The 50,588-nt window shown below is 56.8% G+C and carries 41 protein-coding genes and 1 pseudogene (1 of these 42 cut by a window edge); 21 read left to right on the top strand and 21 right to left on the bottom strand.

Going from position 1 to position 50,588, the window contains the following annotated elements; genetic code table 11:
- From bcsG to bcsE, 3 genes are all read right to left on the bottom strand, one after another.
- The coding region (gene bcsG, locus IM317_RS15455) for a cellulose biosynthesis protein BcsG (protein WP_193362480.1) at positions 1 to 1,343 on the bottom strand (1,343 nt) is incomplete at its 3' end.
- Positions 1,336 to 1,533: a cellulose biosynthesis protein BcsF gene (gene bcsF / locus IM317_RS15450; RefSeq protein WP_024908822.1), complete on the bottom strand. Its 198-nt coding sequence runs from the start codon at positions 1,531 to 1,533 to the stop codon at positions 1,336 to 1,338. The genes bcsF and bcsG, both read right to left, overlap by 8 nt.
- Positions 1,527 to 3,089, bottom strand: a complete 1,563-nt coding sequence (gene bcsE / locus IM317_RS15445) for a cellulose biosynthesis c-di-GMP-binding protein BcsE (protein WP_033146877.1) — start codon at positions 3,087 to 3,089, stop codon at positions 1,527 to 1,529. The genes bcsF and bcsE overlap by 7 nt, the downstream gene beginning before the upstream one ends.
- A gap of 175 nt (positions 3,090 to 3,264) precedes the next feature.
- Between bcsE and bcsR the strand changes: the two genes are divergently transcribed.
- The 9 genes from bcsR to IM317_RS15400 all read left to right on the top strand — a co-directional run bounded on the left by bcsR (position 3,265) and on the right by IM317_RS15400 (position 19,130).
- The gene (bcsR, locus tag IM317_RS15440; RefSeq protein WP_008503237.1) at positions 3,265 to 3,453 is read left to right on the top strand and encodes a cellulose biosynthesis protein BcsR; all 189 of its coding nucleotides are present in this window, start codon (positions 3,265 to 3,267) and stop codon (positions 3,451 to 3,453) included.
- Positions 3,454 to 3,464: 11 nt separating this feature from the next.
- On the top strand, positions 3,465 to 4,217 hold the full coding sequence (bcsQ, locus tag IM317_RS15435; protein ID WP_033146876.1) for a cellulose biosynthesis protein BcsQ: 753 nt from the start codon (positions 3,465 to 3,467) through the stop codon (positions 4,215 to 4,217).
- Positions 4,214 to 6,829: a UDP-forming cellulose synthase catalytic subunit gene (bcsA, locus tag IM317_RS15430; protein WP_033146875.1), complete on the top strand. Its 2,616-nt coding sequence runs from the start codon at positions 4,214 to 4,216 to the stop codon at positions 6,827 to 6,829. Before bcsQ ends, bcsA begins: the two co-directional genes overlap by 4 nt.
- A gap of 10 nt (positions 6,830 to 6,839) precedes the next feature.
- The gene (bcsB, locus tag IM317_RS15425) at positions 6,840 to 9,260 is read left to right on the top strand and encodes a cellulose biosynthesis cyclic di-GMP-binding regulatory protein BcsB (protein ID WP_049014844.1); all 2,421 of its coding nucleotides are present in this window, start codon (positions 6,840 to 6,842) and stop codon (positions 9,258 to 9,260) included.
- A 6-nt stretch (positions 9,261 to 9,266) separates the two neighbouring features.
- Complete coding sequence (bcsZ, locus tag IM317_RS15420; RefSeq protein WP_033146873.1) at positions 9,267 to 10,373, top strand: cellulose synthase complex periplasmic endoglucanase BcsZ; 1,107 nt, start codon at positions 9,267 to 9,269, stop codon at positions 10,371 to 10,373.
- On the top strand, positions 10,355 to 13,837 hold the full coding sequence (gene bcsC / locus IM317_RS15415) for a cellulose synthase complex outer membrane protein BcsC (protein ID WP_033146872.1): 3,483 nt from the start codon (positions 10,355 to 10,357) through the stop codon (positions 13,835 to 13,837). Before bcsZ ends, bcsC begins: the two co-directional genes overlap by 19 nt.
- A gap of 119 nt (positions 13,838 to 13,956) precedes the next feature.
- Positions 13,957 to 15,963 (top strand): biofilm formation regulator HmsP, encoded by a 2,007-nt coding sequence (gene hmsP / locus IM317_RS15410; RefSeq protein WP_033146871.1) that lies wholly within the window; start codon positions 13,957 to 13,959, stop codon positions 15,961 to 15,963.
- Between the two features lie 159 nt (positions 15,964 to 16,122).
- Positions 16,123 to 17,409 carry a dicarboxylate/amino acid:cation symporter gene (locus IM317_RS15405; protein WP_023309587.1) on the top strand — a complete coding sequence of 429 codons (1,287 nt, stop codon included), beginning with the start codon at positions 16,123 to 16,125 and terminating at the stop codon, positions 17,407 to 17,409.
- Positions 17,410 to 17,636: 227 nt separating this feature from the next.
- Positions 17,637 to 19,130: a pitrilysin family protein gene (locus IM317_RS15400; protein ID WP_033146870.1), complete on the top strand. Its 1,494-nt coding sequence runs from the start codon at positions 17,637 to 17,639 to the stop codon at positions 19,128 to 19,130.
- A 63-nt stretch (positions 19,131 to 19,193) separates the two neighbouring features.
- Here IM317_RS15400 and IM317_RS15395 read toward each other — a convergent pair whose 3' ends face one another.
- A complete protein-coding gene (locus tag IM317_RS15395; protein ID WP_033146869.1) occupies positions 19,194 to 20,123 on the bottom strand; it encodes a sugar kinase in 930 nt (309 codons plus the stop codon).
- A 229-nt stretch (positions 20,124 to 20,352) separates the two neighbouring features.
- Here IM317_RS15395 and pdeH point away from each other — a divergent pair, with 229 nt between their 5' ends.
- Positions 20,353 to 21,126: a cyclic-guanylate-specific phosphodiesterase gene (pdeH, locus tag IM317_RS15390; protein ID WP_023309584.1), complete on the top strand. Its 774-nt coding sequence runs from the start codon at positions 20,353 to 20,355 to the stop codon at positions 21,124 to 21,126.
- A gap of 65 nt (positions 21,127 to 21,191) precedes the next feature.
- Positions 21,192 to 23,234: an AsmA family protein gene (locus IM317_RS15385; RefSeq protein ID WP_033146868.1), complete on the top strand. Its 2,043-nt coding sequence runs from the start codon at positions 21,192 to 21,194 to the stop codon at positions 23,232 to 23,234.
- A gap of 60 nt (positions 23,235 to 23,294) precedes the next feature.
- On the opposite strand, the gene IM317_RS15380 is transcribed toward IM317_RS15385, so the two are convergent.
- From IM317_RS15380 to IM317_RS15370, 3 genes are all read right to left on the bottom strand, one after another.
- Positions 23,295 to 24,617 carry an MFS transporter gene (locus tag IM317_RS15380; RefSeq protein WP_023309582.1) on the bottom strand — a complete coding sequence of 441 codons (1,323 nt, stop codon included), beginning with the start codon at positions 24,615 to 24,617 and terminating at the stop codon, positions 23,295 to 23,297.
- A gap of 260 nt (positions 24,618 to 24,877) precedes the next feature.
- Complete coding sequence (gene yhjD / locus IM317_RS15375; protein WP_033147087.1) at positions 24,878 to 25,903, bottom strand: inner membrane protein YhjD; 1,026 nt, start codon at positions 25,901 to 25,903, stop codon at positions 24,878 to 24,880.
- Positions 25,904 to 25,955: 52 nt separating this feature from the next.
- Complete coding sequence (locus IM317_RS15370; protein WP_033146867.1) at positions 25,956 to 26,855, bottom strand: LysR family transcriptional regulator; 900 nt, start codon at positions 26,853 to 26,855, stop codon at positions 25,956 to 25,958.
- Between the two features lie 119 nt (positions 26,856 to 26,974).
- Between IM317_RS15370 and IM317_RS15365 the strand changes: the two genes are divergently transcribed.
- Positions 26,975 to 27,733, top strand: a complete 759-nt coding sequence (locus tag IM317_RS15365; RefSeq protein WP_033146866.1) for an SDR family NAD(P)-dependent oxidoreductase — start codon at positions 26,975 to 26,977, stop codon at positions 27,731 to 27,733.
- Between the two features lie 97 nt (positions 27,734 to 27,830).
- Here IM317_RS15365 and IM317_RS24200 read toward each other — a convergent pair.
- Both IM317_RS24200 and IM317_RS15360 read right to left on the bottom strand, forming a co-directional pair.
- Positions 27,831 to 27,929 (bottom strand): annotated as a pseudogene (locus IM317_RS24200) (lysozyme); the annotation flags it as partial.
- Between the two features lie 71 nt (positions 27,930 to 28,000).
- Positions 28,001 to 28,540 (bottom strand): GNAT family N-acetyltransferase, encoded by a 540-nt coding sequence (locus IM317_RS15360; RefSeq protein WP_033146865.1) that lies wholly within the window; start codon positions 28,538 to 28,540, stop codon positions 28,001 to 28,003.
- A gap of 148 nt (positions 28,541 to 28,688) precedes the next feature.
- Here IM317_RS15360 and IM317_RS15355 point away from each other — a divergent pair, with 148 nt between their 5' ends.
- Positions 28,689 to 30,278, top strand: coding sequence for an STY4199 family HEPN domain-containing protein (locus IM317_RS15355; protein WP_032662140.1), 1,590 nt, complete (start codon positions 28,689 to 28,691; stop codon positions 30,276 to 30,278).
- A 127-nt stretch (positions 30,279 to 30,405) separates the two neighbouring features.
- Here the strand turns inward: IM317_RS15355 and IM317_RS15350 are convergent, their stop codons facing one another.
- The 3 genes from IM317_RS15350 to IM317_RS15340 form a co-directional block, all read right to left on the bottom strand.
- On the bottom strand, positions 30,406 to 32,055 hold the full coding sequence (locus tag IM317_RS15350) for an alpha,alpha-trehalase (RefSeq protein ID WP_033146864.1): 1,650 nt from the start codon (positions 32,053 to 32,055) through the stop codon (positions 30,406 to 30,408).
- A 182-nt stretch (positions 32,056 to 32,237) separates the two neighbouring features.
- A complete protein-coding gene (gorA, locus tag IM317_RS15345) occupies positions 32,238 to 33,590 on the bottom strand; it encodes a glutathione-disulfide reductase (protein WP_033146863.1) in 1,353 nt (450 codons plus the stop codon).
- 71 nt (positions 33,591 to 33,661) lie between these two features.
- On the bottom strand, positions 33,662 to 34,504 hold the full coding sequence (locus tag IM317_RS15340) for a 23S rRNA (adenine(2030)-N(6))-methyltransferase RlmJ (protein ID WP_032640380.1): 843 nt from the start codon (positions 34,502 to 34,504) through the stop codon (positions 33,662 to 33,664).
- 214 nt (positions 34,505 to 34,718) lie between these two features.
- Between IM317_RS15340 and prlC the strand changes: the two genes are divergently transcribed.
- Both prlC and rsmJ read left to right on the top strand, forming a co-directional pair.
- Entirely contained in the window at positions 34,719 to 36,761 is a 2,043-nt protein-coding gene (gene prlC / locus IM317_RS15335) for an oligopeptidase A (protein ID WP_033146862.1), read from the top strand.
- Between the two features lie 7 nt (positions 36,762 to 36,768).
- Positions 36,769 to 37,521 carry a 16S rRNA (guanine(1516)-N(2))-methyltransferase RsmJ gene (rsmJ, locus tag IM317_RS15330; RefSeq protein WP_033146861.1) on the top strand — a complete coding sequence of 251 codons (753 nt, stop codon included), beginning with the start codon at positions 36,769 to 36,771 and terminating at the stop codon, positions 37,519 to 37,521.
- 97 nt (positions 37,522 to 37,618) lie between these two features.
- Here the strand turns inward: rsmJ and uspA are convergent, their stop codons facing one another.
- Entirely contained in the window at positions 37,619 to 38,056 is a 438-nt protein-coding gene (uspA, locus tag IM317_RS15325; protein ID WP_003861223.1) for a universal stress protein UspA, read from the bottom strand.
- Positions 38,057 to 38,338: 282 nt separating this feature from the next.
- On the opposite strand from uspA, the gene uspB reads away from it, so the two are divergent.
- A complete protein-coding gene (uspB, locus tag IM317_RS15320) occupies positions 38,339 to 38,674 on the top strand; it encodes a universal stress protein UspB (RefSeq protein WP_003861224.1) in 336 nt (111 codons plus the stop codon).
- A gap of 43 nt (positions 38,675 to 38,717) precedes the next feature.
- Here the strand turns inward: uspB and IM317_RS15315 are convergent, their stop codons facing one another.
- Entirely contained in the window at positions 38,718 to 39,125 is a 408-nt protein-coding gene (locus IM317_RS15315; protein WP_033146860.1) for a hypothetical protein, read from the bottom strand.
- A 186-nt stretch (positions 39,126 to 39,311) separates the two neighbouring features.
- Entirely contained in the window at positions 39,312 to 40,811 is a 1,500-nt protein-coding gene (gene pitA, locus IM317_RS15310; protein ID WP_023309552.1) for an inorganic phosphate transporter PitA, read from the bottom strand.
- A 228-nt stretch (positions 40,812 to 41,039) separates the two neighbouring features.
- Here pitA and IM317_RS15305 point away from each other — a divergent pair, with 228 nt between their 5' ends.
- Complete coding sequence (locus IM317_RS15305) at positions 41,040 to 42,236, top strand: NAD(P)/FAD-dependent oxidoreductase (protein WP_033147086.1); 1,197 nt, start codon at positions 41,040 to 41,042, stop codon at positions 42,234 to 42,236.
- 32 nt (positions 42,237 to 42,268) lie between these two features.
- Here the strand turns inward: IM317_RS15305 and IM317_RS15300 are convergent, their stop codons facing one another.
- Both IM317_RS15300 and IM317_RS15295 read right to left on the bottom strand, forming a co-directional pair.
- Complete coding sequence (locus tag IM317_RS15300) at positions 42,269 to 43,207, bottom strand: NAD(P)-dependent oxidoreductase (RefSeq protein ID WP_033146859.1); 939 nt, start codon at positions 43,205 to 43,207, stop codon at positions 42,269 to 42,271.
- Entirely contained in the window at positions 43,207 to 43,899 is a 693-nt protein-coding gene (locus IM317_RS15295; protein ID WP_033146858.1) for an RraA family protein, read from the bottom strand. The genes IM317_RS15300 and IM317_RS15295 overlap by 1 nt, the downstream gene beginning before the upstream one ends.
- 169 nt (positions 43,900 to 44,068) lie before the next feature.
- Between IM317_RS15295 and IM317_RS15290 the strand changes: the two genes are divergently transcribed.
- Positions 44,069 to 44,806 carry an IclR family transcriptional regulator gene (locus tag IM317_RS15290; RefSeq protein WP_033146857.1) on the top strand — a complete coding sequence of 246 codons (738 nt, stop codon included), beginning with the start codon at positions 44,069 to 44,071 and terminating at the stop codon, positions 44,804 to 44,806.
- 37 nt (positions 44,807 to 44,843) lie between these two features.
- Here the strand turns inward: IM317_RS15290 and IM317_RS15285 are convergent, their stop codons facing one another.
- On the bottom strand, positions 44,844 to 46,178 hold the full coding sequence (locus IM317_RS15285) for an MFS transporter (protein WP_033146856.1): 1,335 nt from the start codon (positions 46,176 to 46,178) through the stop codon (positions 44,844 to 44,846).
- 317 nt (positions 46,179 to 46,495) lie between these two features.
- Between IM317_RS15285 and IM317_RS15280 the strand changes: the two genes are divergently transcribed.
- Both IM317_RS15280 and IM317_RS15275 read left to right on the top strand, forming a co-directional pair.
- Entirely contained in the window at positions 46,496 to 46,894 is a 399-nt protein-coding gene (locus IM317_RS15280; RefSeq protein ID WP_023309546.1) for a potassium channel family protein, read from the top strand.
- Positions 46,895 to 47,060: 166 nt separating this feature from the next.
- A complete protein-coding gene (locus IM317_RS15275; protein WP_024908851.1) occupies positions 47,061 to 48,086 on the top strand; it encodes a TerC/Alx family metal homeostasis membrane protein in 1,026 nt (341 codons plus the stop codon).
- A gap of 60 nt (positions 48,087 to 48,146) precedes the next feature.
- Here IM317_RS15275 and IM317_RS15270 read toward each other — a convergent pair whose 3' ends face one another.
- Positions 48,147 to 48,809: an HAD family hydrolase gene (locus IM317_RS15270; RefSeq protein ID WP_014885577.1), complete on the bottom strand. Its 663-nt coding sequence runs from the start codon at positions 48,807 to 48,809 to the stop codon at positions 48,147 to 48,149.
- Between the two features lie 239 nt (positions 48,810 to 49,048).
- Between IM317_RS15270 and IM317_RS15265 the strand changes: the two genes are divergently transcribed.
- Positions 49,049 to 49,576, top strand: coding sequence for an NlpC/P60 family protein (locus IM317_RS15265; RefSeq protein WP_032667969.1), 528 nt, complete (start codon positions 49,049 to 49,051; stop codon positions 49,574 to 49,576).
- A gap of 5 nt (positions 49,577 to 49,581) precedes the next feature.
- Here IM317_RS15265 and IM317_RS15260 read toward each other — a convergent pair whose 3' ends face one another.
- Both IM317_RS15260 and IM317_RS15255 read right to left on the bottom strand, forming a co-directional pair.
- A complete protein-coding gene (locus IM317_RS15260; protein ID WP_033146855.1) occupies positions 49,582 to 50,376 on the bottom strand; it encodes an SDR family NAD(P)-dependent oxidoreductase in 795 nt (264 codons plus the stop codon).
- A 32-nt stretch (positions 50,377 to 50,408) separates the two neighbouring features.
- Positions 50,409 to 50,588, bottom strand: partial view of a LysR family transcriptional regulator gene (locus IM317_RS15255; protein WP_033146854.1) — the 3' portion only. 702 nt of this gene lie beyond the right edge of the window; only the last 180 of its 882 coding nucleotides appear in the window; its start codon lies beyond the right edge, outside the window — the gene reads right to left on this strand; the stop codon is at positions 50,409 to 50,411.

The following is a 50,588-nucleotide window of genomic DNA, read 5'->3' as shown; positions in this document are numbered from 1 at the left end:
TAATCGTGGGGGCAGGTCACAGGTACCACAACCACCATCACTTTACGGCCCGATTTTTCCAGCTCCGTGAAGAACGCGTCCAGCTCGTCAAAGAACTTCTGCGCACGCACTTTATAATCAGCCGTTTTGCTCACGCCCGGGAAATGGTTACCGTCGTGGAGCGGCAGGGTGTTAAAGAACGTCGCGCTGCGCGGATTACTGTCTTTTTCGATGGTCTGCAGCCAGCGCTGCAGGACGGCAGTATCGTCATAAACGGGCGAGCCGTCGAAGCCCAGCAGAGAGACGGGAAGACCGGTTTGATCCATCAGCGGTGCCTGCATGCCGCCCTGTTCGCGCACCTCTTTCAGGAAGTTACCGAACTGGCCGTTATGCCCCAGCATCAGGTGCTGCGTAAAGCCCAGCTTTGCGAGGTTATCGAACAGATAACACTGGTTGCCGGCGGGTTGATACAGGTTTTTATGCGATGTCTGACCACAGCTTGCACGCAGCAGGCGGATCGCCGCCGGGCCGCTGTACGAGGTGGCAGAGTTGAAATCTTTAAACTGAATATCGAAGTGTGACCACAGAGGATGAGACATCAAACCGGCGGCGTCCACGTCGGCCCAGGAGAGAGAACAGATGTTGATCACCAGCAGTTCAAACGGCTGAGCATCCGCCGGCAGCGCGTCCGGGAATTTAGTCTGTCGCTTGTCTTCCGCGGTATAGAAACTGGAGAGCCAGGCGTTCAGGTTTGTAGAAGTAGGCGGTGCGGTCTGGGTTGGGATATCGCCCACCACAGGCGTATCGCCTGCCGTTGTGACGGTTGCCGCCGCGCTTCCCCCTGTGGTGGTCACCGTGGTGGTCGGTTGACCAGCAGGCCACAGCGAAAAGTTCGGCCCAGCCAGCGTCAGCACGTTAAGCCAGATCATAATCGCGACGACAAACACCGTGACGCGGATCCACTGTGACAGGAACAGCCAGGCAACCAGCAGCACAAATACCGCGCCAATCATCTGCCAGTTAATAAAACGCTCGGTCAGATCGAGGACATAGCTGGCGCTAAAGCCCGCCACCTGCGACCCCTGGCTCATAATGCTGTCCGGCCCCGGTAGCCAGGTATCATGCCAGAACAGCGCAAAGCCGACAGGTATAGCGACCCAGTGGCGCAAGCGATGTAACCTGATATTCGGCAGCGGCATCAGCAGGAAGGCCATAAACACGAGGTTTAGAAGGGGATGGAAATTCAGATAGCCTGCCCACAGCAGGCCAAACTTCACCAGAAAGTAGAAGTTCCAGCCGGAAAGGCCGCGCCAGTATTGCCAGAGCGGCGAGGGTGACGAAGCGGTATAGGTAGAATTAGTCATGTTTTCGGTCTGCCTTGACGTGTGATGCCCGTGTCAGTGTTCCGGCTGGTTTTACATAGCGAGGTTTAATAAACAGCACTCTGGCCGTATCACGGATACGGCGGATGGAATGGCGCGCATAGTAGCCAAGCGGGAAAAAGATCAGCGCACAGAATATAACCAGTTGAATGATATCGCTGATGTTCATGATGATGCGTTCTCCGCGTTGTCTGTTAATAAGCGAAGGGGTTCCGGAACCCGACGCCAGACGTGTCCATCATGTCTGGCATTGAGGATCGGTTTGGCATCGCTCTTGATAGCGAGCGGCTTAACCCATTGTTCAGGCTGGAGCGCACGCATCTGCACCAGCTCCGCGCTAATCGTATTATCTTCGAACCAAATCATACGGTTCGAGAAAATATCCCCTGTAGGCAGAGGGAAGATGTGGTTAAGCGCCGTATCGAGATCGTTTACCCGGCAGAAGGACAAAAACAGCACCAGGCGATTGTCGCCAATGGTCATGATGTCCCCTGTACGGTTCGGGCGACATAAGGTGAGAGCCTGTTCTACGCGAATACCCGGTACAGGACGCAGAGCAACCATGACCCCTTTTCCGTCAGCAGGAAGAAGCGTGTTGTTCATCATGTTGCCCACGGCGTCGCAGAAGGTATCCCATTTTTGGTACCCACGCAGCTTCATCGGCTGCGTCATGGAGAGCAGCGTGGAAATATCTTCCGGTACGTGGCGGCTAAACTGCTGGCCCTGAACGCTTTCGATAAGCGTCAGGCAGCGTGACAGCGGCGCATTCCATGGAATAACCATATTGGCGCCGCAGCCCAGAAGCAGGCGCTCATCGGTGGCGCGCAGGCTGGTATTATTTTCGCGCACGATGATTTTCAACGCACTTCCGCGCTGGCGGCGTAAGGTGTGGATTTGTCGTGCCAGCGTCTCAATCTGGTTATTCTGCATCAGCGAGAAAATAAGGGTTGCCGCCTGGGTTGTGCGGGCTTCATGGAAAAGGGCTTCGTTAGAATCAAACAATGTCCAGTTTTCCGACAGGGCGGGTGCCCCCTCTAAAACCGCGATATGGCTCAGGATGCGTTTTTCATCACTGCGCGGCTGCACCACGGTTTCTTCCTGCTGCGCCAGGTGCCACTCGCCCTCAATATGTTTCAGCGTAAGCTGTTGCCTGGCGCTCACGCCTTTTTCATTACACCAGAATGCAATATCGTAGAGATAGCTGCCTGCCTGGTCACGAATGCTTGCCAGACCGAACAGGGAGCGATATTCGCCCATTAAAAGTGAGAACAGCTTGTCATTATTACTGCCGGGATTGACTATCAATAGCGTGCAATTTTGAAATTTTGCCCATTTATTGATTTTTTCCAGCCAGGGCAGCAGTTTTTCAGCGGGCATATTTTGCAGGACGTTATTTGCGCATTTCAGAATCACAAAATAGTGATCCGGATCAATAGAGCACTGAACGTCGCGGGACAAAAAGTATAGACTATCGGCTTCCGATGTCATGGAAAATAATCGCACCGTCTGGGGGCCGCGACCACTTTCAAGCGTAATAATTTTCTTCGGATCTTCGCCCATGCTAATGACGGCCACGCGGGAATCCTTATCCTGAGCAGCAATTGTCTGGTTTACCAGACTGATAGCATCTTCATTACGGTCCGTATTAATCCACCAGACTCCTCCGACTGGCATGTGGCTCAATTCGTCCCATAATGACTGGATGCCAATAGAAAATATGGAGTCCACGGTGTCCCTCTTTTCGTCTAATTTATCTGTATCTCAGTTTACTAGCGAAAGCGTAGAAATAAACCTAACATTGAAATTAAAGAACATCAGATTTAGCATGTAAATGAAATTTGTCAGGGCAGGAAGCCCCGCAACTTCTTTAGCGTGCGATTTTCCTTAAAGGGATGGAAAAAGAATGGATAATAACGAACCTGGAACCCCAGTCGACTCGACTCTGGGTTACACATTCCAAAACGATTTTCTGGCGCTGACGCAGGCCTTTTCTTTACCTGAAATAGATTACACCGATATTTCCCAGCGGGAACAGTTGGCCGCGGCTATTAAACGCTGGCCGTTATTAGCTGAATTCGCCCATCAACAATAAGGGAGCCATTGATGGCCATACTCGGATTACAGGGTGTCCGTGGCGGTGTGGGTACCACATCAGTTACCGCGGCGCTGGCGTGGTCATTACAGCTTTTAGGTGAATCGGTGCTGGTTATTGACGCCTGCGCCGATAATTTGTTGCGTATGTCGTTTAACGTCGACTTTTCTCGTGAAGAGGGCTGGGCCCGGGCACTGCTTGATGATAAAGACTGGCAGGATGCGGGGATGCGCTATACCTCCCAGCTCGATCTGCTGCCGTTTGGACAACTGAGCACCACGGAACGCGAGAATGAAGCCGCGTATCAGCGCCTGTTTTCGCAGTTCACGCTGGCGCTGCAAACCCTGAAAGAAAAGGGGCACTACAAGTGGATCCTGCTGGATCTGCCGCACGGCGCCGGCACGCTCACTCGACAGCTTATCGCCCAGTGCGATCATATACTTTCCATCGTCAACGTCGATGCGAACTGCCATATCCGCCTGCATCAGCAGGGGCTGCCTCAGAACGCTCACCTTCTGATTAACGATTTGCGCATTGACAGCCAGATCCAGGACGATCTGTATCAGGTCTGGCTGCAAAGCCAGCGCCGTCTGCTTCCCATTGTCATCCATCGTGATGAGGGGATGGCGGAATGCCTAGCGTCTAAGCAACCGCTCGGCGAATACCGCAGCGATTCACTGGCGGCAGAAGAGATCCTGACGCTGGCTAACTGGTGTCTGCTGAACTTCGCCAACAGGGCGGAGCATGCAGGGAGTTCTGTATGAGTCGTCTCGCCAGCTGGTTACTCATCCCACCGGTCAGTTCGCGTTTGAGCGAACATTACCGGCATTTCCGCCGGCACGGTGCTTCGGCATTTAGCGCCGCGCTCGGCTGTTTCTGGATGATTCTGGCCTGGATGTTTATTCCACTCGAACACCCGCGCTGGCAGCGCATACGTGCCCGGCACAGTGAGCTATATCCGCACATTAATCCCAACCGGCCGCGTCCTTTGGATCCGGCGCGATATCTCATTCAGGCCATCTGGCTGGTGGTCACGTCATCCCGCTCAGAGAAAATAACGCCGCACTGGCGCAGCTTCTCCCGCGTCCAGCAGTTACGTGAGCGCTACCACCAGTGGCTGGATAAACTGCCCAACAGCGTAAGCGATAAGACCAGCCATCTGGATAACCATAAAGAGCTCGGGCATCTTCACCCGGGCCTCCGGCGTTTTATCCTCGGCGTGATCGTCGTGTTCTCACTCATTCTGGCGCTGGTCTGTATTACGCAACCTTTCAACCCTCTGGCGCAGTTCACCTTCCTGATCCTGCTGTGGGGCGTGGCGCTGCTGGTCCGCCGTATTCCGGGCCGCTTCTCGGCGCTGATGCTGATTGTGCTGTCGTTGACCGTCTCCTGTCGCTATATCTGGTGGCGTTATACCTCAACCCTGAACTGGGACGACCCGGTCAGCCTGGTGTGCGGCCTGGTGCTGCTGTTTGCCGAAACCTACGCCTGGATCGTGCTGGTGCTGGGCTATTTCCAGGTCATTTGGCCGCTCAACCGCCAGCCGGTTCCGCTGCCTAAAGACACCGCGCAGTGGCCGTCTGTTGATCTCTTTGTACCGACCTACAACGAAGATCTGAGCGTGGTGAAAAACACCATTTATGCCGCGCTGGGCATCGACTGGCCGAAAGACAAGCTCAAGGTCTGGATCCTGGATGACGGCAACCGTCCGGCGTTCCGCCAGTTCGCAGAGGAGGTCGGCGTCAAGTACATCGCTCGTCCGACTCACGAGCATGCGAAAGCCGGGAACATCAACAACGCGTTGAAGTATGCCACAGGGGAGTTTGTCTCGATCTTTGACTGTGACCACGTGCCGACGCGCTCGTTCCTGCAGATGACCATGGGCTGGTTCCTGAAGGAGAAAGAGCTGGCGATGATGCAGACGCCGCACCACTTCTTCTCGCCGGATCCGTTTGAACGTAACCTTGGCCGCTTCCGCAAAACCCCGAACGAAGGCACCCTGTTTTATGGCCTGGTGCAGGACGGAAACGACATGTGGGATGCCACCTTCTTCTGCGGCTCGTGTGCGGTTATCCGCCGTAAGCCGCTGGATGAAATTGGCGGTATCGCCGTCGAAACGGTCACTGAAGATGCGCATACCTCTTTGCGCCTGCACCGTCGTGGCTATACCTCGGCGTATATGCGTATTCCGCAGGCTGCCGGTCTGGCAACGGAGTCACTGTCGGCGCACATTGGTCAGCGTATTCGCTGGGCGCGCGGCATGGTGCAGATCTTCCGTCTCGATAACCCACTGATTGGGAAAGGGCTCAAGCTGGCGCAACGTCTCTGCTACGTCAACGCCATGTTCCACTTCTTATCCGGTATTCCGCGGCTGATCTTCCTGACCGCGCCGCTGGCGTTCCTGCTCCTTCACGCTTATATCATTTACGCCCCGGCGCTGATGATTGCGCTGTTTGTTCTGCCGCACATGATCCACGCGAGCCTGACGAACTCGAAGATACAGGGTAAATACCGCCATTCCTTCTGGAGTGAAATCTACGAAACGGTGCTGGCCTGGTATATCGCACCGCCGACGATGGTGGCGCTGATTAACCCGCACAAAGGGAAATTTAACGTCACCGCCAAGGGCGGCCTGGTGGAAGAGGAGTACGTCGACTGGGTGATCTCCCGTCCGTATATCTTCCTGGTATTGCTGAATATCGTTGGCGTCATCGCCGGTATCTGGCGTTACTTCTACGGCCCGGAAAACGAAATCCTGACCGTCTTTGTGAGTATGGCCTGGGTCTTCTACAACCTGATTATCCTCGGCGGCGCGGTGGCGGTGTCGGTGGAGAGCAAGCAGGTTCGTCGTGCGCATCGCGTTGAAATCTGCATGCCTGCGGCGATCGCCCGTGAAGATGGCCACCTCTTCTCCTGTACCGTGCACGACTTCTCTGACGGTGGTCTGGGGATCAAAATCAACGGCCAGGCGAAGGTGCTGGAAGGCCAGAAAGTTAACCTGCTGCTTAAGCGCGGCCAGCAGGAGTATGTCTTCCCGACGCAGGTTGTGCGCGTGGCGGGCAATGAAGTCGGTTTGCAGCTGATGCCGTTGACTAAAAAGCAACATATCGATTTTGTGCAGTGTACGTTTGCCCGCGCGGATACGTGGGCTCTCTGGCAGGACAGCTTCCCGGAAGATAAACCTCTGGAAAGCCTGCTGGATATTCTGAAGCTGGGGTTCCGTGGCTATCGTCACCTTGCAGAATTCGCCCCGTCGTCGGTGAAATTAATTTTCCGGTCACTTACTTCGCTGGTTTCCTGGGTCGTGTCGTTCATTCCTCGTCGTCCTGAGCGGGATGAGGCGAAGCAGGCGGACCCGGTTATGGCTCAACAATGATGATAACGCGATGAAAACAAAACTTTCCTGGTTATGTGCAGTGGCAATGGGGATGAATGTCCTCCCCGCAACAATGGCTAACGCAGCTCCTGGTAACGCAGCGGCAACCCCTGCGCCAACGGTACCTGTCGTCGCGCAAGCAACCGATCCGGTTGTCACCGCGGCACCTGGTCAAACAGAAAATATCATGCCGAACCAGCCAACGGAGGGGAACACCCTGCCGGCAGACGGCCAGGTCATCGGGCAGGTGATGCCTGGCGTCCGGGGGGCGAATGCGCCCGTCGTCGCAGACAATGCGCCGTCGCGGGACGTGAAGCTGACCTTCGCGCAAATTGCACCGCCTCCGGGCAGTATGGTGCTGCGCGGCATCAACCCTAACGGCGGCATTGAGTTTGGCATGCGTAGCGATGAGGTCGTTTCTAATGCGGTGCTGAACCTGGAATACACGCCGTCGCCGTCTCTGCTGCCGACGCAGTCCCAGCTGAAGGTCTACCTGAATGATGAGCTGATGGACGTACTGCCGGTCACCAAAGAGCAGCTGGGCAAGAAAACCCAGGCGCAGGTGCCGATCAACCCGCTGTTCATCACCGACTTTAACCGTATCCGTCTGGAATTTGTCGGCCACTACCGCGATGTCTGCGAAAACCCTGCCAGCAACACGCTGTGGATGGACGTCGGGCGTAACTCCTCGCTGCAGATGAACTACCAGTCGCTGGCGCTGAAAAACGATCTCTCGGCATTCCCGGTTCCGTTCTTCGATCCGCGTGATAACCGTCCGCTCACGCTGCCGATGGTGTTTGCATCATCCCCGGACGTGACCGAGCAGCTGGCGGCCACCATTGTGGCGTCCTGGTTTGGTTCACGTGCTGGCTGGCGTGGACAGAGCTTCCCGGCGATGTATGACAAACTGCCGGACAGAAATGCCATTGTGTTTGCGACCAACGCGAAACGCCCGGCCTTCCTGCGCGATCATCCGGACGTCAAAGCGCCGACCGTTGAGATGATAAGCCACCCGGAAAACCCGTACGTGAAGCTGCTGGTGGTGTTTGGCCGTGATGATAAAGATCTGGTGCAGGCAGCAAAAGCGATTGCCCAGGGCAACGTCCTTTTCCGTGGCAACAGCGTTGTAGTGGATGAGGTCAAACCGCTGCTGGCGCGTAAACCTTATGATGCGCCAAACTGGGTGCGTACCGACCGTGCGGTGACATTTGGCGAACTGAAAACCTATGAAGAACAGCTGCAGGCGACGGGGCTTGAGCCAGCGCCGATTAGCCTGTCACTGAATCTGCCGCCGGATCTGTATCTGCTGCGTACCAACGGCATTGATATCAATCTGAACTACCGTTATACCGCGCCAGCGACCAAAGACAGCTCGCGCATGGATATCAGCCTGAACAACCAGTTCCTGCAATCGTTCAGCCTGCAAAGCACGCAGGATACTAACCGCCTGATGCTTCGCCTGCCGGTGTTGCAGGGGCTGCTGGACGGTAAAACGGATGTCTCCATTCCGGCACTGAAGCTGGGCGCGATAAACCAGCTGCGCTTTGACTTCCAGTACATGAACCCGACGCCTGGCGGTTCGGCGGAAAACTGCATCACCTTCCAGCCCGTACAGAACCACGTCGTGATTGGCGATGAGTCGACCATCGACTTCTCGAAGTACTATCACTTCCTGGCGATGCCGGATCTGCGCGCCTTTGCTAACGCAGGCTTCCCGTTCAGCCGCATGGCCGATCTCTCTGAGTCCATCGTTGTGATGCCAAAAGCGCCAAGCGAAGGGCAGGTCACGACCCTGCTGGATACCATGGCGACCGTTGGGGGACAGACGGGATTACCGGCGATTAACGTCACGTTGACGGACGATGGCAGCCAGATCCAGAACAAAGATGCTGACATCATGGTGATCGGTACCATTCCGGATAAGCTGAAGGATGACAAACGTATCGATCTGCTGGTGAAAGCGGCCCAGTCCTGGGTTAACACGCCGCTGCGCCAGACCGAGTTCCCGAGCATTATGCCGGATATGAACGACCGTCAGGCCAGCGCGCAGACGACGGTAACGTCTCAGGGGGCAATGGCCGCGGTGGTGGGCTTCCAGTCACCTTACAACGAACAGCGTAGCGTGGTGGCTCTCCTGGCGGACAGCCCGCGCGGGTATGAACTGCTCAATACGGCCATGAACGACAGCGGTAAACGTGCCGCGATGTTTGGATCCGTGTCGGTGATCCGTGAGTCCGGCGTCAATAGCCTGCGCGTGGGCGACGTGTACTACGTGGGCCATCTGCCGTGGTTCGAACGCCTGTGGTATGCGCTGGCTAACCATCCGGTTCTGCTCGCCATCCTGGCGGCGGTCAGCGTGGTCTTGCTGGCATGGGTGCTGTGGCGTCTGCTGCGTATCATCAGCCGTCGTCGCCTGAACCCGGATGAGTAAGATGTGATGAAAGCCTTTCGCTGGTGTGCATTAGCAGCGTTGATGCTGGCGGCGCTTCCTCTTCGCGCCGCCTGTACCTGGCCTGCCTGGGAGCAGTTTAAAAAGGATTACATCAGTGAGGGCGGGCGTGTCGTTGATCCCAGCGACACGCGCAAAATTACGACCTCTGAAGGGCAAAGCTACGCCTTGTTCTTTGCCCTTGCGGCGAACGATCGCAGCGCGTTTGACCAGCTGCTGACCTGGACGCGCGATAATCTTGCCAGCGGCAATCTCAACGACCATCTGCCCGCCTGGCTATGGGGCCAGAAAGATAAAGAGACGTGGGCGGTGATTGATACCAACTCCGCCTCTGACGCCGATGTCTGGATCGCCTGGTCTCTGCTCGAAGCGGGCCGGTTGTGGAAACATCCGGACTATACCCGCACGGGTAAGGCGCTGCTGAAACGCATTGTCAGTGAGGAAGTGGTGAAAGTGCCGGGGCTCGGCGCAATGCTGCTTCCCGGTAAAGTCGGTTTTGCCGATGAAAACGTCTGGCGTTTTAACCCCAGCTATCTTCCTCCGCAGTTAGCGAGTTATTTCACGCGCTTTGGTCCGCCGTGGACCCAGCTTCGTGAAACCAATCAGCGTCTGCTGCTGGAGAGCGCGCCGAAAGGGTTTTCGCCGGACTGGGTTCAGTATCAGAAAAACAAAGGCTGGCGGTTACAGCAGGATAAATCGCTGGTGGGCGGCTACGACGCCATCCGCGTTTATCTCTGGGTGGGAATGATGAGTGATAAAGATCCTCAGAAAGCCCGGCTGCTGACGCGCTTCCAGCCGATGGCGGCAAAGACAATGAAACGGGGTGTGCCGCCGGAGAAAGTGGATGTGGCGACGGGTAAACGCACCGGGAATGGCCCGGTCGGGTTCTCTGCCGCCATGCTACCGTTTTTACAACAACGTGATGCCCAGGCGGTTCAGCGCCAGCGCGTTGCGGACCATTTTCCCGATAACAATGCCTATTACAGCTACGTGCTGACTCTCTTTGGGCAAGGATGGGATCAGCATCGTTTTCGCTTCACCGCAAAAGGTGAATTAATACCGGATTGGGGCCAGGAATGCGCAAGTTCACAGTAAATCTACTCACTTTATCGCTTGGCCTGGCACTGATGCCGATGGCTGAAGCCGCTAACTCTCCGCAGCAGAAACAGCTGCTGGAACAGGTTCGGCTGGGCGAATCGACACAGCGTGAGGATTTGGTTCGTCAGTCGCTTTATCGTCTTGAGCTGATTGACCCGAACAACCCTGACGTCATTGCCGCACGCTTTCGCTACCTGCTGCGCCAGGGCGATAACGCCGGTGCGCAAAAAGAGCTGGATCGTCTGAAAGGGATCGCGCCGGGCTCGAGTGCATACCAGTCATCACGCAACACGATGCTGCTTTCCACCCCGGATGGCCGCCAGCAGCTCCAGCAGGCGCGTTTGCTCGCCACCACGGGACACACGCAGGAGGCGATTGCAGCCTATGACAAGCTGTTTGACGGCAACCCGCCGGGCGGCGACGTGGCGACGGAATACTGGAATGTGGTCGCCAAAGACCCTGCTCGCCGGAATGCGGCCATTAACCAGCTCAAGAAAATCAATACCAGCAGCCCCGGAAATACGCAGCTGCAGGCAACGCTGTCCCAGCTTTTGTTCCAGAGCGGACGCCGTGATGAAGGCTTTGCGGTATTGCAGGAGATGGCTAAATCGACCAACGGGCGCAGCCAGGCGTCTGATATGTGGTATGACCAAATCAAAGGCCAGCCTGCCAGCAGCGCCAGCGTCAGTGCGCTGCAAAAATACCTGAGCGTATTCAGTGACGGCGATAGCGTCGCGGCGGCGCGTGCCCAGCTCGAAGAACAGCAAAAACAGCTCGCTGACCCGGCGTTCCGCGCGAAAGCGGAAGGGCTGGCGGCGGTGGATGCCGGGCAGGGAAGTAAGGCGGTGGCTGAGCTGCAGAAAGCCGTCAGCGCCAACCATGCCGACAGTGAAGCGGTGGGCGCCCTTGGCCAGGCTTATTCCCAGAAAGGCGACCGCGCCCGCGCGGTGGCGCAGTTTGAAAAGGCGATTGCCCTCGATCCCCAGAGCGATAACCGGGGTAAATGGGACAGTCTGCTGAAGGTCAACCGCTACTGGCTGCTGATCCAGCAGGGCGATGCGGCCCTGAAGGCGAATAACCCTGAGCAGGCGGAGCGTTACTATCAGCAGGCACGCAGTATCGACAATACCGACAGTTATGCCGTGCTGGGGCTGGGCGATGCCGCCGCGGCGCGTAAAGATAACGACGCGGCGGAACGTTACTATCGCCAGGCGCTGCGTATGGACAGCGGCAACAGCAATGCGGTCCGCGGCCTGGCTAATATTTACCGCGCGCAGTCCCCGGAGAAGGCCTCGCAGTTTATCCAGTCTCTCTCCGCCAGCCAGCGCCGGAGCATTGATGATATTGAACGCAGTCTGACCAACGAGCAGCTCTCCGCTCAGGCAGAACAGCTGGAAAATCAGGGGAAATACGCCCAGGCGGCAGAGATTCAGCGTCGTCGTCTGGCGCTCTCTCCCGGCGACGTGTGGATAACCTATCGTCTCTCGCGCGATCTCTACAGCGCGGGTCAGCGCAGCCAGGCGGATACCCTGATGCGTCAGCTTGCCAGCCAGAAACCGTCCGACCCGGATCAGGTGTATGCCAACGGGCTCTACCTTTCCGGTAACGATCAGGATCGCGCCGCGCTGGCGCATCTGGACACGCTGCCGCGCAGCCAGTGGAACGGCAATATTCAGGAGCTTGCCGACCGCCTGCAAAGCAATCAGGTGCTGGAAACCGCCAACCGTCTGCGCGACAGCGGAAAAGAGCAGGAGGCGGAAAACCTTCTGCGTCAGCAGCCGACCTCCACCCGCATCGACCTGACGCTGGCTGACTGGGCGCAGCAGCGTGGCGATCTGGCGTCGGCGAAAACGACGTATAACGCCGTTCTGCAGCGTGAACCGCAGAACGAAGACGCGATCCTCGGCCTGACCGAGATTTACAGCGCGCAGGGCGACAAAGATGCCGCGCGCGCAGAGCTGGCGAAACTGCCCGCCGCGCAAAACGGCCAGCCGCTGTCGCTCAACATGCAGCGCCGGATCGCGATGGCGCAGGCAGGTCTGGGCGATTCCGCTGCCGCAGAACAGACCTTCAACAAAATCATTCCGCAGGCTAAATCGCAGCCCGGCTCCATGGAAAACGCGCTGGTGTTACGTGATGCCGCGCGTTTCCAGGCGCAAAACGGTCAGCCTCAGCAGGCGCTGGAAACCTATAAAGACGCGATGGTGTCGACGGGCATCACCACGACGCGTCCGGCCGACAACGACAGTTTCACTCGTCTGACGCGTAACGATGAAAAAGACGACTGGCTGAAGCGCGGCGTGCGCAGCGATGCCGGTGACTTGTACCGTCAGCAGGATGTTAACGTCACGCTGCAGCACGACTACTGGGGCTCCAGCGGCACGGGCGGCTATTCTGACCTGAAAGCGCACACTACCATGCTGCAGGTGGATGCTCCGCTGTCTGACGGGCGCATGTTCTTCAGAAGCGATCTGGTCAACATGGACGCCGGTTCATTTGATAACAATAACGGGACCTACGATCCAAAATGGGGGACCTGCTACGAAACGCCGTGTAGCGGCAACACCCATCAGTCCGACAATGGCGCAAGCGTCGCCGTCGGCTGGCAGAATAAAACCTGGGCGATGGATATTGGCACCACGCCAATGGGCTTTGACGTCGTCGACGTGGTGGGCGGCATCAGCTACAGCAGCGATCTGGGCCCCATCGGCTATACCGTTAACGCCCATCGCCGCCCCATCTCCAGCTCTCTGCTGGCGTTCGCCGGGCAAAAAGATACCAACACCGGCACCACCTGGGGCGGCGTACGTGCCACCGGTGGCGGCGTAAGCATGAGCTATGACAAAGGGGAAGCGAACGGCGTCTGGTCAAGCCTGAACGCGGAAACGCTGACGGGTAAAAATGTGGAAGATAACTGGCGCGTCCGCTGGATGACGGGTTACTACTACAAGCTCATTAATAAAAACAACGAGCGCCTGACGGTCGGCGTCTCCAATATGCTCTGGCACTACGACAAAGACCTGAGCGGTTATACCCTGGGTCAGGGCGGCTACTACAGCCCGCAGGAGTATGTCTCCTTCGCACTGCCGGTGACCTGGCGTAAACGCACGGAGAACTGGTCCTGGGAGCTGGGCGGCTCGGTGTCCTGGTCTCACTCGAAAACCAAAGACGAACTGCGCTACCCGATCCAGAATCTGATCCCGACCGATGAGCCAGACCGCTATACCGACCGGGGCGTGATGGAAACCGGCAGCAGTTCCTCTGGCACGGGTTATACCGCGCGGGCCATTATCGAACGCCGCGTAACGTCCAACTGGTTTGTGGGCATGGGCGTGGATATTCAGGAAGCGAAAGACTATACCCCAAGCCATGCGCTGATCTATGTGCGTTACTCTGCTGCAGGCTGGCAGGGCGATATGGACTTACCGCCGCAGCCGCTCATCCCTTACGCGGACTGGTAATCGGATTATCCTTAATCCATTTGTAAGTCTCTCTTAATAGCGCGGCAATCGGGTATACTCAGGCGCGCCAGGTTTACACCCTGGCGCGCCCTGCGCTTCGAGTTTTGTGGAGAGTCATTTTGCGTGTCAGCCGTTCCTTAACAATCAAACAGATGGCGATGGTTTCTGCCGTCACCATGCTGTTTGTACTACTCTTCTGCGTAATTTTGCTGTTTCATTCCGTACAGCAGAATCGCTATAACACGGCTTCGCAGTTAGAAAGTATCGCGCGATCGGTGCGCGGCCCGCTCTCTGCCGCTATCCTGAAAGGGGATATTCCCGAAGCGGAAACCATTTTAAAACGCATTCAGCCTGCCGGCGTCGTTAGCCGCGCCGATGTCGTCTTGCCCAATCAGTTTCAGGCGCTGCGGATGAGCTTTATCCCGGAGCGTCCCGTCCCGATGATGGTGATGCGCCTGTTTGAACTGCCGGTGCAGATTTCGCTGCCCGTTTATTCGCTTGAACGCCCTGCCAATCCGCAGCCGCTGGCCTACCTGGTATTACAGGCGGATTCCTACCGCATGTATAAATTCGTCATGAGCTGGGTGGTTACGTTAGTGACCACTTGCTTACTTATGACGCTTATTCTCAGCGTGGCGCTCACCTGGTGCATTAACCGGCTGATTGTTCATCCGCTGCGCCGTATCGCCCGCGAGCTGAATACGCTTGCGCCGCAGGATCAGATGGGGCATCAGCTTGAGCTGCCGCGTCTGCATCATGACGATGAGATAGGCATGCTGGTGCGCAGCTACAACCTCAACCAGCAGCGCATTCAGCGCCAGCAGGATGAGTTAAACAGCAGCGCCACGCGCTTCCCGGTGTCGGAGCTTCCCAATAAAGCCTTCCTGATGGCGATGCTGGAGCAGACCGTTGCCCGTCAGCAAACCACGGCGCTGATGGTTATCGCCTGTGAAACCCTGCAGGATACGGCTGGCGTGCTCAGGGAGAGCCAGCGCGAAATGCTGCTGCTGACCCTGGTGGAGAAAGTGAAGTCTGTCCTTGCCCCGCGCATGGTGCTGACCCAGGTCAGCGGTTACGACCTGGTGGTGATTGCCAACGGCGTAAAAGAACCCTGGCATGCGATCACTTTAGGTCAGCAAGTACTCACTGTCATTAATGAGCGGTTGCCCATTCAGGGTATCCAGCTTCGTCCAAGCGCCAGTATCGGTATTGCGATGTACTATGGCGATTTAACGGCAGAGCAGCTTTATCATCGCGCGTTCTCGGCGGCGTTCACCGCCCGGCGCAAAGGCAAAAATCAGATCCAGTTCTTCGCGCCGGAAGAGATGGAAAAGGCGCAGCAGCGCCTGACGGAAGAGAGCGACATCCTGACCGCGCTGGATAACCGCCAGTTTGCCCTCTGGCTACAGCCGCAGGTGAATTTGCTGACGGGAGAAGTGAAAAGCGCCGAGGCACTGCTGCGCGTGCAGCAGCCGGATGGTTCATGGGAGCTGCCGGAAGGGCTGATTGAGCGCATTGAGTCCTGCGGCCTGATGGTTACCGTCGGCTACTGGGTGCTGGAGGAGTCCTGCCGTCAGCTTGCTGCCTGGCAGGAGCGCGGTGTGACGCTGCCGCTGTCGGTCAATTTGTCTGCCGTACAGCTGATGCACCCAACCATGGTTTCAGAGATGCTGGAGCTGATCCATCGTTACCGAATCAAGCCTGATACGTTAACTCTGGAAGTGACGGAGAGCCGACGCATCGACGACCCTAATCAGGCAGTCGCAATTCTGAAACCGCTGCGTAATGCCGGCATTCGCATTGCGCTGGACGATTTTGGCATGGGATACGCCGGGCTGCGTCAGCTTCAGCACATGAAAACCCTTCCGGTGGATGTGCTCAAAATTGATAAAGCGTTTGTCGACGGTCTGCCTGGCGACAGCAGCATGGTGCAGGCGATTATCCAGATGGCGCGCAGCCTCAACCTGCATCTTATTGCCGAGGGGATTGAAACCGAAGCGCAACGCGCATGGCTGGCAGAGGCGGGCGTGGAGAGCGGACAAGGCTTCCTTTTTGCCCCTGCTGTTCCTTCGGATGTCTTTGAAGAACGATACCTTTCTGGTGCTGACAATAACGCAAAAGTGTAATTTTGTTGCTGGCTTGTGCGAGCCAGCTCAAAGTTCTTAACATTTGTGTTTCAAATTTGAACTGAGTTTATTTCTGTCCTGTTATGTGGGTGTTATTTTAAAGCCGCAGGTTAACCATAACCTTACAAAGCCTGTGGTTTTTCTTCCCAAGGACACCTTATGAAAACCTCACTCTTCAAAAGTCTTTATTTCCAGGTCCTGACAGCCATCGCCATCGGTATTCTGCTGGGTCACTATTACCCTGAGCTGGGTGCGCAAATGAAACCGCTTGGCGACGCGTTCGTTAAGCTCATCAAAATGGTCATCGCGCCGGTGATCTTCTGTACCGTCGTGACGGGCATCGCTGGCATGGAAAGCATGAAGGCGGTCGGTCGTACCGGTGCAGTGGCGCTTCTCTATTTTGAAGTGGTCAGTACCCTTGCGCTGATTATCGGTCTGATCATCGTCAACGTGGTGCAGCCGGGCGCGGGGATGAACGTAGACCCGTCAACGCTGGATGCCAAAGCGGTCGCGGTGTATGCCGAGCAGGCGAAGGATCAGGGCGTGGTGGCCTTCCTGCTGGACGTGATACCGGGCAGCGTCATTGGCGCGTTCGCCAGCGGAAACATCCTGCAGGTTCTGCTGTTCGCCGTGATGTTTGGCTTTGCTCTGCACCGTCTGGGCAGCAAAGGCCAGCTTATCTTTAATGTGATCGAAAGCTTCTCCCAGGTGATTTTCGGCATCATCAATATGATCATGCGCCTGGCGCCGATCGGTGCTTTCGGTGCGATGGCCTTCACCATCGGTAAGTATGGCGTCGGTACGCTGGTGCAGCTGGGTCAGCTGATTATCTGCTTCTATATCACCTGTATCCTTTTCGTGGTCGTGGTGCTGGGCTCCATCGCCCGCGCGACGGGTTTCAACATCTTCAAATTTATCCGTTACATCCGCGAAGAGCTGCTGATCGTTCTGGGGACCTCCTCTTCAGAATCCGCGCTGCCGCGTATGCTCGACAAGATGGAAAAGCTGGGGTGCCGTAAATCGGTGGTCGGGCTGGTGATCCCGACGGGCTACTCCTTCAACCTGGACGGCACCTCGATATACCTGACGATGGCGGCCGTGTTTATCGCTCAGGCGACCAACAGCCATATGGATATTTTCCATCAGATTACCCTGCTGGTGGTGCTCCTGCTCTCCTCTAAAGGCGCGGCAGGCGTTACGGGCAGTGGCTTTATCGTGCTGGCTGCTACTATTTCCGCTGTGGGTCACCTGCCGGTGGCGGGTCTGGCGTTGATTCTCGGTATCGACCGCTTCATGTCAGAGGCGCGTGCGTTAACCAACCTGGTGGGTAACGGCGTGGCGACGGTGGTGGTGGCGAAATGGGTGAAAGAGCTGGATCACAAAAAGCTCGACGATACTCTGAATAACCGTTCAACTGACAGCAAAAATCCTGGCTTAACCTCTTAATCTTGTCACAAATGCCCGTATTCCCTTGTCGGGATGCGGGCTCCTGCGCATAATAACTGTTCGTACCTGTCATAATTCGACAAGATTTTTTTTGGGTATATTTCACTTCTGACCGTGACGTTTTGCCGAACGCGCGGTCTAATCGACGTGTTTTCATCGTCATCTTTAAGAGTGAAGCGCGTCGCGAAACACTCTTTTTTAACCAGGAATGTTGATCAGGGGTTCACATGCAGGGCACAAAAATTCGACTCTTAACCGGCGGTTTGCTGATGATGGCAGCAGCCAGTTATGTGCAGGCAGATGCGCTCCAGCCAGACCCGGCCTGGCAACAAGGGACATTAGCGAACGGTTTTCAGTGGCAGGTTTTAGCCACTCCGCAACGTCCCAGTGACCGTGTAGAAATCCGTCTGTCCATTAATACCGGTTCCCTCGCGGAAAGCACTCAGCAAACCGGTTTTAGCCATTTTATTCCCCGGCTGGCGCTCACGCAGAGCGGCAGCCTGCAAGCGGTTCAGGTGCGTTCGCTTTGGCAGCAGGCCATCGATCCGAAACGCCCGCTCCCTCCGGCTGTGGTCTCGTATGACTACACCATGTTTAACCTGAGCCTGCCTAATAACCGTAACGACCTCCTTAAAGAAGCGCTTACGTATCTCTCCGATGCCTCTGGCAATCTGGCGATTACGCCGGACACCGTCAACTATGCGCTGAGCAACAGCGACATGGTGGCGACCTGGCCCGGGGATACCAAAGAGGGCTGGTGGCGTTACCGCCTGAAGGGCTCGACGCTGCTGGGACATGACCCGGCCGAACCGCTGAAACAGCCGGTGGACGCCGAACAGGTAAAATCGTTCTACCAGAAGTGGTATACCCCGGACGCGATGACGCTGATCGTGGTGGGTAACGTGGACAGCCGCGCGGTGGTGGAGCAGATCAACAAAGCGTTTGGTGATTTGAAAGGCAAGCGTGAAACGCCAGCCCCTGTCCCGACGCTCTCTCCGCTGCGTGCAGAGCCTGTCAGCATTATGACGGACGCCGTGCGTCAGGATCGCCTCTCCGTCATGTGGGATAACGCCTGGCAGCCAATCCGCGAGTCCGCGGCGATGTTACGCTACTGGCGTGCCGATCTGGCGCGTGAAGCGCTGTTCTGGCACGTTCAGCAGACGCTGAGCAAGAACAACGTGAAGAATATCGGTCTTGGCTTTGACTGCCGCGTGCTGTTCCAGCGTGCGCAGTGTGCCATCAACGTTGAATCGCCGGGCGATAAGCTGAATGCCAATCTGGGCGTGGTCGCAAAAGAGCTGGCAAAAGTGCGTAAAGAGGGGCTTTCCGAAGAGGAGTTCAACGCTCTCGTGGCGCAGAAAAAACTCGAGCTGCAGAAGCTGTTTGCGACCTACGCTCGCGCCGATACCGACATTCTGATCAGCCAGCGTATTCGCTCCCTGCAGAATCAGGTGGTGGACATTGCGCCGGAACAGTACCAGAAACTGCGTCAGGACTTCCTGAACGGTCTGACCGTCGAGATGCTCAATCAGGACCTCCGTCAGCAGCTGTCGCAGGAGATGGCGTTGATCCTCCTGCAACCGAAGGGCGAGCCGGAATATGACATGAAGGAACTTCAGAAGACCTGGGATTCCATTATGGCTACCGCGCCGCAGCCAGCGCAGGCCGCCACGGCTGATGATTTACATCCGGACGCGACGGATATTCCGCAAGGGCAGTAATGCTTAAACATTCCCTCTCCCTGTGGGAGAGGGTTAGGGTGAGGGCATCAGCCCGCACCCTCCTTAAACAGGCATCGCCTCACGCGGAATAATCGCTCCGCGATACTGAATCACCGTGCTGGCCGTCAGGTGCCCACGCTGTGCCGCCGCTTCCGGCGTTCCACCCGTCAGACGTACCGCCAGATAGCCCGCGCTGAATGAATCACCGGCCGCCGTGGTATCAATCACTTTCTCTCTGGCAAGCTTCACCGCCGGAACGTCAACCAGCGCTTCGCCCGCCACCGCGACCAGGCACGAATCCGCCCCGCGCTTAATCACCACTTCGCTCACGCCAGCCGCCTGCGTGCGTGCAATCACGTCCTCTACCGGTTTCTCACCCCACAGAGCGTCTTCATCGTCGAGCGTCAGGAAGGCGATGTCGGTGCACTGCAGCATCTGCTGATAGATCTGCTGCGTCTCTTCGCGGCTGGCCCACAGGCGCGGGCGGTAGTTGTTATCGAAAATAACCTTGCCGCCGTTTGCACGGCATTCGCGCAGCAGCGAGAGCAGCTTTTCACGGCTGGTAGGGCTCAGGATCGCCAGGCTAATCCCGCTCAGATAGAGGTAGTCAAAGGTCGCCAGCTCTTCGCAGATGGCCGCGGCCGCGTCGCTCTCCAGCCAGAATTTGGCCGCGGCTTCGTTACGCCAGTAATAAAACGTGCGTTCGCCGGTGCTGTCGGTTTCGATGTAATAAAGCCCCGGGAGGCGGTTCTCTATACGCTGAATCAGCGACGTTTCGACATGTTCACTCTGCCAGGCCTCCAGCATTTGCTGGCTGAAGCTGTCCGTACCCAGGGCGGTCACGTAGTTCACGGTGAGCGCCTCAGGCGCGACCTGACGGGCAATATAAACGGACGTGTTTAACGTATCGCCACCAAATCCGCGGCTGACTTCCGCGCCTTTTTGTGACAGCTCAATCATGCATTCGCCAATCACGGCAATTTTTTTGGACATAGTCGTGAACCTGAACAGAAGAAATATCAGCAGTGTGCGCTGAGTGAATTAACCGGTCAACTATATTAAAACAACGTTCCATTATTTTATTTGAGCCAGCGCGTGTTCCCGCGCATTTCTGTCATCTTAATTTCATTTTCCCGGTGAATTGAACATAAAGTTCTCAATTGTCGCGCCGATAATCCTGTGACGAGTCCAGAAAGGCTATCCCAACAACAGGACATCTGAAATGAAGTCAGAGCAGGTTATCCAGCGGCTGAGCACTACGCCTGAGGCAAGTATTGAGAACTTGCAGGAGCATCGCTACTGGCTGCAATGTGAGCGTGCGTACACCTATCAGCCGATCTACCGAACAGATGGTCGACTGATGGCAATTGAAATTTTGACCGTCGTTACGCACCCCTCAAACCCTACTCAGCGCATCGCGCCGGATCGCTATTTTGCCGAAGTTGCCGTTCGCCAGCGCCTGGACGTGCTGGAAGAGCAGCTTCGTATGCTGGCGACGAAGCAGCCCTTTTTCGAACAGCACGATATCCTCGCCTCGGTGAACGTCGATGGTCCAACCCTGCTGGCGCTGCGTCAGAACGCAAAATTGCAGGAGCTGATCGCCACCCTGCCGTGGATGCGCTTTGAGCTGGTGGAGCATGTCCGCCTGCCGCAGGACTCCTCGTTTGCGTCGATATGCGAATACGGCCCGCTGTGGCTGGATGACTTTGGCACCGGCATGGCGAACTTCTCCGCCCTGAGTGAGGTGCGCTACGACTACATCAAAGTGGCCCGCGACCTGTTCATTATGCTGCGTCAGACCCCGGAAGGGCGGAATCTGTTTACGCTGTTATTACAGCTGATGAACCGCTATTGCCAGGGCGTGATTGTTGAAGGTGTGGAAACACTGGAAGAGTGGCGTGATGTGCAAAACTCTCCCGCAGCGGCGGCGCAAGGCTATTATCTCTCCCGCCCGGTACCCATGGATCGCCTCGATAGCGTTATAACGACCCTCTGATAAGCCCGCTTCCCTTTGTCTGGACTATAGTTTTACAGGACAGGTCATCAGGAAAGGGGATAAAAATGACGAGAACAACCAGGGTAATCTCCTGGACAGCAGGGATTTTCTTGTTGTTGATCGTGGTCGTCGCCATCATTATTGCGACGTTTGACTGGAACCGTCTCAAGCCGACCATCAACCAGAAAGTCTCAACCGAACTGAACCGCCCCTTCGCCATACGCGGCGATTTAGGGGTGGTATGGGAGCGTCAGAAAGAGGAGCCCGGCTGGCGCAGCTGGATCCCCTGGCCTCACGTCCATGCCGACGACATCATTCTCGGCAACCCGCCGGATATCCCGGACGTCACCATGATCCACCTGCCGCGCGTTGAGGCCACGCTGGCTCCGCTGGCGCTCCTCACCAAAACGGTCTATCTGCCGTGGATCAAACTTCAGCAGCCCGATGCGCGCCTGATCCGACTCTCAGAAAAAAACAACAACTGGACGTTTAACCTTGCCAGCGACAGCGAAAAAGATCCGAATGCCCAGCCTTCTTCCTGGTCATTCCGTCTCGACAATATTCTTTTCGATCGCGGACGGATCGCCATCGACGATAAGGTCAGCAAGGCGGATGTGGAGATCCTCGTCGATCCGCTGGGCAAACCGCTGCCGTTTAGCGAGGTCACGGGCACGAAAGCAAAAGGCGACGCGGCAAGCGTAGGCGACTATGTCTTCGGCCTGACGGCAAAAGGACGCTACAACGATCGGCCTCTCAGCGGTAAAGGGAAAATAGGCGGCATGCTGGCGCTGCGGAGCGAAGGCACGCCGTTCCCGGTGCAGGCGGACTTCCGTTCCGGTAATACCCGCGTGGCGTTCGTGGGCACGGTCAACGACCCGATGAATATGGGGGGCGTCGATCTTCAGCTTAAATTTGCCGGCGATTCGCTGGGCGAGCTGTATGAACTGACCGGCGTGCTGCTGCCGGATACCCCGCCGTTCGAAACGGACGGGCATCTGGTCGCCAAAATCGATACCGAAAAAGCGTCCGTTTTTGACTACCGGGACTTCAACGGCCGTATCGGCGACAGCGACATCCACGGCGCGCTGACCTACACCACCGGAAAACCGCGCCCGAAACTGGAAGGGGATGTCGAGTCCCGTCAGTTGCGTCTGGCCGATCTTGGTCCGCTGATTGGCGTGGATTCGGGTAAAGGTACCAGGTCGAAAGAGGTCAAAAAGGATGTTCAGCCTGCGGGCAAAGTGCTGCCATACGATCGCTTCGAAACCGACAAATGGAACGTGATGGATGCGGATGTGCGCTTCAAAGGCGGAAAAATTGAACATGGCAGTACGCTGCCGATCAGCAATCTTTCGACCCATATCCTCCTCAAAAATGCCGACCTGCGCCTGCAGCCGCTGAAGTTCGGCATGGCGGGCGGGACAATTTCCTCGAACATTCATCTGGAAGGCGATAAGAAGCCGATGCAGGGACGGGCGGAGATCCAGGCGCGTCGATTGAAGCTGAAAGAGCTGATGCCGAACGTAGAGCTGATGCAGAAAACCCTCGGTGAAATGAACGGTGATGCCGACATTCGCGGCGTGGGGAACTCGGTGGCGGCGCTGCTGGGCAGCGGCAATGGTAACCTGAAGCTGCTGATGAACGACGGGCTGGTCAGCCGCAACCTGATGGAGATCCTGGGGCTGAACGTCGGTAACTACGTCATCGGGCAAATTTTTGGTGATGACGAGGTGCGGGTGAACTGCGCGGCGGCCAATCTGGATCTGGTTAACGGCGTGGCGCGTCCGCAGATATTTGCCTTCGACACGGAAAACGCGGTGATTAACGTGACCGGGACCGCCAGCATGGCCTCGGAGCAGCTTGATTTGACGATTGACCCGGAAAGTAAGGGGATCCGCATCATCACCCTGCGCTCGCCGCTTTACGTGCGCGGAACCTTCAAAAACCCTCAGGCGGGCGTGAAGCCCGGACCGCTGATTGCGCGCGGTGCGGTGGCTGCGGCCCTGGCGACGCTGGTCACCCCGGCCGCAGCGCTGCTGGCGTTGATTTCGCCGTCAGAAGGCGAGGCCAATCAGTGCCGGACTATTTTGTTGCAGATGAAGAAGTAGCTCCCTTTCTCCCTCTCCCTGTGGGAGAGGGCCGGGGTGAGGGCATCAGGCCGCAGTGAATTACAGAGCCTGATGCTTCGTCTCGTGCGTCAGCAGCAGCGCAATCAGCGTCAGCGCTGCCATGGCCGCCAGATAGACGCCCACATAGAACAGACCATAGTTCGCCTGCAGCCAGGTGGCGATATACGGCGCAACGGACGCGCCTAGAATAGAGGCAACGTTGTAGGAGAACGACGCGCCGGTATAACGCACTTCCGTCGGGAACAGCTCAGGCAGCAGCGCGCCCATCGGGCCGAAGGTCAGCCCCATCAGGCTCAGGCCAATCAGCAGATAGGCCATCACCAGCGCCGGGCTACCTGAACCCAGCAGCGGCGGGAAGACGAACAGAGCAAACAGAATGATGAGCGTGGTGATCGTAATCATGCTCGCACGACGACCAAATTTGTCCGCCAGCAGGCCCGCAATCGGTACCATCACGCCAAACCCGATCACCGCCATCATCAGCATCCACAGCACTTCGTTACGCGGCAGGCCCAGGCCAACCGGCGCGGCGGCGGTACTGAACGTCATGGAGTAGACGGTCATGATGTAGAACAGCGTATAGGTTGCCAGCATGATGAACGTGCCCAGCACGGTCACGCGGACGTGTTTGGTCAGCAGCGTACCCAGCGGCACTTTCACCTGCTTGTTCGCCGCGGCCACTTTCGCAAACACAGGAGTCTCATGCAGCGAAACACGCACATACAGGCCAATCAGCACCAGCACGGCTGAGAAGATAAACGGGAGACGCCAGCCCCAGCTCATGAACTGTTCATCCGTCAGCAGCCAGGAGAGCAGCAGGAACGTCCCGTTGGCAAAGAAGAAGCCAATCGGCGCGCCCAGCTGCGGAAATGAACCGTACAGCGCGCGCTTGCGCGCCGGGGCGTTCTCGGTGGCCAGCAGCGCCGCGCCGCCCCATTCACCGCCCAGCCCCAGACCCTGACCGAAACGCGCCAGCGCCAGCAGGACCGGCGCCAGAATGCCGATGGTTTCATAGGTCGGCAGCAGACCGATGGCTACGGTGGAGATGCCCATCGTCAGCAGCGAGGCCACCAGGGTGACTTTTCGGCCAATGCGATCGCCAAAGTGTCCAAACAGCGCAGAGCCAATCGGACGCGCAACAAACGCGATGGCAAAGGTGGCCAGAGACTGCAGCGTGGCCGCCGTCGGATCGCCCTGAGGGAAGAAAATATGCGGGAAGACGATGACCGCGGCGGTGGCATAAATATAAAAGTCGAAGAACTCAATGGCGGTGCCAATCAGCGAGGCGACGACAACTTTATTGCGCGAGTTTACCGGAACGTTTTCCGTCCCTGAGTCGAGTGTGGTGGCTGTTGCTTGCATAATATTTTCTTATTTTTGTCGAACGAAAGGCCATATTACGCACAGCAAAAGCGACATTTCAATCTGTAACAAAGCCGCGTGCTGGTGATAAAAGCAACAAAAAGCGGATAATTTTCAGGCCAGCGAAAACACGTCTATGAAATGCTTCACAGATTTTAAATATCAGTCAATTAAACTGGTTTTCAGTTAAATAAAAGTTACGGACTGGATTTATATGCTGAAATGATGAATCGGGCTGAAATTTCAGCCCGAGAGCGGGGCTAGCGGTGCGTTTTACCGGGCATTCGCGTGTCGCCTTTGTACTCGGCGGTGGCAATCCATGCCGCGCAGAACAGCGTCAGGCGGGCGAAGAAATAGAAGAAGGCCATCAGTCCCAGCACCGAGCCAAACGCCGCGCCAGAAGGGGATTTCACCAGCGACGGCAGCGTGTAGGTCATCACGATTTTGATCACCTCAAAGCCGATCGCCGCAATCAACGTGCCGCGGATCAGCGCCTTCTTGCGCGGACGATGGCGGGGCAAGCGCCAGAATATCCAGAAGAACAGCAGGTAGTTGGCGAAGATGGAAATGGCCAGCCCAATGCCGCGCCAGGCGGGCTTGAGCCATTCGATGTAATCAAGATACAGCGCGGAGATGATCATCTGCTGCGCCGAGCCCGCCACGGAGGTAATGGAAAGCGTCACGATCAGCGCGACAAGCAGGCCAATCAGCGAAACAAAATCGCGGAGATACTTCACCCAGATTTTCTCCTGGTCCTGCGGCTTACGCTCCCAGACGTCGCGCGACTGGGCGCGGATGGCCTCGCGCAGGTTGCCCATCCAGTTAACGCCGGAGTAAAGGGCAATCAGCAAACCGACGATGCCGACGGTGGTACGCTGCTGAACGGCGGTATTGATGGTGCTTTTGAGCGTGCTGGCAAGGGTCGGGTCACTGACGTTATTCAGGATCTTAGTGAAGATATCCTGCAGCAGCGTCGGGTGCGACGCGAGCACAAAACCGGCTGCCGCAAACGACACCATCAGGATGGGTATCATCGACAGGAAGGAAAAATAGGTGATGGCGGCACCAAACTGGTTTCCCATACGGTCATTAAACCGTTCTGTGGCGCGTATCAGGTGCGCAATCATGGGAAGCTGCTGGATCTTTTCTGCCATGCTGGTAACCGTACCCAGCGCTTTGCTGGCTGTTCCCGGCGTTGCGGGCGCTTCAGGCTCGGTTTCCATCTTTTTGATGGGCTCATACTCTAAATGTTGGGTGGGTCGTTGCGGATTGTTTTCCGGCGTCACGCGCATTTTCCTTTTCGTTGAGCTGGATGTGTTTTTGAATTATAGCTTGCGGCTAGTCCACGTAAGCTTTTGTGAGTTCGGTAAGCCACTCCATGAACAGATGGACCCGGCGGGAGAGGTTGCGGCGGTGAGGGTAAATCAGGGAGACAGGCATCGCTTCGGCCCGGTATTGCGGGAGGATCTCAATCAGTTTCTTCGCGCGCAGTAAATCGCGCACCCCAACCCGCGGAACCTGAATAATGCCCAGCCCGGCGAGACAGGCAGCCTGGTAAGTTTCCGTGCTGTTGACGGTTAACACCCCGCCCGTTTTTATCCACTGCGTCGTACTGCCATTATAAAACTCAAAGCCCTGCGGGCGGGTTCCCAGCATTGCGGCGTAGTGGATCACGGCGTGCGAGCCTAAATCGTCCAGGGTTTCCGGGTAGCCAAATCGCGCCAGATAATCCGGGCTGGCGCAGTTAATCACCGACAGCTTGCCCAGCGGACGGGCAATCAGCCCTGAATCCTTCAATGTGCCGACGCGCACCACGCAATCAAACCCTTCGCGGATCACATCCACCAGACGATCGCTGCTGCTGAGCTCGAGTTCAATGCCCGGATAGTGCTGCAGAAAAGCAGGCAGTTTGGGGATGACTAAATTTCGAGCAACGCCGACGGGCATATCCACGCGGAGCCGACCGCTGATGCTGGAGGGATCGTGCTGAAACATACCGTCGAGTTCATCAAGGTTTGCCAGCAGATCTTTTGCCCGTTCGTAATAGACCATGCCGTCCTGCGTCAGGCTGACGCGTCGCGTGGTGCGGTGCAATAGCTGGGTGCCAAGCCGGTTTTCCAGGGCCTGAATTTGCCGCGAGACGCTGCCTTTCGGCAGGGTTAATGTTTCGGCCGCGCGGGAAAAACTCTCCAGTTCCGCGACGCGGACGAACAACTGCATTGCGTGAATTTTATCCATAGAGGAAGCTCATTGTTGTTTCTGTTGAAACAGTGAAGCGTTTTAACCCATCTTTATTGATTTTCTATCACCTAATAAGCTCTTTCTCAATCTCCTTAACAGCCAAAACGAGGTTTATGATGAGTGAACGTATCGCATTAGTGACGGGTGGTAGCCGTGGTCTGGGTAAAAACGCTGCGTTAAAGCTGGCGGCAGACGGAACGGGAATTGTCCTGACATACAATCGTAGCCAGCAGGAAGCGCTGGATGTTGTGCATGAAATTCAGGAAAAAGGCGTCAACGCAGCGGCATTACAGCTCAACGTCGGGGATATCACGGGTTTTGATCATTTTGCCCGACAGCTTCAGGAAACCCTTAAGACCGTCTGGCAGCGCGAAACCTTTGACTATTTATTGAACAATGCCGGAACGGGTTTATATGCGCCCTATGCCGACACGACGGAAGCCCAGTTTGATGAAGCGCTGAACATTCATTTCAAAGGACCTTTCTTCCTGACCCAGCGCCTGCTGCCGCTGCTTAACGACGGGGGGCGTATCCTCAACGTCTCCAGCGGGCTGGCCCGTTTTACCCAGCCGGGCTCTGGGACCTACGCGGCCATGAAGGGAGCGATGGAAGTGCTGACGCGTTATCAGGCGAAAGAGCTGGGCGCGCGCGGAATTTCCGTCAATATCATTGCGCCGGGCGCGATTGAAACCGACTTTGGCGGCGGACGCGTGCGCGACAACGCGGAGCTGAATCAGCTTCTGGCCTCGCAGACGGCGCTGGGCCGGGTGGGGCTGCCGGACGATATTGGCGATGCCATTGCGGCACTGCTCAGCGATAAATTGGGCTGGATGAATGCGCAACGTATTGAAGTATCAGGCGGTATGTTCCTGTGATGCGCGGGCTTAAGGGGAAGGAGCCCCTTAAGGAAACCCTTAGTATGGATGTGTCTGCATACTGACAGTGATAAAGAACGCAGGCAGCCATAGCCGATAACCCCTTTTCATCACGATATTTCTCCAGAGAAAGACCCGGATGTTTTTTTATTAACGCAATGGCGGCAGAAAATATTTTCAGCGAATGACGTTTGATATTCGTTTCCTCTTAATAGTGACATTAAAGAGGAAACGACGTCCGGGAAATATCTGCTAAAAAGCGGTTGGTCAGGAATTATTATTCAGGTATTCCTGCTGTAATAAACCAAATAGCCAGTCATTTTGCCAGCGCCCCGCAAGGTAATAGCTCTCGCGTAATTCACCTTCCAGGCGAAAGCGGGCTTTTTCCAGCAGGCGTCTTGACGCGACATTTCCCGCGGTGACGGTGGCGGTGAGTCGCCGTATACCGCCCTGATGAAAAGCGTAATCGCAAAGTGCTTTCAGGGATTCAAAGCCGTAACCTTTCCCCTGCGCCTCGGGTGCGAAAAGGAAGCCCACTTCTGCGCAGTCCTCCTCCCGATGAATATACCCGGTAACGCCCAGCGGGGCCTGTGAGGCGGTGTCACGTACGACGAGACAAAGCCAGTGGGCGCTGCCCGGTGCCCATGGGGTCAGGCGCGAATCAAACGCCTCGCGGATCGCCGCGACGGGGCGGCCTTCCGCCACAAAGCGCATCACGTCCGGGTGCTGCTGTAGCGCCAGAAAAAAGGGCCAGTCTTGCTCCTGCAGGGGCGAACAGGTCAGGCGAGAGGTAATTAAAACCGGCATTCAGATTCTCCTGAAACATTTTAAATCATTTTAGGGTTGTCACTTTATTTCAACAGAAAGTCAGGTATGGTTAACCGCGTATAAATAAAAAGAATAAAGGGCGTTTCGTGCCCATTCCGGATGTCTTCGTTGTCGCTTAAGGAAAACAATGACTCTCAGCACATCACATCATATTCGCGAACAGTTTGAACACTGTCTGGCGGTCATTCGCCATGCGTCGGTGGAAATTTTACTCCTTCTGAACGTACATGCTTCTGAGGGAAAAGATCCACGCTGGTTTCTGGAACAACTCGACAGCGCGCGATTAGCTCTGGGCGGCTGGGGAGCCGTTGCGAAAAAACTCAACCTCAATGATGCCGAGATGTCGGAATTTACGCTCCAGCTGCGCCTGCTGCAGCAGCGCGTTCCGCAGTATGAAAGCGGACAGGATGTGAGTGAAAACCAGCTTATTGCGGCGATGCGGTTTGTGACCGCGCTGGAACATCTTCGCCTGCAGCAGCCGCTGTTGACCTACAGCACCGACCTGGCACCGGGAAGCGAACTCCAGCAGCAGCAGGCGCACAAGCAGGTACGCGCGATTGAGCTGATGATTAAAGGACTCATCCAGCAGGCCTGGCCCGATCAGGTGCGGCTGAACAACCATCTTAAGACCCTGTTTAACGCTGACCGCGTGCGGCGCTGGCTGAAGCTTGGCGAGATCAACGATGTCCTCAGCGGCATGATGTTCAGTGAACTGGCGCAGATGCTGGTGGATAAAAAAGAGTTCAGCCGCTATTACGCTTCGCTGTTCAGCGACCCGTCCATGCTGACGCTGCTGGTTGAACCGCGCAAAACGCTGCAAACCTTCCTCGATGACATTCGGCAAATCCGCAACAGCATCACCGTTCAGAAAACGCTAAGCTCGGCGCAAATCCAGCTGCTGGATAACTACTACGCGCAGATCGCGCGGCCCGTTCAGCGCGCGTTTGAAGAGGGGAGAACGCGCGTCAATCCGGCCGGATTCATGGCGGTAGATGCCAGCGAATTGCATACCTTCTGGGAAAAGGCGCAGAAAATGGATCGGGTCACCGGTGGGGATCTGTTTGAAGTCCGTGACACCATTGAAAAGCCGACCCAGCGCGCGCCGCGTACCCCCGAACAACGCGAGCAGCTCATTTCCGGTGCGCTATGGGGGGCGGTTGGCGTCATGGTGATTGCTATCGTGGCGGGGGGCTTCTGGCTAGTGACCAGCAGCAAACCGCAGCCTGCAACCGCCAGCGCGGCTGAAGCGGCTCCTCCGCAGGAAATGCGCGAGACGCCTTCCTCGCGCGAAACGCTCACGCGCATGGGGGTCACCTGGGACGAGAATAATTTCCGCTCGGCCATTAACCGCAACGATACCCGAGTGACCCTGCTATTTTTGCAGGGCGGTATGGACTGGAAGCTGTCCTGGACCGAAGAGGCGATGTCGGCAGGCTATGACGATGTGCTGGAGCTGATGCTACGCTACCGCCAGAACATGGTGGAAGAAAAGCCGTGCCGTCGCTTCATCAACACGCTCAGCCACGCCATGTCGAACGGTGAGTCTCTGACCTCGGTTCGTAAAGAGTATCTCAAAGCGTTCTGCACCGTGCCTGCCGTGGTGAAACGCCAGCAGCACGATCTCGACATGGCCACTCGCCGCGCGCAGTCGCAGCCGGATGCCACCACGAAAAAATGGCAGTCCATTCAGACTGCCATTTATGAGGTGATTCGCTAAAATTTTTCCCCTCACCCCAGCCCTCTCCCCATAGGGGCGAGGGAGATGAAGAGCGCACCGTGCAGTCCCCTCTCCCCTCTGGGGAGAGGGTTAGGGTGAGGGGTGAGGGCACCAGACCGCACCCCGCTTAAGGCTCCCCATACAACCCAATCAGCCGCCGCACCACGCCGTTCGTCCAGCCGAAACCGTCCTGCAGCGGATACTCACCCCCGCCGCCTTCGCGCGGCGTGCTGCTGGCGATGTGGTACTTCTCAATCAGCTTGTGATGCGTCTTATAAAAATGGTTCACCGTATGCAGCCAGCTCCAGGCGATCTCATCGCCCAGCGAGTCGTTGCCGTACTGCTTGAATCCCTGAATCGCCATCCACTGCAGCGGCGCCCAGCCGTTGGGTTTATCCCACTGCTCGCCGGTTTCGTACTCGGTCGCCAGAATTCCGCCCGGCGTCAGCAGACGCGCCTTGACCGCATCCGACAAACGTTCTGCCTGCTCGTGCGTCGCCATTCCAACATACAGCGGCACAATGCTGGCGGCAGAAAACAGCGCCAGCTCTTCGCGTCGCCAGTCGTAATCGCGGTAGCAGCCGCTCTCCTCGTCCCACAGATAGCGGTTCACCGCCGCGCGGCGATCGTTGGCTTTCTGGCGGAACGCCTCTGCCGTCTCTTTATCCCCTTTCGACGCCGAGATGTTGGCGATAGCGCTTTCCAGCTTGAACAGGAAGGCGTTCAGATCGATGGGGATAAACTGCGTCGTGCGGATGCTGGCGAGCCGCGACGGATCGCGCAGCCAGCGGGACGAGTAATCCCAGCCGGACGCCGCCCCCGCGCGCAGATCGCGATACACCTCATTGGGCGGACGACCCGAGTGGCGCGCGGTTTCCACGTCCTCGATCCACGATTCGTCGCGCGGGGTATCACGGTCGTCCCAGTAGCGGTTGAGCAGTGAACCGTCCGGCATACGCACGGCGCTGCGGTAAGCCTGGTTAAGCAGCAGCGACTCCGCGCCGTCCATCCAGAAGGCGTATTCCATTTTGAGGTGATCCAGATAGCGTTTCGCACCGCGCACGCCGTCCTCCTCGAACAGCTCCACCATCAGGGCAAAGACCGGCGGCTGTGAGCGGCTGAGGTAATAGGTGCGGTTGCCGTTGGGGATATGCCCGTAGCGTTCAATCAGCCAGGCGAAGTTGTCCGCCATACATTTGAGCAGATCGTTACGGCCGCTCTCCGCCAGCCCCAGCATGGAGAAATAGGAATCCCAGTAGTAGGTCTCGCTGAATCGCCCGCCGGGGACGATATAGGCCTGCGGCAGGGCCAGCAGGGAAGACCAGGGAATATGATCCTGCGGCTCGCGCGTCAGCACCGGCCACAGGTTATCAATATGCTCTTTCAGGGAGAGTCCCGGGTCGGAGACATATTCTGTGCCGTACGTTTCCGGCATCCAGAAGTGGTTCTCCACAAACTGGCGCAGGTCGAAATCCCGGTGGCGTCTGACCTTGCGGTAGCGGATCAGGATATCCAGCGGATCCATCTTCGGCGCGCAGTCGGGAAAGGTTTTACTGTCCGCAAACAGCCGCGTCGACTGCACATGCTCGAACAGTTCAAGATAGCGGTCTGCGGGCGTCAACGCATCGGAGGCGGGTAGCCCCTCGATCATTTCGGGTTCCGGCTCCGCCTCAATCATTTCATCCAGTTTCAACTCGCAGGGATCGGTCTCGTAGCGCAGCTCTTCTGCAATCTCGAACTCGATGTTCTCGGTAGCCTGTAGTTTCTGGTTGAACATGGTGATAGGGACCTCCGGTTGTGTGTTCAAAAGACAGGTTTATCCGGGCGTCTTATAAGCGTAGACATTCGCTTCGGTAGATGGGGAGGGATATGTGCGGTAGATCACTATTTTCGGAGCATTCGTTTTGCAACGATTTATGAATGTTAAAAAAAATGCCCCTCCGGAGAGGGGCATCAGGATTAACGCATGGTCACAAACTCTTCCGCGGCCGTCGGGTGGATGGCCACCGTGTTGTCGAAGTCTTTCTTGGTTGCGCCCATCTTCAGCGCCACGGCGAAGCCCTGCAGGATCTCGTCCATGCCGAAACCGATGCCGTGGATACCGACAATCTTCTCTTCCGGACCTACGCAGACCAGCTTCATGCGGCACGGCTGACGGTGAGAGGTGACGGCGGTGTACATCGCGGTAAACGCCGATTTATACACTTTCACCTGGTCGTCGCCGTACTGTTCGCGCGCCTGCGGCTCGGTTAAGCCGACGGTGCCGATTGGCGGATGGCTGAAGACCACGGTCGGGATGTTGCTGTAGTCCAGATGCTCGTCCGGCTTGTTGTTGAACAGGCGCTCGGAGAGACGACGACCCGCCGCAACGGCGACCGGCGTCAGCTCAACCGCGCCGGTGTTGTCGCCGACCGCATAAATGCCCGGTACGCTGGTGTTCTGGAATTTATCGACGACGATATAGCCTTTTTCGTCGGTTTTCACGCCCGTCACGCCCAGGTTGAAGTTATCGTTCGCAGGTTCACGGCCAATCGCCCAGATCAGGCAATCGACGGTCTGGCTGCGGCCATCTTCCAGCTCAAGCGTCAGGCTACCATCCGCGTTTTTCACCACCGCTTTTGGCACGGCGTTGGTGTGCAGGGTCGGGCCTTCCGTGTTCATCACTTCAACCAGCGTATCGACAATCAGCGGGTCAAAGCTGCGCAGCGGCGCGTGTTTACGTACGAACAGGTGCGCTTCCGCGCCCAGGCCGTTAATCACGCCAGCCAGTTCCACCGCGATATAGCCCGCGCCAACAACGGCAACGCGTTTTGGCAGGGCAGGCAGCTCGAAGAAACCGTCGGAGTCGATGCCGTATTCCACGCCCGGGATGTTCGGGTGGCTCGGACGACCGCCGGTGGCGATCAGGATGTGATCGGCGGTGATCGTCTCGCCGTTCACTTCGATCGTTTTCGCGTCCACAAAGCGGGCGAAACCGTGGATAACATCGACGTTATTTTTACCCAGCACGTTGTCGTACGAGGTGTGAATGCGGTCGATGTAGGCGGTACGGCTGGCGATCAGTTTGTCCCAGTCGAAGCGGTTGATGGTGGTGTCAAAGCCGTAGTCCGGGCCATACATATGGATAGCTTCACGGATCTGCGCCGCATGCCACATCACTTTCTTCGGTACACAACCCACGTTCACGCAGGTGCCGCCCAGCGCTTTGGCTTCAATCAGCGCGCACTTCTGGCCGTACATGGCCGCACGGTTGATGGAGGCGATGCCGCCGCTGCCGCCGCCGATTGCGATGTAGTCATAATGCTTAGTCATTGCTTTTGTCCTTAATCGTGAATTGCCGCGATTGTATACCTGAAATCAATAGTTTCCACCGATGACTGCGATTACTCCGGCACGATCCAACTGACGGTGGCGTGGCCTGTACCGGCGGGCACCAGCGTTTTATGCAGCCACGGCAGCACGTTGTTCATCTGCGCTTCAAGCTTCCACGGCGGGTTGATCACAATCATGCCGGAGGCGGTCATGCCGCGCTGATCGCTGTCAGGGCGTACCGCCAGCTCGATCTGCAGGATCTTGCGGATGCCGGTCGCTTCCAGGTCTTTGATCATGCGTTTGATCTGCGCGCGCAGCACCACCGGGTACCACAGGGCATAGGTGCCGGTAGCAAAGCGTTTGTAGCCTTCGTGGATGCCGGTTACCACCGCCTGATAGTCGGTTTTGATTTCGTACGGCGGGTCGATCAGCACCAGGCCACGACGGGAAACCGGCGGCAGTTTGGCCTTCAGCTGCTGGTAACCGTCGGCTTTTTCCACGCGGGCGCGGCTGTCTTTCTGGAATTCGGAACGCAGCAGCGGGAAGTCGCTCGGATGCAGCTCGGTCAACTGGAGGCTGTCCTGCTCGCGCAGCAGCTGGCGTGCAATCAGCGGTGAGCCAGGGTAGTAGCGCAGCTGGCCGTTGCGGTTGAAGTGATTCACCACGCCGATGTAAGGCTCCAGCTCGGCAGGCAGGTCGTCCTGCTGCCAGATGCGGGCAATCCCTTCCAGATATTCACCGGTACGCTCGGCATGCTCGCCGCTCAGCTGATAACGGCCCGCGCCCGCGTGCGTGTCCAGATAGAGAAACGGCTTCTCTTTCTCTTTGAGCGATTCGATGATCAGGCTCTGAACGGTGTGTTTAAGGACGTCGGCGTGGTTGCCTGCGTGGAAGCTGTGGCGATAACTGAGCATGGATGAATGTGTTCCAGGTAGTAAACGTAGGCCCGATAAGCGTAACGCCATCGGGCAAAAATAGAGCGTATCGCCACAGTATACAGAAAAGTTTCCACCGCCGCGAAAGCGCAACGTCCGGCATTGAAATCCTCTACACTTAACCCCATTCTAGATCCCATATGCACAGCGCCGGATGCGCGCTTCATTCATCTATTTCAACAGGACAGCGTTTATGACCAATCCATTACTGACGCCTTTTTCGTTGCCGCCGTTTTCTAAAATCCTCCCTGAGCATGTTGTTTCAGCCGTTACGCAATCGCTGGACAACTGCCGCGCGGCGGTAGAAAGCGTGGTAGCGCAGGGCGCGCCGTACACCTGGGAAAATCTGTGTCAGCCGCTGGCCGAAGTGGACGACGTGCTGGGGCGTATCTTCTCCCCGGTGAGCCACCTGAACTCGGTAAAAAACAGCCCGGAACTGCGCGAAGCCTACGAGCAGACCCTGCCGCTGCTCTCTGAGTACAGCACCTGGGTTGGGCAACACGAAGGGCTCTACAAAGCCTACCGCGACCTGCGCGACGGCGACCACTATGCCGAACTGAACACGGCGCAGAAAAAATCGGTCGATAACGCCCTGCGTGATTTTGAGCTGTCCGGGATTGGCCTGCCAAAAGAGAAGCAGACCCGCTACGGCGAAATTGCCGCGCGTCTGTCCGAGCTGGGCAACCAGTACAGCAACAACGTGCTCGACGCCACCATGGGCTGGACGAAGCTGATTACCGACGAAGCTGAGCTGGCCGGTATGCCGGAAAGCGCGCTGGCGGCGGCAAAAGCCCAGGCTGAAGCGAAAGAGCAGGAAGGCTTCCTGTTGACGCTGGATATCCCGAGCTATCTGCCGGTGATGACCTACTGCGACAACCAGGCCCTGCGCGAAGAGATGTACCGCGCGTACAGCACCCGCGCCTCCGATCAGGGGCCGAATGCCGGTAAGTGGGACAACAGCCCGGTAATGGCGGAAATCCTCGCCCTGCGTCACGAGCTGGCGCAGCTGCTGGGCTTCGAAAACTACGCCGATAAATCCCTCGCCACCAAAATGGCGGAGAACCCGCAGCAGGTGCTCGACTTCCTGACCGATCTGGCGAAACGCGCCCGTCCGCAGGGTGAGAAAGAGCTGGCCCAGCTGCGCGCCTTCGCGAAAGCGGAGTTCGGCGTGGACGAGCTGCAGCCGTGGGATATCGCGTACTACAGCGAAAAACAGAAGCAGCACCTCTACAGCATCAGCGACGAGCAGCTGCGCCCGTACTTCCCGGAAAACAAAGCCGTTAACGGCCTGTTCGAAGTGGTAAAGCGCATCTATGGCATCACCGCCAAAGAGCGTACCGATATCGACGTCTGGCACCCGGACGTGCGCTTCTTCGAGCTGTATGACGAGAAAAATGAGCTGCGCGGCAGCTTCTACCTCGATCTCTACGCGCGTGAGAACAAGCGCGGCGGGGCGTGGATGGACGACTGCGTGGGCCAGATGCGTAAAGCCGACGGTTCTCTGCAAAAACCGGTCGCCTACCTGACCTGTAACTTCAACCGTCCGGTAAGCGGCAAACCGGCGCTGTTCACCCATGACGAAGTGATCACCCTTTTCCACGAGTTCGGTCATGGTCTGCACCACATGCTGACCCGCATCGAAACCGCAGGCGTAGCCGGTATCAGCGGCGTGCCGTGGGATGCGGTCGAGCTGCCAAGCCAGTTTATGGAAAACTGGTGCTGGGAGCCGGACGCGCTGGCGTTTATCTCCGGTCACTATGAGACCGGCGAGCCGCTGCCGAAAGCGCTGCTGGATAAAATGCTGGCGGCGAAAAACTACCAGGCGGCGATGTTCATTCTGCGCCAGCTGGAGTTCGGCCTGTTCGATTTCCGCCTGCACGCCGAGTTTAGCCCGGAGCAGGGCGCGAAAATCCTTGAGACCCTGGCCGAGATTAAAAAGCAGGTTGCCGTTATTCCAGGGCCAACCTGGGGCCGCTTCCCGCACGCGTTCAGCCATATCTTCGCCGGCGGCTACGCGGCGGGCTACTACAGCTACTTGTGGGCCGACGTGCTGGCCGCAGATGCCTTCTCTCGCTTCGAAGAAGAGGGGATCTTCAACCGCGAAACCGGCCAGTCTTTCCTCGATAACATCCTGACCCGCGGCGGGTCTGAAGAGCCAATGGTGCTGTTCAAACGCTTCCGCGGCCGCGAGCCGCAGCTGGACGCGATGCTTGAGCATTACGGGATCAAAGGCTGATTGTTACGTGAAGATCTGCTTAGTAGATGAAACAGGCGCCGGAGACGGCGCCTTATCTGTTCTGGCGGCCCGCTGGGGGCTGGAGCACGATGAAGAAAACCTGATGGCGCTGGTGATGACGCCGGAACATCTCGAATTACGCAAGCGCGACGAACCGAAGCTCGGCGGGATTTTCGTCGATTTTGTCGGCGGCGCGATGGCGCACCGGCGCAAGTTCGGCGGCGGTCGCGGCGAAGCGGTGGCCAAAGCGGTCGGCATCAAAGGGAGCTACCTCCCGGACGTGGTCGATGCCACGGCGGGGCTGGGGCGCGATGCGTTTGTGCTGGCGTCCGTCGGCTGTCGCGTGCGGATGCTGGAGCGTAATCCGGTGGTCGCTGCGCTGCTCGACGACGGGCTGGCGCGAGGCTACGCGGACCCGGAAATCGGCCCCTGGCTGCAGGATCGTTTGCAGCTGATCCACGCCTCCAGCCTGACGGCATTAACGGACATCACCCCGCGCCCGCAGGTGGTCTATCTCGACCCTATGTTCCCACATAAGCAGAAAAGCGCGCTGGTGAAGAAAGAGATGCGGGTGTTTCAGTCGCTGGTGGGACCGGATTTGGATGCCGATGGCCTGCTGGAGCCGGCTCGTCAGCTTGCCACGAAGCGGGTGGTGGTAAAGCGCCCGGACTATGCGCCGCCGCTGGCGGACGTTGCGACCACTAACGCGGTGACCACCAAAGGGCACCGGTTTGATATTTATCCGGGTACGCCGGAATAAAAAAAGCCGGGTGGCGGCTTCGCCTTACCCGGCCTGTGTCCTCGATCTATTCCCTCTCCCTTTGGGAGAGGGTTAGGGTGAGGGGAGTTTAACGCACTTACTCGTCTTCTTCGTCACGCAGTGGAACAATCAGCATATCCACGTGAACGGTGTTAATCAGCTGGCGCGCTGAAGACATCAGCTTGCTCCAGAAGTCCTGATGGTGACCGCAAACCACCAGGTCCATATCGTATTTCTTGATCGCATCAACCAGCACCTGGCCCAGGTCGCCGCTGCCGCTCAGGGTTTCGGTAATCGGATAGCCCGCGTTGGTGGAGAGTTCGCTCAGGGCATGGTGAGTCTCTTCGGAGATGCGTTTCTGCATATCGCCAAGATTCACGTCGATCAGACCGGTGTAGAGGTCGGAGTAATTCACGTCAACGTGAATCAGCGAAACTTTCGCGTTGTAGGGACGTGCCATGGATACCGCTTTATCAACCAGCACTTTGCTCTCCGGAGAGAGGTCAACCGCGATGAGAATGTGTTTGTAAGCCATAGTGTTACTCCTTCCTTAAGTTATCGATGACTAAGTGAGAATGCCGTCGTCTGATACTTTCATTACGGCCCAGTTAAACATATTTTTCAAGCTTTGGTGTTGATAACGATTAACCTTGTGGCAAAAAAATTAACGGATCTCCTACACTGTTAAATGAGCCGTTCGGATATTAAAACGCGAACCGGATCGATTTTGGTCATTCTTTCACTGAACTGTCTGTCAGGGCATTGGGGTGCGGTAGCTCAGGAGCCTTGCTTCGTGGGCGGACGCCGGGGAGGATGTATGATTAGCACCGTCGCATTGTTTTGGGCGTTATGCGTGGTTTGCATAGTGAATATGGCGCGCTACTTCTCATCGTTACGTGCGCTGTTAGTGGTACTTCGTGGTTGCGATCCGTTGCTTTATCAGTATGTGGACGGTGGAGGGTTCTTCACCTCGCATGGACAGCCCAGCAAGCAGATGCGTCTGGTGGGGTACATCTACTACCAGCGCTACCGCGATCATCACGATGAAGAGTTTATTCGTCGCTGCGAGCGCCTGCGTCGTCAGTTCATTTTGACCAGTGCCCTGTGCGGGCTGGTCGTAGTCAGTATGATTGCATTGATGATTTGGCACTGAGCGCCACAACAGGCGGGGTCAGCCCCGCCTTCTTTCCTCTGGCTCACGGCTTAACTAAGAACCGGAGATCGGAGATATTGCTCTCAATCGAAATAACTTTCCCGCTATAAGTGATTTTGACTTCTCCGTTTGTATCAAGGCTGGCCGCGGTAATCGTACCTGTACCTACAATGACCGGATGCTTCATGGCCAACTGATGGATAATGTCGATATCTTTCCCTGCTATCTCGCCTGAGAGATAGTAACGGTAGATTGTGGGCACGGTTGCACCGCCCTGATTGTTCACGGTCATATAGAGCCAGACGCTATCGGATAATTTATAAACGCGCTGTAGTTCATCGTTATTTCGCGGATTAGGCTGGTGGTTTAACCAGAAAAACCCAATGACCAGAGTCAGAAGCGAAAGCGTCACAAGGGAGTGAATCCATTTAGTAGCCGTTTTGAATGGCATAGTCTATTCCGTCATGGGTGTTGTTTGGACTGAGAACATTCGCGAGGATAATAGTTATTTGTGCAGTAAAAATCTGAACAGATAGTGTTCAGATTGTCCTGATTACAGCACTGGGTTGAGTAAAAACAACAGCCATAAAAAAAGCGGGTCAGTTTCCTGACCCGCTTTTTTGTCGCCTTCAACCGATTAAATCAGCTTCAACGAAATCCAGTACAAACCGCCAGACAGCAGGATTGAGGCCGGAAGGGTGAACACCCAGGCCATCAGAATGTTGGTCACGGTTTTGCGCTGCAGACCGCCACCGTCAACAATCATGGTACCTGCCACGGACGAAGAGAGTACGTGGGTGGTGGATACCGGCATACCGGTGTAGCTCGCCAGACCGATAGACACTGCCGCCGTCATCTGCGCGGACATACCCTGCGCATAGGTCATGCCTTTCTTACCGATCTTCTCGCCGATGGTGGTCGCCACACGACGCCAGCCAATCATCGTACCGATACCAAGCGCCAGCGCGACGGCCATGATGATCCAGATTGGCGCGTACTCAATGGTGTTGAGCATATCGCTTTTCAGTTTCTTCAGCAGACGTTTGTCGTCACCATTCACCTCTGGCAGCTTCGCGACTTTATCGGTCACATCAGAGATACAGAGCATGATACGACGAAGCTGACCACGCTGTTCTACAGCCAGTTTGTCGTAGCTTTCGATATCGCCCAGCATGCCTTTCGCACGTTCCAGCGCGTTAATCGCGTTTGCCGGATGGCAGTGGAACTCGCCAGGCGCGGTGGTTGCACCGGCTTCCGGAGAAGGGATCAATTGATCAACGCCGGTCGCTTTTTTCAGCAGGTCAGGATGCTGCTGGAAATAGGTTTCAACGTTGTTGACCGCATCGCGGGTACGGGTGATTTCGTAACCTGAGGCGTTCATGTTCACCACGAAGCCTGCCGGTGCGACGCCGATCAGAACCAGCATCACCAGACCAATGCCTTTCTGCCCGTCGTTCGCGCCGTGAGAGAAGGCCACGCCGATAGCAGAAATGATCAGGGCGATACGCGTCCAGAACGGCGGCTTTTTCTTGCCGTCTTTCTTTTCACGCTCTGCTGGCGTCAGGTGGATACGCGCACGTTTTTTCGTGTTGCTCCAGTAGCGACGCAGGATGAAAATCAATCCCCCCGCGACTACCAGACCCACGATAGGGGAGATGATCAGGGAGCCGAAAATGCCCAATACTTTAGGCAGGTTCAGCGCATCAACAACCGATGTCCCGGTCATCAGGGCGTTGGTTAACCCGATACCGATAATCGCGCCGATGAGGGTGTGAGAACTGGATGCAGGCAGGCCAAAATACCAGGTACCGAGGTTCCAGATAATTGCAGCAAGCAGCATTGAGAACACCATAGCGAGGCCATGGCCAGAACTAACGTTAAGCAGCAGATCCGTTGGCAGCATATGCACGATGGCATACGCAACGCTCAGTCCGCCCAGGAGAACACCAAAAAAGTTAAATACCGCCGCCATAACAACCGCAAGCTGCGATCGCATTGCGCGAGTGTAGATAACCGTCGCTACTGCGTTTGCAGTGTCGTGGAAGCCGTTGATCGCTTCGTAAAACAGTACAAAAACCAGAGCAAGCAATAATAAAAGCCCGGTATGTAAATCCAGGCCGGCAAACAAATGTAGCATAGGACGTTACGCCATTTTGAGGACATGAACGCGGCGCATTATCCAGGACAAATGCGCGGCGGGCAAAGTGAAATATAGACTTTTTTTGACATACCACCTGATTTGAGAAAAGCACTAGAAAGGATATTCTTTAAATTTCAATGAAATGGCTTTGTAATATCTTTTTACGCTGGTGTGACCACAGAGGAAACTTTACAATCCGCGGCAGTTAACAAAGAGGGTTTTGACGTGGAAAGGTTTGATGCCGTGGTAATTGGCGCCGGTGCGGCGGGTATGTTTTGTGCGGCAATGGCCGGACAGGCGGGTCGTCGCGTGCTGCTGCTGGATAACGGTAAAAAGCCCGGCCGTAAGATCCTGATGTCCGGCGGTGGGCGCTGCAACTTTACTAATCTGTATGTTGAACCCGCGGCCTATTTGAGCCAAAACCGTCATTTTTGTAAATCTGCGCTGGCGCGCTACACCCAATGGGATTTTATCGACCTGGTGGGTAAGCACGGCATCGCGTGGCATGAAAAGACGCTGGGACAGCTGTTCTGCGACGACTCCGCGCAGCAGATTGTCGATATGCTGGTGGCCGAGTGCGAGAAGGGCGGCGTCGTCATGCGCCTGCGCACGGAAGTGCTGGAGGTCGCGCGTGACGACCAGGGCTATACGCTGCAGCTGAACGGTGAAACCGTCAGTGCGGATAGCCTGGTGATCGCCAGCGGCGGCCTGTCTATGCCGGGGCTGGGCGCCTCCCCGTTCGGCTATAAGATTGCCGAACAGTTTGGCCTGAAAGTCTTGCCCACGCGCGCCGGGCTGGTGCCGTTTACGCTGCATAAACCGCTTCTCGAACAGCTTCAGACGCTGTCCGGCGTGTCCGTTCCCTCGGTCATTACCGCCGAAGACGGGACGGTGTTCCGCGAAAATCTGCTCTTTACCCATCGCGGCCTTTCCGGCCCGGCGGTACTGCAAATCTCCAGCTACTGGCAGCCTGGGGAGTTTGTCACGGTTAACCTGCTTCCCGATTGCGATCTCGACGCGTTCCTTAACGAGCAGCGTACCGCGCACCCGAATCAAAGCCTCAAAAACACCCTGGCAATGCAGCTGCCAAAACGTCTGGTGGAATGTTTGCAGGCGCTGGGGCAGATCCCGGACGTATCGCTCAAGCAGCTTAACAGCCGCGAGCAGGAAACGCTGGTCGAGACCCTGACAAACTGGCGCGTTCAGCCAAACGGCACCGAAGGCTACCGCACCGCAGAAGTGACGCTGGGTGGCGTTGACACGAATGAGCTCTCGTCCCGCACCATGGAAGCGCGCAACGTGCCGGGGCTCTATTTTATTGGCGAAGTGATGGATGTGACCGGCTGGCTCGGCGGGTACAACTTCCAGTGGGCATGGGCAAGTGCCTGGGCGTGCGCTCAGGCGCTGGCAGAAGACAAGTGACATAAGAGCACAGCCACTCGTCACGGTTGGCTTTACGAGCTGACGGTGGTGACGTCTGTCACAGCAAGAATATTGCTCGCGGCCACGGTCCCCATCCTGATATATGACGCTGCGGTAACGCCGCCAATATGCGGTGAAATAACCACGTTTTCTACGGACTGCCAGAGGTGCGGCGCGGTCAGCGGCTCGTGGGTAAAGCTGTCCAGCGCGGCGCTGTGCAGCGTGCCATCCCTGAGCGCCGCCAGTAACGACTCATCGTGGATCAGTCCACCGCGTGCCGTATTGACCAGAATGGCGTTCCGCTTGCAGTGTGCGAGCGTTTCGCTATTGATCATCCCCCGATTCTCATCGGTCAGCGGACAGTGCAAAGAGATGACATCGGAACGGGAAAGAAGTCCGTTCAGCGTTTCTGCACGTTCGCACAGGGCAGGCATAGTCTTAGCATAGGGATCGTAAGCCAGCACCTTCATGCCGAAAGCGTGACCAATAGTCGCCACGCGCGAGCCGATAGCACCCAACCCAATTAGCCCTAACGTTAAGCCCTCCAGTTCAATGGATTTATGCGTCGCCTTATCCCAGTGCCCGTCTCGCAGCCGCTTGTCCAGAGGCACCACTGACTTTGCGCAGGCGAGGATCAGCGCCCAGGTATGTTCAGCCACTGCCGCCGCGTTTGCGCCTGGCGCAGCCCGGACGGCGATGTTGCGCTCGGCCGCTGCCGTCTGGTCTATCACATCGATCCCGCTTCCGTGCTTGGAAATAACCTGCAAAGCCGGGGCGGCATCCATAACTTTCTCGGTGATCCTGCCGTAACGTACCAGGATCGCCACAGGATTGTGTCGTTTACACAGCGCGATCAGGTCATCTTCTGTGGGCTGGCGGCCCGCAAACACTACCTCAAAGCCCTGTAACATCACCATGGCCTGCTCCGCCAGGTCGCTTCCGGTAACCAGCACTACGTCTTTGCCCCCCATCACAGCGTCTCCTCGTCGCTCAACATACCTGCCTTACGAAGCGCGTCATCAAGCCAGTGTGGACGTAAATCGCCTTCACGGATGGCGGCAAGACGCCGGGTCTCCATCTCCAGCTTTCCTTTTGCCAGAGCGATAACCTCCTGAACCTCATCGCGCGGGATGACGACCACGCCGTCGATATCCGCGACAACAAGATCCCCGGCCTGAACCGTCGCCCCGGCGACTGAAATGGGATGATTAACCCGGCCAGAAATTAACTTTGTCGGGCCGCAGGGGTTCAAACCGGCAGAAAAGACGGGGTAGTGACCTTTGCTCAGGGTGTCGGCGTCACGTACAGCGCCATCAATAATAATGCCCGCAATGCCGCTCGCCTGAGCCTGAGTGGCCATGATTTCGCCAAGCAGCGCGCAGCTCAGGTCGCCTTTGCCATCGACGATCAGGACATCGCCGGGCTGCGCCACCGCCATCGCGGCATGAATCGCCAGATTATCACCCGGGCGGACTTCAACGGTGATGGCCGGACCCGCAACGGACATGTGTGGGGCCAGCGGTTTGATGCGGCCATGAAGCGTACCGCGGCGACCGGCCACGTCGGCCAGAATAGCTGCCTGATACTCGGCCGCCCGACGTACGTCCTCGGCAGAAACGCGCTCGAAATGGCGATTAATCGGTTTTTTTTCATTAACGGACATAAATGCCTCCATGTTGTTTTACTGAGTACAATGCAGGTGTACAGAACAAAACAACTATAGCGGTGTTGCTTTCCTTTTAGCCAGACCCGAGGTGGCGTTTGTGATGTAAACACGAAGTGACTCACAAAATTTGAGGTACACTCACTGCCGGGCTAAAAAGGAGATAATGATGGGGAATGAAGGCGTTGTAGCGGTTGAAAAAGCGCTGGCTTTACTGGATTGCTTCCGTCCTGGAGATGAGAGCCTGACGCTGACCGCGCTGGCACAGCTGTCGGGTTATCACAAAACCACGGTTTACCGCTTGATGAATTCTCTTGAACGGATGAATTACGTCGTCAGGCATGAAGACGGCAATTATGCGCTGGGCCCACGTCTGCTTTACCTCGGCAAGCTGTATGAACAATCTTTCCATCTTTCCCGGGTGGTTCAGCCAGAGCTTCAGGCCTTATCCCTGGCGTCTCAGGAGAGTGCCAGCTGGTATGTGCTGGAGGGAGGGCAGCGGCTTTGCCTGTTTCGCGCTGAAGCGTCGCATGGCCTGCGACACAGCAATCTTCCCGGCAGCCAGTTCCCGCTCGATAATTCGGCCATCAGTAAGGTATTACGCCATTGGGGGCTCAATGAAAGCCTGCCGGAGGGAGACGCTGAACTCCCATTCTACACGTCAGGCGCGCGCGACCCCCATACCGCTGCGTTTGCGATGCCTGTCTTCGGCGTTCACGACAAGCTGGTTGCGGCGTTAGCCCTGACCGGCCCCATCTCGCGGCTGACGGAAGATCGTCGTGAGAAGGAAATAGGGCAGTTGATGAAGGCGGCTGCAAGCCGTCTGTCGCAGAAAATGGGCGCCAGCAAGCCCTTCTGTCAGCAGTTCTTTGGTGAAACGAGCGACGCGGCGGAAGAAAATCTTTAAACGCAGAAGCGGGACAAATGTCCCGCTTCTGTCATCGTTAATGCGTGACCTGTTTTTCGTGTAGCTGAGCGCGGCGGGCCTGCCGCCCCATAATGAGCACCGCGATACCCCCGGCCACGCACAGCGCGGCCAGCGGAAGCATTGCCAGCGTGTAGCTGCCTGTCCGCTCATTGATAATGCCGTACGCGTTTACCATCACCGCCCCACCTATCAGGTTTGCGATGGCGCCAATCGCGGCCAGTCCCGCCGCCGCTGAGGTACTGCTCATCCAACCGGACGCCAGCGCCCAGAAAGGCCCTTTCATTGAATAAGCGCCTATCAGCATAATGCTCAGGATAACGATCGTGGCAGACAGCGAGACGCTTACAAAGGCGGCGAACACGCCGGCGGCAATCATGAACAGCGTGAGTGCGGTATGCCAGCGGCGTTCGTTGGTACGATCGGAATTCCGTCCCCATACAATCATCAGAACCGATGCCAGACCGTAAGGAATGGCGTTAAACAGGCCTGTCTCAAGGTTATCGAGATGGAAGGATTTCAGCAGTTGAGGAGACCAGACGCTGATCGTGGTGCCCGCGGAAGATGCACCCGCGTAAATCAGCGCCATCAGCCAGATCTGACGATGCTTTAGCAACTGCCATGTGGTCTGGTGTCCAATGTTCTTTTGCTGGCTACGCTCGGTCTCAAGCGTGGTTTCCAGCCACTTTTTCTGTTCATCACTGAGCCAGCTCGCCTGATGAGGGCGATCCCGGAGAATAAACCAGGCTGCAATACCCAGCAGCACCGCCGGCAAGCCTTCAATAATGAACAGCAGATGCCAGCCGCGAAGACCCAGCCAGCCATCCAGTGACAGTATCAACCCGGAAAGCGGGGAGCCGATGAAGTTAGCGAGCGGGATGGCGACCATAAAGGACGCAATAATGCGTGCGCGGTAGCGGGACGGGATCCACCAGGTCAGATACAGCACGACGCCCGGGAAGAAGCCCGCCTCTGCAGCACCGAGAAGAAAACGGACGATATAGAGCGACGTGGTGTTCTGCACCAGGGCCATACACATGGAGACGATGCCCCAGCTGATCATAATGCGCGGGATCCACAGCCGGGCGCCGACTTTCTGCATGGCCAGGTTGCTGGGTACCTCAAACAAAAAATAGGCCACGAAGTAAAGACTGCTGGCGAAGCCAAACGCGGCTTTGCTGAGGCCAAGGTCCTCATTCATCTGCAGCGAAGCCATGCCGATATTCCCGCGATCGATAATGGAGACCAGGTAACTGACAATCAGAAACGGGAGAATACGCCAGATCACCTTCCGCATCGTCTCTCTTTCTATGTCCTCGGTGGCGGTAGCGCCGTTACGTAAATGTTCTGTCATTGTGTCCTCGCAGGGTTTGTTCTTTGTTTTATTAGGTACAACTCAGTTTTATTAAACAAAACCACTATAGCGACGGCGCGTTATTTTTATCCAGTTAATGGAAGGTTTAAATGATGTAAATAAGAGGTGACTCACAGATAGTGCGCTGCAGATATATCGCTCACAGCAGTCGAACCAGCCGCAAAGAGGGCACGCTGCAAGGGAGATAATCACGCAACGCAATTATTGCACCAACTTTTCCTCGTCATTCAACTAAGCTTCGACCAGGTGCCCCGCCTCGTTCGCGGGGCCAGATTCCTTTTGGTCGAGCACGCATCATGCAGCTACTCAGTATTATTATTTTGCTTACCCTTACCGTGGTGATCCATTCGCTGTGGATGTTTGGCGTTTTAAAGTTCATCAAATTAGAAGTCGATTCGGCGGTACGCATCGTTTTACGCAATGTCGGTATCGTGATCTCCATGATCTTCGCCCACCTCCTTGAGGCCGGACTGTTTGCTGCGTTTTATTTTGTCATCGACGCGTTTAATGACTGGAACACCAGCTTCTATTTTTCACTGGTCAGCTACGCTACCGTGGGATACGGCGACGTCACGTTACCCCAGCACTGGCGGCTCATCGGCGGGGTGGAAGGGCTGGTGGGCGCGTTGATGGTGGGCTGGTCTGTCGCGGTTCTGGTGGCGGTGCTGCAGCGTTTGCGCGGCATGAGCGCCTAAACGGCAGATGCACGATCCCCGCCTGGTAAGGTAAAGTACTCCTCCTTGCGTGGCCGGAAGGCCGCGACTTTGAGGGCGAAGAGGCTGATTAACGGCCCGCCCTTTTCTGTTCCTGGTTTACGCCAGTTTGCATGGTGTTGTGTTTTGTCTGCCAAAAGGGTTTTGTATGTCTGCTGCTCATCTCGGTTTCCCGACGGAAACCGTTGTTGTCTTTGTGGTGATGGCCGTAGGGGCGATGTTTATCGACCTCTTTATGCACCGTCACGATAAACCCGTCTCGCTGAAAAGCGCGGCGATGTGGTCCATTTTCTGGGTCATGATGGCGATGGCCTTCGCCGGATTCCTGTATGTTCACCACGGCGCCGAGATGGCGAGCCTGTTCCTCACCGGCTACGCGCTGGAAGAGGTGCTCTCCGTCGATAACCTGTTTGTGATGATGGCAATCTTCGCCTGGTTCGGCGTGCCGGATAAGTACCGTCACCGCGTGCTCTACTGGGGCGTGCTGGGGGCGATAGTCTTCCGCGGCATCTTTGTGGCTATCGGCACCAGCCTGTTAAGCCTGGGGCCGTACGTTGAGGTGATCTTCGCGCTGGTCGTCGGCTGGACGGCGGTGATGATGCTCAGGCGCAATGAAGAGAGCGACGAAGTGGAAGATTACTCGGGTCATCTCGCCTATCGCCTGGTGAAGCGCTTCTATCCGGTCTGGCCGAAAATCAGCAGCAACGCCTTTATTCTGACCCAGAAAGAGGTGGATGCGGAGCTGGAGAAGCCGGAAAACCAGGACGTGATGGTTGGCCGCGTGAAGAAGGCGAAGCGCTATGCGACGCCGCTGCTGCTTTGCGTAGCCGTCGTCGAGCTCTCTGACGTCATGTTCGCGTTTGACTCCGTGCCGGCCATTATTGCCGTGAGCCGCGAGCCGCTGATTATCTACAGCGCCATGATGTTCGCCATTCTCGGCCTGCGTACGCTTTACTTCGTGCTGGAAGCGCTGAAGCAGTATCTGGTGCACCTCGAGAAAGCCGTGGTGCTGCTGCTGTTCTTCGTGGCGTTCAAGCTGGGGTTAAATGCCACCGACCACTTCTGGCATCACGGTTACAGCATTGGCGCGACGGCCAGTCTGTTTGTGGTATTAGGCGTGCTGGCGCTGGGGATTATTGCGAGCGTGATGTTCCCGGGGAAACGTGAGGCCTGATGTACCGCCTTTCTCCCTCTCCCTGTGGGAGAGGGCAGGGGTGAGGGCACCGGTCCGCACCTAACCCTTAATCGGTGAATTCCGACGCTTGCGCGGGTGGTGGAAGTGCCGCCAGTGCGGATCCTGCGCCGCCGCCAGCAGTTCGTGGTCGCCGCGGGTGTCGCCCCAGGCGCGCAGATGATAGGCGTTCAGATCGCCATACACTTTTTCCAGCCTTGCCACCTTCTGGGCGCAGCGGCAGTTATTGCCCGTGATGCGCCCCGTCAGCTTGCCGTCTTTCACTTCCAGCTGCGTGCCAATCAGCTTAATGCCGAGCTTATCAGCCCACGGCTGGAGCACCAGCGCCGGGGACGCGGAACAGATGGTCACCTCCGCACCGGAATTTACCTCAGCCGCCACCGCCAGAACCCCTTCAGGGCGCATCAGCTTGTTCCAGTATTTTTCACAAAAGGCTTCCGCCTGCTGGCGCAGCCAGTGTTCATCCACGCCCGTCAGGAACGTTTTAATCAGCACTTCCTTGAGCTCATCGCGCGTCAGCTTGCGACGCACGCAGTGGAGCGTGGGCAGCGCCATGCGCACCAGGCGGCCCGCGAAGTAACGTTTGCCGAAGGCAAAACGCAGGAAAGGAATAAAGCTGTCGTGGTGCGTTAATGTCCCGTCAAAGTCGAAGACAGAGAGCACGCTGGATTTAGCCACCGTCTCGTCGGCAATCATATTGGTCATAAATACGTCTTAGCTGAAATACACATTCTGCGGATCAGTTTACCTGCTTTAGCTGGACAGTCCTTATATCACCACTCTTTTTTTCTCGATCTTGCGATCTCAAAGTGAGTCCATTTTTGGCCTCGATAACAATTGGTGAAAAAACGAGCTGTCTATATTATCGCCACATCGCAAGATATTTAGGGGAACCATTGGCCCCCACAGGTAAGGAAAAACTCACTCACTACTTCTTTCTTGATATGACTCTTAGATCGCTTATTTCAATCCTCACGTTAAGTTTTGCTTCGTTTTCTGCGTTCAGCTTTCAACTTCCAGCGTCGATGTTATCGATGAACAGCGAGCTGGCGGCATCACCGGCGAAATCTGCGCTGGTGCATCAGGAAACAGGTCCGCTGCGCTCGCGTATTCTCGATCAATACCAGAAATGGAAAGGCACCCAGTACCGGTGGGGCGGAACCACGCATCGCGGGGTGGATTGCTCCGCACTGATGCAGCACCTGTTCACCGATGCGGCGCATCTTAATTTGCCGCGCACTACGAGTGAACAGATCCATCGCGGCGTGCAGGTGGCGCAATACCGCCTGAGAGCCGGCGATCTGGTCTTCTTCCAGACGGGCCCGAACCGCAAGCACGTTGGCGTTTATATTGGCGAAAACCAGTTTATTCATGCCTCAACCAGTCAGGGCGTAACGGTTTCAACCCTGACGGATGATTACTGGCAGGCACACTACATTACCGCCCGTCGCATCGCAGGCAGTGCGGCCTGACAGCGTCAGATGATGTCATCCACGACGCCACCGTCGACGCGCAGCGCCGCGCCCGAGGTGGCGGAGGCCTGGGTCGAACAGACATAAAGCACCATATTGGCCACCTCTTCAACCGTGGCCGCGCGCTGGATAACCGAGCTGGGGCGGTTGGCCATCACAAACTCTTTCGCCAGCTGCTCCAGCGATTTGCCGGTTTTTTCGATTTCATCTTTCATCATCTCGGCGAAACCGTCAGACATCGTCGGGCCCGGCAGGACGCTGTTGACCGTCACGCCGCTCCCCGCCACAAACTTCGCCAGCCCGCGCGCCAGCGAGAGCTGCGCCGTTTTGGTCACGCCGTAGTGGATCATATCCGCCGGAATATTGCAGGCCGACTCTGACGAGATAAACACCACGCGTCCCCAGCCTTTCTGCACCATACCCGGCAGCAGGGCGCGGGACAGACGCACGCCGGACATCACGTTGGTCTGCCAGTAACGCTCCCAGGTCTCATCGTCGGTGGCATAGAAATCCTGCGGACCGTAAATCCCGGCGTTGTTGACCAGAATATCGACGTTATTCGCCACCTTCAGAAGCGACTCGACCCCTTCCGCCGTGCTGAGATCGGCAATCGCGGCACGCACCTGTACGCCCGGCACCACCTGCTGGAGCTGCTGAATGCCTTTATTCACCGATTCCGTGCTGCGGCCATTGACGATCACTTCCGCACCGCTTTCTGCCAGACCTCTGGCAATGGCGAACCCGATCCCGCCGGTTGAGGCGGTCACCAGCGCCACTTTTCCCGCAAAGTCGATTTTCATCATCTGCTCCTTCTCGTTTTAACGTTCGGACCTTAAAGCGTAGCAGGTGAGGATGACGGCTCCTGGCTAAAAAGGCGCAACAGCGTCTCAACCTGTTCATCAAGCGGGGCGAGGGAACGTTTAACAATCAGGTGAAGCGGCGTTGCCCTGCGCGCGCCGTGGCTCAGCGGCAGCCGTTTTAGTACACCCTGATCCAACTGGGTCTGGATGCG

This window comes from Enterobacter cloacae complex sp. S3 (genome assembly GCF_014930495.1).
GTDB classification, from domain to species: Bacteria; Pseudomonadota; Gammaproteobacteria; order Enterobacterales; family Enterobacteriaceae; genus Enterobacter; species Enterobacter asburiae_B.
This window is presented reverse-complemented; position numbering and strand designations above follow the sequence as displayed.

Excerpts from the sequence above, each read along its gene's own strand:
- bcsR (WP_008503237.1), top strand. The coding sequence starts at position 3,265 with ATGGATAATAACGAACCTGGAACCCCAGTCGACTCGACTCTGGGTTAC.
- bcsQ (WP_033146876.1), top strand. The coding sequence starts at position 3,465 with ATGGCCATACTCGGATTACAGGGTGTCCGTGGCGGTGTGGGTACCACA.
- bcsA (WP_033146875.1), top strand. The coding sequence starts at position 4,214 with ATGAGTCGTCTCGCCAGCTGGTTACTCATCCCACCGGTCAGTTCGCGT.
- bcsB (WP_049014844.1), top strand. The coding sequence starts at position 6,840 with ATGAAAACAAAACTTTCCTGGTTATGTGCAGTGGCAATGGGGATGAAT.
- bcsZ (WP_033146873.1), top strand. The coding sequence starts at position 9,267 with ATGAAAGCCTTTCGCTGGTGTGCATTAGCAGCGTTGATGCTGGCGGCG.
- bcsC (WP_033146872.1), top strand. The coding sequence starts at position 10,355 with ATGCGCAAGTTCACAGTAAATCTACTCACTTTATCGCTTGGCCTGGCA.
- IM317_RS15405 (WP_023309587.1), top strand. The coding sequence starts at position 16,123 with ATGAAAACCTCACTCTTCAAAAGTCTTTATTTCCAGGTCCTGACAGCC.
- IM317_RS15400 (WP_033146870.1), top strand. The coding sequence starts at position 17,637 with ATGCAGGGCACAAAAATTCGACTCTTAACCGGCGGTTTGCTGATGATG.
- IM317_RS15395 (WP_033146869.1), bottom strand. The coding sequence starts at position 20,123 with ATGTCCAAAAAAATTGCCGTGATTGGCGAATGCATGATTGAGCTGTCA.
- pdeH (WP_023309584.1), top strand. The coding sequence starts at position 20,353 with ATGAAGTCAGAGCAGGTTATCCAGCGGCTGAGCACTACGCCTGAGGCA.
- IM317_RS15385 (WP_033146868.1), top strand. The coding sequence starts at position 21,192 with ATGACGAGAACAACCAGGGTAATCTCCTGGACAGCAGGGATTTTCTTG.
- IM317_RS15380 (WP_023309582.1), bottom strand. The coding sequence starts at position 24,617 with ATGCAAGCAACAGCCACCACACTCGACTCAGGGACGGAAAACGTTCCG.
- IM317_RS15370 (WP_033146867.1), bottom strand. The coding sequence starts at position 26,855 with ATGGATAAAATTCACGCAATGCAGTTGTTCGTCCGCGTCGCGGAACTG.
- IM317_RS15365 (WP_033146866.1), top strand. The coding sequence starts at position 26,975 with ATGAGTGAACGTATCGCATTAGTGACGGGTGGTAGCCGTGGTCTGGGT.
- IM317_RS15360 (WP_033146865.1), bottom strand. The coding sequence starts at position 28,540 with ATGCCGGTTTTAATTACCTCTCGCCTGACCTGTTCGCCCCTGCAGGAG.
- IM317_RS15355 (WP_032662140.1), top strand. The coding sequence starts at position 28,689 with ATGACTCTCAGCACATCACATCATATTCGCGAACAGTTTGAACACTGT.
- IM317_RS15350 (WP_033146864.1), bottom strand. The coding sequence starts at position 32,055 with ATGTTCAACCAGAAACTACAGGCTACCGAGAACATCGAGTTCGAGATT.
- gorA (WP_033146863.1), bottom strand. The coding sequence starts at position 33,590 with ATGACTAAGCATTATGACTACATCGCAATCGGCGGCGGCAGCGGCGGC.
- IM317_RS15340 (WP_032640380.1), bottom strand. The coding sequence starts at position 34,504 with ATGCTCAGTTATCGCCACAGCTTCCACGCAGGCAACCACGCCGACGTC.
- prlC (WP_033146862.1), top strand. The coding sequence starts at position 34,719 with ATGACCAATCCATTACTGACGCCTTTTTCGTTGCCGCCGTTTTCTAAA.
- uspA (WP_003861223.1), bottom strand. The coding sequence starts at position 38,056 with ATGGCTTACAAACACATTCTCATCGCGGTTGACCTCTCTCCGGAGAGC.
- uspB (WP_003861224.1), top strand. The coding sequence starts at position 38,339 with ATGATTAGCACCGTCGCATTGTTTTGGGCGTTATGCGTGGTTTGCATA.
- IM317_RS15315 (WP_033146860.1), bottom strand. The coding sequence starts at position 39,125 with ATGCCATTCAAAACGGCTACTAAATGGATTCACTCCCTTGTGACGCTT.
- pitA (WP_023309552.1), bottom strand. The coding sequence starts at position 40,811 with ATGCTACATTTGTTTGCCGGCCTGGATTTACATACCGGGCTTTTATTA.
- IM317_RS15300 (WP_033146859.1), bottom strand. The coding sequence starts at position 43,207 with ATGGGGGGCAAAGACGTAGTGCTGGTTACCGGAAGCGACCTGGCGGAG.
- IM317_RS15295 (WP_033146858.1), bottom strand. The coding sequence starts at position 43,899 with ATGTCCGTTAATGAAAAAAAACCGATTAATCGCCATTTCGAGCGCGTT.
- IM317_RS15290 (WP_033146857.1), top strand. The coding sequence starts at position 44,069 with ATGGGGAATGAAGGCGTTGTAGCGGTTGAAAAAGCGCTGGCTTTACTG.
- IM317_RS15285 (WP_033146856.1), bottom strand. The coding sequence starts at position 46,178 with ATGACAGAACATTTACGTAACGGCGCTACCGCCACCGAGGACATAGAA.
- IM317_RS15280 (WP_023309546.1), top strand. The coding sequence starts at position 46,496 with ATGCAGCTACTCAGTATTATTATTTTGCTTACCCTTACCGTGGTGATC.
- IM317_RS15275 (WP_024908851.1), top strand. The coding sequence starts at position 47,061 with ATGTCTGCTGCTCATCTCGGTTTCCCGACGGAAACCGTTGTTGTCTTT.
- IM317_RS15270 (WP_014885577.1), bottom strand. The coding sequence starts at position 48,809 with ATGACCAATATGATTGCCGACGAGACGGTGGCTAAATCCAGCGTGCTC.
- IM317_RS15265 (WP_032667969.1), top strand. The coding sequence starts at position 49,049 with ATGACTCTTAGATCGCTTATTTCAATCCTCACGTTAAGTTTTGCTTCG.
- IM317_RS15260 (WP_033146855.1), bottom strand. The coding sequence starts at position 50,376 with ATGAAAATCGACTTTGCGGGAAAAGTGGCGCTGGTGACCGCCTCAACC.